The organism is Myxococcus sp. AM011 (assembly GCF_013372595.1).
GTDB lineage: Bacteria > Myxococcota > Myxococcia > Myxococcales > Myxococcaceae > Myxococcus > Myxococcus eversor.
Genome location: NZ_JABXEM010000039.1, coordinates 1 through 53986 on the forward strand (window position 1 = coordinate 1; position 53986 = coordinate 53986).

Here is a 53986-nt window from a genome sequence, read left to right on the forward strand (position 1 = left end):
CGCCCATCCCGCCCGAGCGAGGGGCGGGGACCCCGCGCCCCGGTTCGAGCGACAGCCGCCAGCCGCTATCGGCGAACCATGCGCCGGGCGATACTGCCATCGCTCCGCGCTTCGACGCACGGGCCCGAGCGCCAGGGTGTCGCTCGAGGAGGAGATTCGAGATGGGGACGGATTCATCGTCCGCGGCACGTGCCACGGGCTCGGCGGAGCGCGGCGTGGTGGCGCTGTGGCCCGCGAAGCAGACGGAGCTGGTGGGTGACTCGCGGGTGCTGCGAGCCCTGCCTCGCGTGGAGCTGCGGCGCGTGGGGCCCTTCGTCTTCTGCGACCAGTTCGGCCCCTCGCCCGCCGTTCCAGGCGCCATGGCCGTGCCACCCCATCCCCACGTGGGGCTCCAGACGGTGACGTACCTCTTCTCCGGCGCCATCCGTCACCGCGACTCGCTGGGCACGGTGCAGGACATCCACCCGGGCGATGTGAATTGGATGACCGCCGGACACGGCATCGTCCACGCCGAAGACGTGGACTCCAGTCCGGGCGCCGCCCCGCTGCACGGCATCCAGACATGGGTCGCCCTGCCTCGCGCGCAGCGCCACGTGGACCCGGCCTTCGAGCATGTCCCCGCGTCACGACTGCCACGGGTGGAGCGCGAGGGCGCGCGCGTGCGGGTCCTCGCGGGACGGCTCGGTGAGGCCCTCTCCCCGGTGCCCGCCTTCCATCCGCTGACGTACCTGGATGTCGAACTGGAGGCGGGCGCCGCCGTGGCCCTGCCGGTGGAGCCCACGCACGCGCTCGCGGTCTACGTCGCCGAGGGTGAGGTGGCCGTGGGCCAGACGTCCGTGGACAAGGGCGTGCTCGCGCACCTGGACGAGGGCGCGTCCACGCTGTCGCTGCGCTCGGCGCGAGGCGCACGGGTGATGGTGCTCGGTGGCGAGCCGCTGCCGGACCCGCTCGTCATCTGGTGGAACTTCGTGGTGGACAGCGTGGCGGAGGGCCGCGCGCGTCTGGCGGACTGGGAGGCTGGACGCTTCCCGACGCTTGGTCCCTGAGCGACCCTGGCGCCGAGCCCTCGTACCCGAGGGCCGAGGCCCCGCGGCACGAATCCGGTGCATGCTGCGCCCCGCACTCGGGAGGACATGGATGTCGGGTCAGTCGTTGGCGATGAAGCTGCTGGAAGGCGCGAAGGAGTGGGCGAAGCGGCTGCCGTCCGCGCTGTCTGGAGACCTCGCCGTGGATGTAGGGGGCAAGCGGTTGCGGGTGTCCCACGTGCGCGTGGAGACGGTGGTGCGCCAGCTCCTGGTCAAGGTGAAGCACCTGGAGCTGCGCCATTGGGAGGCGCGTCCGGAGCTCTACGATATCCGCTTGTCGGTGAAGGGCTGGAAGCTGCGCGTCGAGACGACGCTGGAGCGCGTGGAGTTCGCCTCGGGGCGCTATCGGCTGTGGCTGCGCACTCCGGGGCGCGTGGAGCTGGAGGAGTCGCGGGGCGCGTCGTCGCTGGTGATGGGAGTGCTGCGCGCGGGGGCGGGCCGCTCCGCTGTGCGCGCCCTCGCCGCGCGACTGCTGCCTCCCGGAATGCGGTGGGACGGGCAGGTGCTTCAGGTGGAGGGCAAGCTTCCTCCCGAGGGCGTGCTGTCCGCGAAGCTCTTCGAGAACGCCTCGCTCTCGATGAGCGTGGAGCACGTGGAGGAAGGGCTGTGGCTGGGCGCGGAGGCGTGGCCCGGCCTGTTGGATTTGCTCCAGGCCCTGTTCGGCACGGAGCTGCCGCGCACGCCACCGGGGACGTGAGCCGCGACCCTCGCGGCTACTCGTCGTCCTCCACCTTCAACGCGCGCCTGGCCATGGTCATCGTCACGCCCATGGCATGGAATGCCAGGCCGATGCCCCAACCGATGGCGGGCCAGACGACCCACCACGAGGGGCCCGTCAAGACGTCGATGAGCGTGAGCGCGCCGATGACGATGGTGTAGCTGAAGCCGTGCGTGGCCAGCCCCAGCAGGTCCTTGCGCAGCTTCTGCCGGTCCTGGTCCTTCTGGCCGCGCGCCGCCAGGGCGACCTCGACGGAGGCCTCGCTCAGGCCCATCTCCCGCGCCATGGCGAGCACCTCCTCGCGCGTCAGGGGCCGCTCGGAGGCCTGACTCGTGAGCGCATGCGCGCTGGCCTCGCGGATGAGCTCCGCGGCCTCCCGCTCCGTGAAGTGCGTGGGTGGAGCCTTGGGTCGCGTGTCCGCCATGCGCCCGGACAGTAGTGCCTTGCCCGGGCTCGCGTCGATACACCCGGGCGGCGGTGCGCACCGCGCGGACGTCAGCCGCCCTTCTGCGCCGACTTCGGCGGCTGGTAGGCGCCAGGCACCGAGCGCGCCGCGATGGCCAGCCGGTTCCACGCGTTGATGGTGGCCACCGCGCCGGTGAGGTCCGCCAGCTCCTTGTCAGTGAAGTGCGGCTTCACCGCCTCGTGGACGGCGGCGGACACATGGCCGTGCTTCAAGTCCGTGACGGCCTCCGTCCAGGCCAGGGCCGCGCGCTCCCGCGCCGAGTAGTAGGGGCTCTCCTCCCACGCATCCAGGCCATACAGCCGCTGCTCCGTCTCGCCGATGGCGCGCAGGTCCTTCCAGTGCATGTCGATGCAGTACGCGCAGCCGTTGAGCTGAGAGGCGCGCAGCTTGATGAGGTGCAGCAGGCCCACCTCCAGCCCGCACTGATGCAGGTACTTCTCCAGCCCCATCATCGCGGTGAAGATGCCAGGGGCGAGCTTCGCGGTATCGAAACGCAGTGCTTCCATGGTCTTTCATCTCCTTCGGGGAGGGACCTCGTGTCCCCCATCGCTGAGGCGTGAAGTAACCGGGGCGGCCACGACGCGCGAGGGCCACTCGCGCACCGTTCGATGGTGCCACTTCGGGCCCGCGCGGCGGCCACTTCCCAGCGGGACGAGCGGGGCCTTTTGTTCAGCGCAGGGCGCGCGCGAGCAGGCGCACACCCTCGGCGATTTCCTTCTCGGGCACACACGCATAGCCGAGCAGGAGCGCTCCGGGCCCTGGTGACTGCGTCCGGAAGGCGGACAGGGGCTGCGTCATCACCCCGGCCTCGACGCCGCGCGCGGCGGCCTCCCGGTCATCCACGCCCTCCGGCAGCCAGCCCACCAGGTGCATGCCGGTGTGGAGGGGAGACAGGTCCAGTTGCCCGCGCAATTCGCGACGGGCTTCTTCCACGAGGGCCGCCTGCCGGTCGCCGTACAGCACGCGCATGCGGCGCACGTGGCGGCTGAAGTGGCCCTCGTCGAGGAAGTCCGCGAGCACCGCCTGTTCGACGACGGGCGTGTGGCCGTCGGCGAAGCGGCGCGCCGCGCTGAAGGCATCCACCAGCGACTCCGGCACCACCAGGTAGCCCACCCGCAAGGCCGGCGACACCACCTTGCTGAACGTGCCGATGTAGATGACCCGCGCATCCGGCGACAGCCCCTGGAGCGCGGGCAGCGGCCGCCCCACGTAGCGGAACTCGCTGTCGTAGTCGTCCTCGACAATCCACGCGTCGGAGCGCGCCGCCCACGCGAGCAGCGCCTGCCGCCGCGCCTCGCTCATCGCCACGCCCAACGGGAACTGGTGGGCGGGCGTGACGATGGCCAGCCTGGCGTCGGGCCGCAGCCGCATGCCGGCCTCCACGTCCAGGCCCTCGGCATCCACTGGCACCGGCACCAGCGTGGCGCCCGCGGCGACGAGCGCGCCCCGGCTGGCGAAGTAGCCCGGGTCCTCCACCCACGCGGCGTCACCCGGGTCCAGCAGCACCTGCGCCGCCAGGCTCATCGCCTGCTGCGCGCCGTTGACGATGATGACCTGCTCCGGGACACACCGCACGCCCCGCGACGTCGCCAGGTAGTCCGCGACGGCGCGCCGCAGGGGCGGATGGCCCGCGGGCTCCGCGCGCTTGAGCAGGTCCCCCCACGAGCGTCGCCAGCGCGTGTGCAGGAGCTTCCCCCACAAGTCACTGGGAAAGGCATCCACCGACGGCGTGCCCATGCGGAACGCCAGCCGGCTGGCGGAGATGCCGGGCGCGGTGATGCGCAAGTCGGGCAGCCGCGCCACCGCGAGCCCGCGCTGGGAGATGCCCGGCGTGTGCTTCGGCGCGGCCACGGGCTCCCGGGCGCGTCGCGACGCGGAAAGCCGCTCCGGCAGCTCCCGCGCCACGTACGTGCCCGAGCCCAGCTGGCCCACCAGATAGCCCTCCGACAAGAGCCGCGAGTACGCGTTGAGCACCGTGTTGCGCGACAGGTCCAACTGCTCCGCCAGCGCGCGCGTGGACAACAGCCGCGTGCCCGGCGCCAGCCGCCCGGCGACGATGGCCGCGCGCAGCGCCTCCACGAGCTGGGCCTGGAGCGAGCCTCCCGTGGCCGCGTCGAGCACCACCGACGTGGCCGCCATCACCGCGGGCCGCTTCCGGAGCGCACGCTTCCGGACGCCTCCCTTCACGCCTTGTTTGGAGGGTGTCATGTCCCGTTCGACCCGGCCCTGGAGGATTCACACCGGTGATGTCTGGAATCACGAGCCATCACTGTTGGAAACGTCCGCAAGCAGGTTACGTGGCGACCGTAGCCCGATTCGCGGCCGCGGTCCGCCCTGTGGTGGGCCCGGCGGCCTGAAGCAGGCGAAGGGGGAACGTCATGCTGGGGTGGCCCTGGTTTCACCTCATCGTCGCGCCGCCGCGCGCCAGAATCGAGGAGGGAATGCGCGCGCGGCTCTTGCGCGTGGCCGAAGCGCTCGTCCGGGAGCAGGGGCTGGAGGCGCTGACGCTTGCGGCCGTGGCCCGGCGCGCGCACGTGGGACGTGGAGCGCCGCGCTACCACTTCGGCGGCAAGCGCGGGCTGTTGGACGCGCTCGAGCCGCGCTCGCGCCGTTGAGTCCTTCACAATCGGGGTGGACGCCGCGCCCTTGGCGGGGCATGACGGGGCCGCCCAGGGCCAGCATGTCGCGAGGTGTTGCCCGCCTGCCCGAGGAGGGCCCCGACAGAGGCGGATGCGGGGGCTTCTCACCTTCCGGAATACAGCGGAGGGGAGCGCCCACCGTTAAACTGAAACGAGAATTGTTCGGGTAGCTCGTGCGTTGTTCCGCGCGGGGTTGGGGTAGGTTGGTTTTTCGAGGCCTGGATGTGATGACAGGGGCCTCCTATCAGGCTAGAGGCAGTCCGGCACCCCAGGTTCGGGGTGGAAGGCGGCCTCGATTGCCGCAAGACGAAAGAAGACGCATATGGCGACTGGTTCCGTGAAGTGGTTCAACGACGCGAAGGGCTTTGGCTTCATCGCGCAGGATAATGGCGGCCCTGACGTGTTCTGCCACCACACCGCCATCCAGGCGGACGGCTTCCGGACCCTGGCCGAGGGTCAGAAGGTGGAGTTCGAAGTGCAGAAGGGGCCCAAGGGACTTCAGGCCTCGAACGTCCGCCCGATCGGCTGAGCGCGTCCGCTCCAGCACTCATGCCCGGTCTCCTTTTGAGTGAGGTCGGGCTTTTGCTTTCAGGAGGGAGGCGACATGCAAGGAAGGTCGACGAAGCGTCAGAAAGAGCAGGCGCGCAAGCAGCATCAGCAGGAAAAGGATGCCAAGCGCGAGCAGCGCAAGAAGGACAAGGGGGACAAGACGCCCCGCCAGCCTGGTGAGGTGGACCCGGACATCGCGGACATCATTCCCGGTCCGCAGCCGGTCGTGGAGTACTAGGTCCCCACCCGTCGTCGGGCCCACCACGAAGCACCGTGGTGGGCCTTGTCGTATCCAGGGTGACGTCCTGGGTAGCCCGAAAGCTCACCGGTGGATAGTCGCGAACGTCGCCCGTCGACAGGTGCTTCGAGTCCGGACTACGTGTCATGCCCCCTGCCACTTTCCGGGCATGGGGCGACGCAAGCGTCGCGACAGGGAGGATGCCGCGTATGGCGACGGGTACCGTGAAGTGGTTCAACGACGCGAAGGGGTTCGGCTTTCTCGCGCAGGATGACGGCGGCGCGGACGTGTTCTGCCACCACACCGCCATCCAGGTGGATGGGCACCGCAGCCTGAGGGATGGGCAGAAGGTGGAGTTCGACGTGCAGAAGGGGCCCAAGGGGCTCCAGGCCTCGAACGTCCGTCCGCTCGACTGACGCTGGCCGGTTCGCCGCACGGCGCTGCAATCGCTCGGGGAGCCGGAGCGTAGCAAGGCGGTCATCCTTCCCGCCCCACCGCGCTCCCCATGCTGCGAATCTCCGCTGTCTCGAAGTCGTATCCCAATGGGGTTCGAGCCCTCCAGGGCGTCGACCTGACCATCGAACGAGGACTCTTCGGCCTGCTCGGGCCGAACGGCGCGGGCAAGTCCACGCTGATGCGCATCCTCGCCACGCTGCAGGAGCCTGACTCCGGGCAGGTGGTCTTCGACGGGCTGGACGTGCTCGCGCAGCCGCAGGCCCACCGGCGGCACCTGGGCTACCTGCCCCAGGACTTCGGCGTGTACCCGGGCGTGTCCGCGGTGGAGCTGCTCAACCACCTGGGCCTGCTCAAGGGCCTGACGCGCGCGAAGGAGCGCCGGGAGCAGGTGGACGCGCTGCTGCACCTGACGAACCTCCACGCCCACCGCGAGAAGGCCGTGAGCGGCTTCTCCGGCGGCATGCGGCAGCGCTTCGGCATCGCCCAGGCGCTTTTGGGCAGTCCCCGGCTGCTCATCGTCGACGAGCCCACCGCGGGCCTGGACCCGGAGGAGCGCCAGCGCTTCCACAACCTGCTGGGGGAGGTGGGGGAGCACGTCGTCGTGCTGCTCTCCACGCACATCGTCGAGGACGTGCGCCAGCTGTGTCCGCGCATGGCCATCCTCTGCGATGGGCGGGTGCTGTGCGAGGGCGCGCCCGAGGCGCTGGTGGCGTCCCTGCAGGGGCGGGTGTGGCGCAAGACGGTGGAGAAGGGGACGGTGGAGCGCTACCGCGCCGCGTTCCCGGTCCTGTCCACGCAGTTGCAGGCGGGGCGCACGCGGGTGCATGTGCTCGCGGACGCGCGGCCGGAGGAGGGCTTCGAGCCGGTGGCGCCCGACCTCGAGGACGTCTACTTCTCCACGCTGTCCCACCGGCGCGCGGCGTAGGGAAAAGGCACGCCATGCTCCGGGGCATCCTCCACTTCGAGTGGCGCTACCAGACGCGCCAGGCCGTGTTCTTCGCCGCGTCCGCGTTCTTCCTCGGGCTGGGCGTCCTGTTCGTCGCCACCGGCTACGGCGGTGACGGCCTCCCCGTGAATTCGCCGTACAGCGTGGCGCAGTCGCTGGGCCTGTTGTCGCTCACGTCGCTCTTCGTGCTGGGCATCTTCTGCGCGAACACCGTGCAGCGCGACGCCGAGCACCGGATGACGGAGCTGCTCTACACCACGTCCGTCACCCAGCGGGACTACCTGCTCGGCCGCTTCCTGGGGGCGCTGCTGGCGACGCTCGCCGTGTTCGCCGTGGCGGCGCTGGCGCTGATGGTGTCGCCCTTCGTGGTGGTGGTGGCGCCCGAGCGGCTGGGGCCCTTGAGCGTCGCGAGCTACCTGTGGGCGATGCTGGTGCTCGTGGTGCCCAACGTCGTGTTCGCCGCGTCGCTGCTGTTCGCCATCTCCGCGCTGTCGCGCAGCACGCTGGCCAGCTACGTCGGCGGCATCCTCGTGTATGCGCTCTACATCGTCGGCGCCATGTGGGCGGACTCTCCGCTGATGGCGGGCGCGACGCCGCAGACACCGGAGGCCCTGGCGCGCGCGGCGCTGTTGGACCCGTTCGGCCTGTCCGCCTTCTTCGAGCAGACGCGCTACTGGACAGAGGCCGAGCGCAACACGCGGCTGCTGTCGCTGACAGGCAACCTGCTCTGGAACCGGCTGCTATGGCTCGCAGTCGCCGCGTGCGTGCTGGCCCTGGTCCACTGGCGCTTCTCCTTCCGCAGCGCGGCGGTGAAGCCCCGGCGGGACGAGCGCTCCCCGGAGCCCGTGGCCACGGCCGCTTCCCCCTACCGTCCCGTCGCCGTGGAGGGCACGTCCCAGGCGGGCTCGTCGTGGGCGGTGCTGGTCTCCTCGACGCGGTTGGAGTTGCGGCACCTCTTGCGAAGCTGGCCCTTCCTGGCGCTCCTGGCGCTGTGGCTGTTCATGGTCGGCATGGAAATCGTCACGGGGGCGGGGCGAGGGGAGTACGGCACGCGCCGCATCCCCACCACGGGCCGGGTGCTGGAGAGCATCTGGACGCCACTGTCCCAGCTCGGCACGCTGGTGCTCATCTACTTCGGCGCGGAGCTGGCGTGGCGCGAGCGCATGGCGCGCTTCGACGCGCTCCTCGACGCGACGCCGGTCTCCAGCATCGTCTTCGTCGTGTCCAAGCTCGCGGCGCTGGTGGCGTTGGTCGTCGTGTTGACCGGGACGCCCATGGTGCTGGGCGTGCTCTTCCAGCTCGCTCGCGGCCACCAGCTCCTGGAGCCGGGGCTCTACCTGTCGCTGTTCTACTTCGCGGGGCTGCCACTGGTGCTGTTCGCGGTGGCGGTGCTGTTCATCCAGACGGTGAGCCCGCATCGCTACGTGGGCATGGTGCTGAGCCTGCTGTTGGCCATCGTCGCGGGACAGGGCGCGGGCTGGGGGCTGGAGCATCCGCTGACGCGCTTCGGCGCGGCGCCCGCGCTGTCTCACACGGACCTGAATGGCCATGGCCCGCTGACCGCGTCCTTCACCGCCTTCATGGTGTACTGGAGCGCCTTCTCGGCGCTGCTGGCCCTGGTCACCTGGGGCCTGTGGCGGCGCGGACTGGCGCCCCGACTGGCGGCTCGACTCCAGGCGCTGCCATCGCGGTGGGGAAGAGGTGGCCTGGCCTGCGCGGTGGCGAGTGGCGCGGTGTTGGTGGGCATGGGCGGGCTCATCCTCCATGACACCTACGGCCTGAATGGCTACGAGTCCCGCGACACGTTCTCCACGTGGCAGGCGGACTACGAGCGCGCGTACAAAATCCACGAGGCGCTCCCGCTCCCCAGCATCGTCGCGGTGAAGTCCGCGGTGGACCTGTTTCCGGAAGAGGGCCGCTACCGCGTCACCGGGGCATATCGGCTGGAGAACCGGACGCTGTCGCCCATCGACACGATGTGGGTCGCCGTGCCCAGGAGCGCGCGACCCGTGTCGCTGGCGCTGCGCGGCGCGGAGCTGGTGGCCCATGACGAGCGCTTCGGCATGTACCGCTTCAAGTGGGCGTCGCCCCTGCTTCCGGGCGGCGTGTCGGAGCTGTCCTTCGACGTCACGCGGGAGGAGCGGGGCGTGAGGGCGGGGGACTTCGAGCTGGCGCTGGTGGAGAACGGCTCCTTCATCCGGCAGACGGAGGCGTTCCCCACGCTGGGCTACCGACGGACGTATGAGATGGGCAACCCAGCCCGGCGGAGGGAGTTCGGCCTGCCGGAGGTTCCGAGGATGCCCCCGCTGGATGAGAGTGGCGCCACGCCCTCGGCGCCGGCCCAGACCTGGCACACCCTCGACGTGACGGTGTCCACGGCGGGCGACCAGACGGCGATTGCTCCGGGGACGCTGCGCAAGCAGTGGAGCGAGGGCGGTCGACGCTACTTCCACTACGTCGTGGACCGGCCGATGACGCCGATGTTCGCCATCGTCTCCGCCCGCTATGCGGTGGAGCGGACGCGGCACCAGGGCGTCGACGTGGAGGTGTATTACCACCCCGCGCACCCCTACAACGTGAAGGCGATATTGGCGGCGATGACGCGCTCGCTCGATGACTTCGGCGCGCGCTTCCATCGCTATCCGGACACGCAGTTGCGCGTGGTGGAGATTCCCTCGTACTGGGGCTTCGGCGCGCTGGCGATGAGCCAGGTCATCTACTTCGTGGAGGACCGGGGCTTCCTCACCGACATGGGGGGAACGGACGCGGTGGACCTGGTGACGCGGCGCACGGCGCACGAGGTGGCGCACCAGTGGTGGGGCCACATGCTGGACCCCGCCACCGTGGAAGGCGCGACGATGCTGGTGGAGTCGCTGACCAAGTACTCCGAGCAACGGGTGCTGGCGGGACTGCACGGAGAGCGCTCGCTCTTGCCCGTGCTGGCGTTCGACCGGGACCGCTACCTGGTGGGCCGCGCGGAGGAGGTGGAGCAGGAGCCCGCGCTCTACAAGGGCACGGGCCAGTCGTACCTCTACTACGGCAAGGGCGCGCTGGTGATGAACGCGCTGCGGGACTTGCTGGGCGAGGCGAAGCTGGACGCGGCGCTGCGCCACCTGCTGCATGCGCAGGGGCGTGAGAACTCGCTGACGACTTTGGATTTGCTGGACGCGCTGCACGCGGAGGCGTCCTCCGAGCAGGCGGTCCTCATCGACCAGTGGCTCAAGGAGGTCGTCCTGTACGACTTCAAGGTGGAGGCCGCCACGGTGGAGGCGCGGGCGGATGGGCGCTTCCAGGTGACGGCCCGGGTGACGACGTCCAAGCACGCGCGCCGTGGCAGCGAGGACGTTCCCCTGCCGATGGATGAAGCCCTGGACGTCGCCGTCTACAGCGAGTCCCCGCGAGATGGCTCCGAAGAGGATGTCCCGCTGCACGTGGAGCGACTGCGCTTCCAGGGCGCGTCCACGGAGGTGTCCTTCGTGGTGGACCAGCGCCCGACGTATGTCGGGGTCGACCCGTTCTTCCTGCGCATCGAGCGCGAGCGCGGCGACAACTTCCGGAAGCTGGAGGAGCGGCGGGAGGCGTCGGCGTCGCGTGAGTCGAGCACGGTCGACCGGAGCGACGAGGATGCCGCTCCGGCCGACGTGACGTCACCTGGAACTCAGGCGACCTTCTTCTCGCGCAGCTCGCGCCGCAGAATCTTGCCGACGTTCGTCTTCGGCAGGTCCGTGCGGAACTCGATGTGCTTGGGACGCTTGTAGCCGGTGAGCTGCTCACGGCAGAAGTCCATCAACTGGGCCTCCGTGAGCGACGGGTCCTTCTTCACCACGAAGAGCTTCACCACCTCGCCGGAGTGCTCGTCGGGGATGCCCACCGCCGCCACTTCCAGCACGCCGGGGTGCATGGCCACCACACCCTCGACCTCGTTCGGGTACACGTTGAAGCCGGACACCAGAATCATGTCCTTCTTGCGGTCGACGATCTTGGTGTGGCCGCGCTCGTCCATGATGCCGATGTCGCCGGAGCGGAAGAAGCCGTCGGGGAACATCACCTTCTCCGTCTCGTCCGGACGGTTCCAGTAGCCGGCCATGACCTGCGGCCCGCGGATACAGATTTCGCCCGACTCGCCCATCGGAACGTCGTTGCCGTCCTCGTCGCGGATGGCGATTTCAGTGCCCGGAACCGGCAGGCCGATGGTGCCCGAGTACTCCGTGGCGATGGGCGTGTTGCTGGTGGCCACCGGAGACGTCTCCGACAGGCCGTAGCCCTCGATGAGCGGCACGCGCGTGGCGGCGAACCACTTGTCCGCCACCGCCTTCTGCACCGCCATGCCTCCGCCGTTGGAGACCATCAGGTGGGAGAAGTCGAGCTTGCTGAAGTCCGGGTGGTTGACCAGCGCGTTGTAGAGCGTGTTCACCGCCGGGAGGATGTGGAACGGCTGCTCCGACAGCGTCTTGATGAACGCTGGGATATCGCGCGGGTTGGGGATGAGCACGTTCATCGCGCCCATGCGCATGCCCATCAGGCCGCACACGGTGAGCGCGAAGATGTGGTACATCGGCAGCGCGCAGATGATGTTCGCCTGCTCGATGTTCCGGCCCTTCATCGCGGGCTGGAGCCACGCCTCCACCTGCAACAGGTTGGCGATGACGTTGCGGTGCAGCAGCATCGCGCCCTTCGACACACCCGTCGTGCCACCCGTGTACTGCAGGAACGCGATGTCATCCCGCGTCGTGGTGGCGGGGGTGAGCGTGCGCGTGCCTCCCTCGGCCAGCACCTGCTTGAAGCTGGTGGCTCGCGGAAGCTGGAACGCGGGCACCATCTTCTTGACCTTGCGCACCACGAAGTTGACCAGCGTGCCCTTGAAGCCGCCCAACAGGTCGCCCATCGTCGCGACGACGACGTGCCGCACCGGCGTCTTCTCCAGCACCGCCTGCAGCGTGACGGCGAAGTTCTCCAGGATGAAGATGGCCTGGGCGCCGCTGTCCTTGAGCTGGTACTCGAGCTCGCGCGGCGTGTAGAGCGGGTTGATGTTCACCACGATGTAGCCGGCGCGCAGAATCGCGGCGATGCACACCGGATACTGCAACACGTTGGGCATCATGATGGCGATGGTGGCGCCCTTCTCCAGGCCCCGGGATTGGAGCCATGCGCCAACGCGCCGCGACAACGCATCCAGCTCCCGGTACGTGATGAACTTGCCCATGCACTTGAAGGCGGGCCGGTCCGCGTACTTGGTGAACGATTCTTCCAGCAGGTGCGTCAGCGTCGGGTACTGCCGGTCATCGATTTCCGCCGGAACTCCAGGCGGATAGTGCTTCAACCAGGGCTTCTCCATCGGGCTCGCCTCCAAGGCGCGTGTCGTTGATGGGTTCGGGGACGCGGATGGTATCCCGATTGCGCACAAGTCCGACCCATTGCGCGGCGGTTGTTCGTTGTCTGCCTTTGCCGCGCTGCGGCATGAATGCCCGCGCCCGCCGTCAGGTGCCGAAGGCGCGCGTGACTTCGGCCTGGACGATGCGGTCCACGCGGTAGTGCCTGCGCTCGCCGCTGCGCACGTCGAGTGCGTCCAGGCGAGTCTCGTGCCGGTCCATCACCACCGAGACGATTCGCACCTCTCGCGTGGTTTCCAGGAAGTTGCCATCCACGTAGGTGATGCGCAGCGGCTGCTGCTCGAACCAGGCGCGCTCAATCGCCGCCCGGACGGACGCCTTGCTGGGCAGCGACGGCACGCCGAGGAAGGACAGCTCCTTGAGCCTGTCGAGCAGCTCGCGCTGCGCGGACGTGGAGAGGGCCGCCCGCACCTTGTCCAGCGCCGACTCCAGCGTCCCGGTGAAGGGCAACAGCCGCATGTCGATGGCGAAGCGCCCCAGCGCCACCAGCAGCGCCGCCTCGCGCGCCGTGAAGTTCACCGGCGGCAGGCTGTAGCTGCGGTCCAACGCGTAGCCCCCTCCCCGCCCACGCTCCGCGGCGACTGGCATTGACGCGGCGCGCAACGTGTCGAGGTCCCGGTAGATGGTGCGCACCGTGACGCCGAAGCGCTCCGCGAGTGTCTCCGCCGTCACTCCGGTGCGGCGGCCTCGGAGGTATTCAGCGAGGGCGAAGAGTCGCTCGGTGCGTTGCATGGGGGGTGATAACTGACATACCGCTGACACCCGTGAGCGGCAAGGTGTGGGGCATGATGAGCGGCATGTTGGAGGACGAGTGGCTGTGGGGCTGGGACGCGACACCGGGCATCGTCTCGGTGTGGGCGGAGCCCGACGGCCGCGCCTTCGTCTGGCGGCGGATTCCCGGGACGGGGGAGCTGGTGCGCGAGGACGTGCGCTTCCGGCCCTGGCTGGTGCTCTCCCATCTTGAAGACCTGGACCACCTGGGCACGCGGCTCCGGCCGGAGCGCGAGGGCTATGTACCGGGCCGGGTGACGTTCCAGGAGCTGTCGGGGCCGGGGGGGCTGCGCTTCCTCGTCCGCGCGGAGGACGGGCGGGCGCTCGCGGCGGAGGTGCTGCAGGGCGCGTCGCGGCGGCTGGGGCGTGCGTTCTCCAACCTGCGGGAGCTGGGCCCGAGCACGGTGCTGTCGCTGCCACCGGAGGAGCAGTACCTCACGGCCTCCGGACGGACGTACTTCCGGGGGCTCGGCTTCGGCGAGCTGCACCGGCTCCAGTTCGACCTGGAGACGACGGGGTTGGACCCGGGCAAGGACCGCATCTTCCTCATCGCGATGCGCGGCCCGAAGGGCGAGCTGGAGGTGCTGGAGGCGCACGGACAGGGGGACGCGGCGGAGGCGGACCTGCTGCGCCGCTTCGTCGAGCGGGTGCGCGTGTTGGACCCGGACGTCATCGAGAACCACAACCTGCACGGCTTCGACCTGCCCTTCGTCGCGCGGCGCGCGAAGCTGCTCAACGTGCCCGTGTCGCTGGGGCGCATGGGAGGCCCGGGGCTGCGTCACCGGCCCTCCGCGCGAGGCTCGGCGTTGGGGCGCGGGGCGGAGCGCAACGCGGACTCGATGCGGCGCGCGCGCTACACGGTGCCCGGGCGCGAGTTCATCGACACGATGGACGCGGTGCTGCGGCACGACTTCTCCGCGCGAGACTTGCCGGGGCACGGGCTCAAGGTCGTCGCGCGGCACTTCGGCATCGCCGGCCCGGCGCGGGAGTACATCCCTGGCGCGCGCGTGCACGAGGTCTTCCAGACGGACCCGGAGCGGGTGCGGCGCTATGCGCGCGACGACGTGGGCGAGGCGGAGGGCCTGGCGCGGCTGCTGGGCGGCGCGGCCTTCGCGCTCGCGCGCATGGCACCCCGTCGCTACGAGCGACTGGCGGATGCGGGCGCGGCCACCGGCGTGCTGGACCCGCTGTTGGTGCGGGCGTACCTGCGCACGGGGGCGGCGCTCCCCGCGTACGAGGAGGGGGATGGCACGTCGCACAACGGCGCGGCGCTCCACCTGTTCGCCACGGGAGTGGCCCGGCGCGTGGTGAAGGCCGACGTGGCCAGCCTCTATCCGTCGCTGATGCGCGAGTACCGCATCGGCCCGAAGCGGGACAGGCTGGGTGCGCTGCTGGCGATGGTGGACCGGCTGGTGGACCAGCGGCTCGCGGCGAAGAAGCGGGCGCGCGCGGCGGCGCCGGGCTCGTCGGAGCGACACGAGAACGAAGCGCTCTCCGCGGCGATGAAGCTCGTCGTGAACTCGGCCTATGGCTACCTGGGCGCCTCCGGGCTGACGCGCTTCTCGGATGTGCACGCGGCCAACGAGGTGACGCGGCGCGGGCGCGCGGTGCTGTCGCTCCTGTGTCGCGAGCTGGACCGCCGGGGTGTCACGCTGTTGGAGGCGGACACGGACGGGGTGTACTTCGCGGTGCCGGAGGACTGGCGCGAGGAGGACGAGCGCCGCGTGGTGTCGGAGGTCGCCGCGCTGCTGCCCCAGCGCGTCCAGCTCGAGTTCGAAGGGCGCTACGCGGCCATGCTCTCGCACGAACCGAAGAACTACGTGCTCCAGTCCTACGACGGGACGCTGCACCTCAAGGGCGTGGCCTTCCGCTCCAGCCGCGCCGAGCCCTTCGGGGAGACCTTCCTGCGCCGCGCGGTGCGGTGCCTGCTTGCCGGAGACGTGGTGGGGGTCCGGGAGGCGTATGTCTCCACGGTGCTGGCGCTGCGCAGGCGCCAGGTGCCGACAACGGAGCTGGCCTCGCACGTCCGGCTGACGAAGGACTCCGCGCAGTACGGTGCGTTGCGCGAGCGCCGCCGCGAGCTGCCCTACGAGGCCATGCTCGGCGCTGGCAGGAAGACCTGGGGCTCCGGCGAGCACATCCACGTCTACCGCGCGGTGGGGGGACGCGCGGGGCTGTTGCCGGAGCCGGAGCCGGATGACATTGGCGGCGGGCCGGCGGACGCGGTGGAGGCGCCGCGCGACTACGACGTCGAATACTACGTGCGGCTGTTGAAGGAGACGTTCGCCGCGAGGCTGGAGCGGGGGCTGACCCGGCTCGACTTCTCCACCGTCTTCGATGACCCGGGCCAACCGTCCCTCTTCACGCCCTCGCTCACGGATGCGAGGCCCATCCTCACCGTGGTGGCGAAGCCGCCGGAGGATGTGGCGCTGGAGGACGCTCGGGCGGACGAGTCGCCCGAGGACGCTCGGACGGACGAGTCTCCCGAGGCGCCATAGGTTGAATCGCCTGCTCGGCGCGGGACGCCTGACGTTCGAGTGCGTCGCGCTGTTCAGAAGCCGGCCTCTCGTGGTGCGGGCACATTGAATCCGTGAGGGCCGTGCTGCGGAGTGACGCATCCGGGGAGCGACGTCCACGCGGCCTCGGAGGGGGAATGAGATGCGGCCCGCATCGATGGTCGACGCACCGGCTCGCGGCATGCCGCTGATGCTCCTGACGGCGGGGGACCTGGCTGGCACCCTCGTCTTCGCTGTCGAGGGCGCGCTGACGGCGGCGCGGGCGGGGCTGGATGTCTTCGGGGTGTTGGTGCTCGCGTTCGCCACGGCGTTGGGAGGTGGGCTCGTGCGGGACGTGCTCCTCGGCGCGGTGCCGCCGCTGGCGATTCGCGACTGGCGCTACGCGACGACGGCGTTCGGCGGGGGTGTGCTGGTGGTGCTGGTGAGCGGCCCGCTGGGCCAGGTTCCTCCCACGTTGTTGCTGGCCCTGGACGCGGCGGGGCTCGCCCTCTTCACGGTGACGGGTGCGAGCAAGGCACTCTCCTTGGGAGCCCCCGCGCTGACGGCCTTGTTGCTGGGCGCGATGACGGGCGTGGGGGGAGGAACGCTTCGCGACCTGTTGTTGGCACGAGTCCCGCTGGTGTTGCGCGCGGATGTGTACGCGGTGGCGGCGCTCGTGGGCGCGGGAGTGTTGCTCGTGGCTCGGAGGGTGGGTGTGCCCGCCGTGCTCGCGGCGAGCCTGGGGGCCGTGGCCTGCTTCGGCTTGCGGTTGCTGGCGGTCCTCCTGCACTGGCGTCTGCCGTCCGTACCGGGGCAATGAGGGTGCGAGTCTTTCCCGGACGGGTGCCTGCGCGACAGTCCAAGCGGCTGACGTGAGTCGCTACGTCCCCGACTGCTTCGGCTCGCAGACGTGGCAGAGCCGGAGGGGGCGCTGGGCATCCCAGGGAGCGGGGTAGTCCTCGCAGCGCTTCTCCGCCTCGGCGTCCAGCGCCCGGGCGACGTCCAGCAGCCTCCCGCCGTTGACGGCTTGCGTCTCGGTCAGTTCCTGGAAGTCGCGCTCCGTCGCGTACCAGAACACGCACAGGCCCGGGCCCTGCTTCACCAGGCCTTGGGTGTACTGCTCCCAGCCGAAGCGCAACGGGTCCTCGTCGCTCGTCGTGCGCAGGCTCGCGTTCATGAAGTTCATCAGCGGCCAGTTCGCGGACACGAACCCACCGAAGTCGGCGTGCTCTCGCGCCAGCGTCGCCTGGATGCGACTCCAGCCCTCGCGGTCCGCGAGCGGGAAGAGCAGGTTCCACGGCGCCTTGCCGGACCTGCGCTCCTGGAAGCTGTCCTCATAGGGGGTGATGGCGCTGCGCAGGTTGAACACGCCGATGCCCACCAGGACCGCCAGCGGCACCAGTCCCGCGTGCGCGGCCCCCCCCTGGCGCAGTGCCCACCGCGAGAGCACCTGGGCCAGCAGCGCGGAGACAAGGACCAGCGTCGCGCACAACACCAGCATGGCGCCGTGCAGGTGGTACTTGATGAGGTAGTACTCCCGACTCGTCACCGACCACAGACAGAGCAACTGCACCAGTCCGCCCACGCCGCCGAAGAGGCCCGCGTACCGCGCCAGGCGCGTGCCGGTGTCGCCCAGGGCCAGCCCCATGCGCTTCGCCGCCAGGGGGAGCAGGAGCAGCCCCAGGGAGAGCACCAGTTGTCCCCTCAGCATCGCGTGGAAGCGGGGCGCGACGATTCCACCCGTCACCGGAATCAGCGGGAGCAGCTTCCAGTAGGCGAAGAGGGCCGCGAGCCCCAGGCCGACGGCCAGCGCGCGCAGCGCCCACTGGAGGCGCCGGGCATGAGACACGCCGGTGGACTCGACGCCCGCCAGCACCGCGCTGACGAGGAGCACGTCGCCCAGGTTGAGACCGTAGGTGTAGCGATGGAGGACGACGGCGAAGAGCAGGGCTCCGATGCGCAAGAGCCGCGAGGTGAAGAACCCGAACAACACCCACCCCAGCAGCGTGGGCACCAGGCCGAACAGGTGGGCGTAGAAGCCGTCGGCCTGGTGGTAGTGGAGCACGGGGAAGAGGATGGATGTCGCCGCCATCAATCCCGCGAACAGGAGCCACGGCGCGACACGCGCTCCCGGCACTCCCGCCTCCTCTTGACGGTGGGTCATCGCCAGGAGGGCCGCGAGCATGCAGAGCGTCAGCAGGAAGGGGATGGCGTAGAACCCCGCCCGGAACGACTCGAAGGCGTCGAAGCCGAGGAAGACGTCCAGCCAGTGCGTGAAGGCGTAGAACGACACGAACTGCTGGTAGACGTCTGGAGCGCTCTCGACGAACGCGCGCCGCAGGGCGACGTGGTTGCCCGCGTCCCCGCCGCCCACGGACATCAGGCCGTCGAAGGCGGAGGCGTGGAGCGCCTGGAGGGCCGCCACCATGAGGGTCCCCAGCACCAGCAGTGCTGGGAGGACGTGCCATCCCCGCCTCACGCGAAGCCCTCCCGTCAGCGCGGCCAGGACCACGCCGCCCGCCAGCAGGGCGACCGCCAGCCCGAGCGACGCGGTGATGCTCAAGCGCAGCGCCGCGCGGAGGGCACCGGACATCAACAACGCCAGACCGGGCACCAGCGCCAGCACCAGCCATGAGGCCGGGCCGGCGGACTCGGGAGAAGAGCCGGGGCTGTCGAGCCTGCTCAGCGCCCGGTCGAGCCGCTCACGAAGCGTCGCCATGCGCTCAGCCTCCCACCAGTGAGCGGACGCGCAGCCCCAGCAGGGCGGTGGTGACCTTGACCATGAACCGGATGCTCTTCAGGCCGCTCAAGCTGGAGACGCCCTGGGTGCGCGGCGTCATCTCCACCAGGACCTCCTGGATGCGCAGTCCGCGCAGGGCGAGCAGCGCGATGGACTCGGGCTCCGGATACTCGTCCGGCATCGCGCGCAGCAGCTCCCGCACGGCTCGCCGTGAGTAGACGCGGAAGCCGGAGGTCGGGTCGCTCACCCGCGCCTGCCGGCCGAACAGACCCAGTACGAGCGTGACGAGCATTCCGCCCGTGCGCCGCAGCGGGGTGGTGCTCCGCAGGGGATTGGACACCGCGTTGGCCGTGGGCTCCGGCGGCACGAAGCGCGAGCCGATGATGAGGTCCGCGCCCCGCTGACGGGCGAGCGCCACCAGCCGGGGAATCTCCTCGATGGGGTGCTGGCCGTCGGAGTCGCACTGGACGACATGGTCCGCGTCCAGGGCCCGCGCGAGCTTGAAGCCCGTCAAGAGCGCCCCAGCCACGCCGACGTTGGTGCTGTGGGTGACGTGGCCCAGGGGCGCGAGCGAGGCGAGCAGGCGAGGCGTGTCGTCCAGGGAGCCATCGTCCACCACGCAGAAGGCGAAGCGCTCTTCACCCGTGCTCCGCTCCTGGAGCGCTGCGAGCCGGGGGAGGACTTCCGGCAGCGAGCCGGCCTCGTTGAAGCAGGGCAGGAGGATGAGCACCTTGCGGCCCTCGCCAGCCAGGTGCCGCGCGGCCTCCTTGGGAAACAGCTGGGCGGCGAAGCTGGTGGTGAGCTCGACAATCTGCCGCGAGAAGCGCCGGTTCTCCGCCTGCTGCTCCACCATCTGGAAGAACAGGAACATCATCATCCCGCCGAGCACGAAGTTGCTGACGAGCTCGATGCCCAGCACCCGGATGACCGGGCGGAACAGGTCGGGATTGATGACGGTGGTCAGGAGGAACAGCGCCACCAACCACCAGATGAGCGAGTTCCTCGCGGGAAGTCGATGCCCGAACTGGGAGAAGAGGATGGTGAAGAATCCCGCGGTCAGCAGGATGACGAGAAAGGACATGCGCTCCCCGAGCCCTAGCTAGGTCCCTCCGACCCGGCCCGGCAAGCGATTTCTACCTCGGGGAAGGGGCGGGGATGAAATCCCTCCCGAAGGGAGCCAGATGACCCATCTCACTGGCCGGGTCCGTATGGTGGCGCGGCGATGGTTGGCGGACGTTTCCGACGCGGACCCCACCGGCGTGCCTCTCCTCCCAACGCCGTGCTGGAACGCCCGTGCTCTACTCCCGCCGTTCAGTCCGTCCGCCGCCGCGGCGAAGGAGCAGGAACCGGTGAAGAAGCTCGTCAATGAGCCCAGGGCCGTCGTGAGGCAGATGCTGGAGGGGTTCGTCGCGCTCGCTCCGGGGCAGGTGTTGCTCGACGACGAGACGGTGGTCATCCGCGCCGACACACCGGCCGACCCCGCGCAGCGCAAGGTCTCCGTCATCTCCGGTGGTGGCAGCGGGCATGAGCCCGCGCACGCGGGTTATGTCGGCGCGGGCATGCTCGACGCGGCGGTGGCGGGGGATGTGTTCACCTCGCCCAGCACGGACGCCGTGCTCGCCGCCATTCGCGCGGTGTCAGGCCCCGCGGGCTCGCTCCTCGTGGTGAAGAACTACACCGGTGACCGGCTCAACTTCGGCCTCGCCGCCGAGCTGGCCCGCGCGGAAGGCATCCCCGTGGAGGTCGTCGTGGTCGCCGATGACGTCGCCCTGCGCCATACCGTCGAGCCCGCGCGACGTCGCGGCATCGCTGGCACCGTGCTGGTGCACAAGGTGGCGGGAGCCGCCGCGGCGGCGGGCCTGTCCCTCGAGGACGTGCTCCGAGAAGCCCAGGCGGCCTCGGCGGAGCTGGGCACCATGGGCGTCGCGCTCGGTCCGTGCACCGTGCCGGCGGCGGGCCGTCCCGGCTTCACCCTGGGCGATGACGAAATCGAGCTGGGACTGGGCATCCACGGAGAGCAGGGCGTGCGCCGCGCCCCGCTCGTGGCCGCTGATGCCTTGGTGGAGTCGCTGCTCTCCATCATCCTGGAGGACCGGAGCTTCGGCGCCAGCACCCGCGTGGCCCTGCTCGTCAATGGACTGGGCGGCACGCCCCCCATGGAGCTGGCCATCGTCACGCGCCGCGCCCTGACACTTCTGGGCGAGCGCGGCCTGCGTGTGGAGCGCGCGTGGACTGGGACGTTCCTCTCCGCGCTTGAGATGCCGGGCTGCTCCCTGTCCGTGCTGAAGCTGGATGACGCGCGCCTGGGCTGGCTCGACGCCAGGACGACCGCTCCCGCCTGGGGAGGCGAGGGCCGGCTCGCACCGGAGCGCCCCGCCCGGCCCGTCGCCGTCACGCCGTCCGCGCCTCTCACCCAGGAGACTCGTCAGCCTGGAATGGAGCGGGTGAGGGACGCCGCGCACGCCGTCGCCGCCGCCTTCGAAGCGAGTGAAGCCCGCCTCACCGAACTCGACAGCGCGGCGGGAGATGGAGACCTGGGCCTCAGCCTCTCGCGCGGCGCGGCGGCGATTCGCGCCCTGCCCGAGTCCTCGTGGACGAATCCACCACGGGCCCTCACGGCCATCGGCGATGCCCTGCGGCGTGCCATCGGCGGAAGCTCGGGGCCGTTCTACGCCACCGCGTTGTTGCGCGCCGCGCGTCGCCTCTCCGAGAGTTCCACCAATGCTCCGGCCTGGGCGGACGCGTTCGTCCTCGCCGTCGACGCGGTGGCGCAGCTTGGCGGCGCCAAGCCCGGAGACCGCACGATGCTGGATGCGCTCAAGCCCGCGGCCGATGCCTTCGCGCGAGAGCTGAAGGCTGGAACGTCGACCGCTGAAGCCTGGGCCGCGGCGGTGCACGAAGGAGCGCGAGGCGCGGAGGCCACCACGCGCATGCAGCCCCGGCTCGGACGCGCCAGCTATCTGGGAAGCAGGGCGCTCGGTGTGCCCGATGCGGGCGCGGCCGCTGTCGTCGTCTGGTTGAAGGCGCTCACGCCCTTCATCGGATGAGCGAGGGGGAGTTGCCCTGCGGCGGAGCCTGCTCCGGCGGCCCGCCGATGGGCCGGACGGCTTCCCTCGCACGACGCGGCGGACGCCAGCCGAGCGACACCCTCAGATAGGGCGCCGGGCCCGTGGACTGGAGCATCCCCATCTCCACCCGGTCCCGGTCCTTGTCGAGCAGCGCATAGTCGTTCAGGAGGTCGAGCCCGATGGACGAGCTGATCCAGAGGTTTCCATTGCCCAGGCGCGCATTCACCGTGGGGCCGAAGCGCAGCGCCGTCTCACGGATGTACTGCGGCATGGGGCCCTGCCCGTCATACGGGATGCGAGAGCGGAAGACCTGCTGGTCGAACATGCCGGTGATGCCCAGCTCCAGCCCGGTGCCCACCTTGTACAACATGGCGAGCCGAGGCAGCCCCACCTCCAGGATGTACGGCCCCTTGCGGTACGCGAAGGCAATCATGGGGACGACGGGCGTGGCATCGAACGGATACAGCGCCACCAGGCCGAACGTCAGCCGCACGTCCGGGTCTCCACCAATCAGGTAGTTCGCCATGGCGAAGCCCACCCACGAGGTGTCCAACCCGAAGTCGAAGGAGCTCTTGAAGTCCGTGCGAGTGTTCGCCACCGCGCCCGTCACCAGCATCCACCGGGGCGAGAGCGGACGAATCAGCGTGAGCCCGAGCTGGAAGCGATGGAACTGCCGACCCAGCTCCTCCTCCGACACATCCGCCAGCGGACCGTGCTGCTCCAGTCCCATGAAGCGCGTCTCGTAGCCGAAGGAGGGCACGAGCACCGTGCGGCCGAGGAACAAGGGCGGGAGGGGGATGCGCAGGTCCAACTGCCTGCGCTCATCCAGTCTGCCGCCTTGTGAGCCAATCTCGGTGCCGCGCGCGAAGGTGACGCCAACGTAGGCCCGATCCTCCGTGGTCTGCGCACCCGCCGCATGGGCGAAGAGCAACGCGCAGGCAAGCAGCGCTCCCTGGGCGGTCACGCCCCGAGCACGCACACTCTCGAGCGTCGAAACCCATCGGACAGTCCTGGTTGATGCCACGCAGACCTCACACCGTTTTCCCGGCCGAGTCCCCAGTATACCCGGAGCCGGACGGCCGAGGCTTCCCGGGGAGGTCCAGCCAGGACATTTCGCTCGTCAGCTCCCGGGTGGACTTCTAGCCTGTGAACATGACGCTCTTCGAAAAGTTGCTGCAGGAAGGCTCGCTCCACGCACAAGCAGGCTCGGCCGGCAAGCGAGCCGCGCTCAAGGCGAAGCTGTCGCCCTCCGCCGAAGTGAAGCAGGTGGCCCAAGGCCTGACCCTCTCCGAGGGCCAGGACCTGACCTTCGACGCGAAGAGTGTCACGGTGAACGGCAACCTCATCCTGGAGGACCAGGGCCGCCTGCTCGTCGCGGGAGACCTGGTGGTGGAGGGCAACATCATCCACGAGGGCTTCGACTACTCACTGCTCTTCGTCGGCGGCTCGCTCAAGGCTCACAACCTCCTCTTCCACGGAGAGATTGTCGTGCTGGGGGACTTCTCCCTCCAGGGTGTGGCGTGGACCTACTACAACGACTACTCCTCCTACGCCGACACGCTGTCCGCCCGGCTCGTCGTCTCGGATGACCGCGACGACGCCATCGACAAGGTGCGCGCGGACCATCACCTCATCGGCCACTCCAGCGAGATGGGCCCCCAGTTGAGCAAGCTGCTCGCCAAGGGGCTGGTGGATGAAGAGGGCGAGTGGTCCTACACCACGCTCGCCAAGAAGCTGAAGCGCAAGGAATCACTGCTGCCATGACGTGAGCACGCCGACGTGTCGCGCGGCTCAATGAGTTGCAGGAAAAGCGCGAAAGAGCGCGCCATCGAGAGACCTCCCGTGTCCCGAGGATAACCCCCTCACTTCGTCCCCCCGGATGAAGCGCACCTCGAGGTCGACCGATGCGCATCGCCATGGATTTCTCCAGGGCGCGGCTTGCCGCGTTCTTGTTAGCGCCCCTGCTCTCGATGTCCTGCGCGGGAGGCGCTGCGGACGAGTCGCTTCCCTCCGAGGACGGAGCACCCGAGGCGGGCGTGCTCCCCACGGCGCCCGCGCCGACGCCCATCTCCGAGTGCTACCCGTTCGACATGCCCACGACGGCGGCGCTGCGCGCGGCGCCGAAGAAGGTCTTCGGTTTCTATTACCCCATCTTCCCCATCTCCATCGACAACGCGCAGCCCGCGTCGGACTACTGGACGGGCTGGATGACGCCCGAGTCGCGCAATGGCGAGTACGCCAACATCGGCGGACTGATGAGGGACAGGCCGCTGCCCCGAGCCCCTTGGGCCGACAGCGCGTGGCGGCAGCGTGACTTCGAGACGGAGGTGCGCCGCGCGATTGCCTCCGGCATGGACGGCTTCCTCTACGAGCACCCGTATCGAGTCTCGTCCGATACGCGGAACAATCAGCTCACCGTCATGCTCGCCGCCGCCGCGGCCGTGGACCCGGAGTTCCGCATCGTCCTCAGCCCGGACTTCCCCACCGAGGCCGAAGGCACCACGGACGGACTGGTGTCGATGATTGCCTCCGTGGCCCAGCACCCGTCCGTGCACAAGCTCAACGGGGCCATCGTCCTGGCCAGCTTCAACCCGGAGCGCAAGTCGGTGGCCTTCTGGACGGAGCTGAAGACGCGGCTCGCGGCGCAGGGCATCCAAGTCACGTACTGGCCGCTCCTGTCGTACACGGGCGACGTGACGAAGTACGCGGAGTGGAACAACCTGGTGACGGGCTTCTCCACGTGGGGCGAGCGCACCGCGCAGTCCGGGGAGAACATGCGCCGCTGGAGCGTGGAGTCTCACCGTCGCGGCAAGCTGTGGATGTCCCCCGTCGCGTTCGAGGACGTGCGCCACAAGCTCACCGACAGCGAGAACAGCAGCCGCGTGTACTGGGAGGCGCAGAACAGCCTGGCGTTCCGCTCGCAGTTCGAGAAGGCGATGGAGGGCGACGCGGACTGGATGACGCTGCTCACGCTGACGGACTACGGCGAGTCGTGGATGACGGCGTCGCAGGAGCGCGGCTACGTCATCATGGATTGGATTGCGTACTACACGACCTGGTTCAAGACGGGACAGCGCCCCACCATCGTCCGCGACACGCTCTATTACACCCACCGTCGGCACCGCACGGACGCGCCCTTCAACGCCGCGAAACAGACGGCGCGCGCCATGAAGCTGAGGGGCGGGGTCGCCGCGTCCAACCAGGTGGAGCTGCTCGCCTTCCTCAAGGAGCCGGGTCGGCTGGTCATCACGCAGGGCACCGACGTTCGCACGCTGGACGTGACGAGCGCGGGAGTGACGGCCTTCCAGGCGCCGCTGGTGCCCGGCACCACGCCTGTCTTCGAACTCCAGCGCGGAGGTGTCACCGTGCAGCGCCTGGAGAGCAAGACGCAAATCCTCGCGCAAACCGTCTACCAGGACCTCATGTATCACGCGGGCGGTGGGCGCTCCTGCACGCGGCCGTGAGCGTCGACGCGCGAGGGCCCGGACGGTAGGGTCCCTGGCGTGAAAACGCGTTACGGCTTCATCGACACGAAGGGGGAGCTGGTCATCCCCAGCCCCCATGGCACGCCCTTCACCTTCAACGAGGGCCACGCCCGCATGCCCGCTTTCGATGGCTGGGTCTTCATCGACGTGAAGGGGCAGGCCACGCTGAAGGTGAAGCGCGCCTTCACGGGCTTCAGCGATGGAATGGCCCTGACGGACGAGGGCTTCATCGACGTGAAGGGCACGCTCGTGTTGCCGGTGGAGTTCAAGGCGAACTTCACGAAGTACGTCGTGGCCGGGGCCACCTACGCGAATGTGGGGCGCTTCGGCTCGGGGCTCGCGCCGGTGATGCGCGCGGGGGCGAAGGGCTCTGACTCGTACATCGACCGGAAGGGCGAGGTGGTGCTGGACGGGTTCGGCGGCGGACTCGCCCGGCCCTTCGTCGACGGCAAGGCGCACGTCGTCTTGAAGAAGAGTCCCCCGGGTGAGGAGAGCCGGCTCATCGACCCCAAGGGCCAGTGTCTCGCCAGCTTCGACTTCAAGACGATGGGCCGCTTCTCGGATGGGCTGGCGCTCGTCGTGAAGGGCAAGAAGTTCGGCTTCGTGGACGCGTCCGGCGCCTGGGTGCTGGAGCCTGGCTTCTCCAACTGGGACGAGAGCCTGACGGAGTGTGCGTTTCGCGAGGGGCTCGCGCCCGTGAAGGTGAAGGGGGTGTATGGCTTCATCGACCAGAAGGGGGCCATGGTCATCGAGCCCCGCTTCCAGGCGGTGAATGGCGCGTTCTCCGAAGGGCTGGCGGCCGTGAAGCAGGATGGCAGGTTCGGCTACCTGCGCCCGGACGGAAGCTGGGCGGTGACACCCCGCTTCGCCTCCGCCCAGCCCTTCTCCCACGGCCTGGCCGTGGTGCTGAACGACTGACGGCGCGCTACAGCGACGGCGCGTCCGTGCCCGTGGTCAGCAGGTGCGCGGGCACGGGCGTGGCGGTGGCCACGTTCCAGCTGTCCGGCCGGCCCGCCACGTCACCGGTAGGCCGCACGCCATTGCCCAGCACGCCCGTCTTGTTCCGGCCCCAGGAGTAGATGGTTCCATCCGTCGCCGTGGCGTAGCCGTAGAAGGACTGCGCGGTGTTGTGCAGGGCCTTGAAGGTGACGCCCGGGGCAATCTGCACGGGACGGAAGACCATCATCTGGTAGTTGGACCAGTCCCAGCTGTACGGCGTGTGGTAGGTGGCGAAGTTCAGCATCACTCCGTTGCCCACCTCGCCCATCGCGCTGTCGCCCCAGCCCCACAGCGAGCCGTCGTCCAGAATCACGTGCGTGGCATGGCCACACGCGGACACGTGGACGATTTTGCGCGAGCCGAACTCGGGGAACGACAGTTGGACCGGGGTGGCCTTGGGAATCCAGCCGCCCGTCGGACTGCCGATGCCCAGGAAGGTGCCCTGGATGCCCCAGCCCCACAGGCTCCCGTTCTCGTCCAGCGCCACCGCCCAGCGGCTGCCTCCCGCGGCGAGCTCCTTCACCTTGACGGGGATGGTCAGCGGGTTCGGCTGCGCATAGCCCGCGTAATTGCCCGTGCCCAGGTTCTCCGCGGCGGACCCTCCGCCCCACGCCCACGCCTTGCCGGTGTCATCCAGCGCGAAGATGGTGTTGTCGTTGGTGGTGAATGCGGTGATTCGCACGCCCTGCGGGAGCGGGACGCGGGTGGGACGGGTGATGTTGCGCGGCGCCTGGTTTCCATCTCCCGCGATGCCCAGCGTGTTGCCAATCGCCGTGCCGCTCATGCCCCACACCCAGACGGAGCCGTCCGCCTTCAGCGCCATGTTGAACAGCAGCGCGCTGCGCACCGCGACGACGTTGTCGAACGTCGCGCCGGTGGAGTCCTGGAGGATGAGGTACGGCTGGCCGTTGTTCGGCGTCGTCGCGCGGTTGGGGTAGTCGTTCGTGGTGCCGTCGCCTCGCTGCCCGTAGAGGTTCTGCCCGAAGGTCCAGACGCGGCCCTGGACATCGAGCGCGAGACTCTGGAAGCCGCCGCCCGCCACGTCCTTGAAGAGCAGCCCCTGGGGCAGGGCGATGTCGACGGACGGGACCTGGTTGTACGGATTGGAGTGGCCCACGCCGAGCTGCCCCGCGCGGTTGGAGCCGATGCCCAGCACGCGGCCATCCACCAGGTAGAACAACTGGTACTCGGCGGCGGCGATGCGGGTCAGCCCCGCGAGGCTGTCACCCGCGTCGGCTGGCCCCGCGTCGGGTATCCCCGCGTCCTGCGTTCCAGCGTCGCTGATGGACGCCACTCCGAACTCATCTTCGGGCGACTCCTCTTTTCCCGAGTCACCCGACGACCCGGAGCACCCCAGAAGGACCACCGCGAGCGAGACGAAGAGCGTGCGTGATAGTGACATGTGGCTATTGTCACTGGATTGCTTGAGGTCCGGCAAATAACAGTTGCTGGGTGGAGGCGAGACTGCCTGCTCACTCATGTGCGCGAGCGTGCCCTTCAGAGGGGAGATGGGGGTGGGTGTGAAAGCCGGCGAGAGTCCGTGTACCTTGAGGCCATGTCACGCGGACGCGGTTGGATGTTGTGGGTGGGGGCCTTCGCCTATTGGACCTTGCAGGGGCTGGCGGCCTCCAGTGAGGCGCACTCCGTCCGGGGCGTGTCCTGGTCTCATGCGCTGCTCACGGAGGGTTTCGCCACCGCGCTGTGGGCGCCCATCACCGTCGCCGTCGTGTACTTCGGCCTGCGCTTCCCCTTCGAGCGGCGTCGCTGGCGCTCTCGTCTCGCCCTGCACGTGGGCGGTGCGCTCGCCGTCTCGTTCTTCCGCGCCACGGTCATCTACGCGTTGGACCCGTACTTCCACTGGTACGACGCGCCCCCCGCGTATACGGCGGTGCTGGAGCATGCGCTGCTCTACAACCCGTTCATCTACCTGACGCTCCTGGGCGTGGCGCACGCCCTCTATTACGCGGAGCAGGTCCGGTTGCGGGACACGCAGCTCGCGCGCGCGCAGCTCCACGTCCTCAAGTCCCAGCTCCACCCGCACTTCCTCTTCAACACGCTCAACTCCATCTCCGCCCTGGTGCACCGGGACCCGATGGGCAGCGAGCGGATGATTGCCCGGCTCAGCGACTTGCTGCGGGGCACGCTGGATGCGGCGGGCCGCGAGGAGGTGACGCTGCGGGACGAGCTGCGCACCCTGCAGCTCTACCTGGACATCCAGGGCGTGCGCTTCACGGACCGGCTCCAGGTGAAGCACGAAATCGAGCAGGACACGCTCGGGGCCCATGTGCCGCATCTGTTGCTCCAGCCGCTGGTGGAGAACGCCATCCAGCACGGCATCGCCCCGCGCTCCGCTCCGGGCACGGTGACGGTGTCCGCCCGGCGCGAGGGACCGGCGCTGCTCCTGGAGGTCCGTGACGACGGCGTCGGCCTGCGCGAGTCGACGGCCCCCAAGGCCTCGGGGAGTGGCAAGGGCCTGTGGATTACGCGGGAGCGGCTCGTCCAGCTCTACGGCCCGGACCACCGGCTGGAGCTGCGCGGGCGCTCGGAGGGCGGGGCGCTGGTGTCCCTGGCCATTCCCTTCCGGACGGAGCCGGCGACATGACGCAGCCCATCCGCGTGCTCATCGTCGACGATGAGCCCCTGGCCCGGGAGCGGCTCAAGGAGCTGCTCGCGGGCGAGTCGGACATGGCTGTCATCGGCGAGTGTCGCGATGGCGTCGAGGCCATCGCCGCCATCGGCAAGGAGCGCCCGGACCTGGTGCTGCTGGATGTGCAGATGCCGGAGCCCGACGGCTTCGGCGTGCTGCGCGCGGTGGCCCAGGAGCAGCAGCCGGCGGTCATCTTCGTGACGGCGCACCGGGACTTCGCGGTGCAGGCGTTCGAGGCCAACGCGCTCGACTATCTGCTCAAGCCCTTTGACCGGGAGCGCTTTCGTCTCAGCCTCTCTCGGGTGCGCGAGCGCCGCCGCACCGGGGCCACGGAGCTGGACGCGGACCTCATCGAGCGGCTGGACGCGCTGTCGCAGCGCCTGCCTCCCGCGTCGGAGCCGTACGCGACGAAGCTGGTGACGAAGGTGGGTTGGCGGATGCGCTTCCTGCGCGTGGAGGACATCGACTACCTGGAGGCGGAGGGGAACTATGTCTCCGTCCACCTGGGCAAGCAGTCGTACCTGGCGCGTGAGACGATGAATGCGCTGGAGGCGAAGCTGGACCCGAAGGACTTCGTGCGTGCGCACCGCTCGCTCATCGTCCGGGTGGACCGCATCGAGGAGGTGGAGCCGCTGCCTCCTGGCGAGTTCGTGCTGACACTGCGGGATGGGACGAAGCTGACGTCAGGCCGGAGCTACCGCGCCCGGCTCCAGCGGGCGTTGGACCTGCCCTCCTGAGCGGGGTGGGGCGGCGGTTCCACCGTTCGCCCCAGGACCTCCGCCGTTCGTCACAACTCCATCGCGAGCGTCGGGAGGTCGGGCGACTGTGTCTCCATCACAAGGAGACGTCGCATGAATCGTTTCATCCCTGGGAAGTCGTGGTCTCTGAGCCTCTTCGTCGCCATGTCCTCCATGACGATGGCGTGCGCCGCGCAGGAGCCGGAGTCCGCCAAGGTGGCGGAGGCGCTCGGTGCGCACGAGGTGTCCAGCGAGGCGCTGCGGTTCATGACCTGCCCCGCGGGCGGCAGCATCTTCGCTCCGGGAGAGGTCTCCCTTCCGGACCGCTCGGAGTACCGGCTCACCGTCTCCGCGGACGGCAACACGGCGTACTACCACGTGGATGCGGCGGAGGCGCCGTTCCAGGCCATCTACGAGACGCGCAAGGTGAACGGCCACTTCACCCCGGGGCAACTGGTGTCCTTCTCTGGCACGTACCTGGACACGGACCCGTTCCTCACGCCGGATGGCAACTCGTTGTTCTTCTCGTCCACCCGTCCCGTGACGGGCACCGAGGAGCGCGCGGACTCGGACCTGTGGGTGGTGCACAAGCAGGCGAATGGGAGCTGGGGCACGCCGCAACACCTGGGCCCCAACGTGAACTCGGACCGTCAGGAACTCTACGTCAGCGCGACGCGTGATGGGACGGTGTACTTCGCCAGCGGCACGTTCGACTCGGACTTCAACATCTACCGCGCGGAGCGCCGCGGCCCTGGTTACGCGCCCGCGGAGAAGCTGGGCACCGGCGTCAACAGCCCGGATTACTGGGAGTACAACTCGCACATCTCCGCGGACGGCCGCGTGCTCATCTTCGCCTCGCTCAACCGGCCGGAGGGTCATGGCCTGGGCGACCTGTACGCGAGCATCAACATCGGTGGCCGCTTCACCAAGGCCATCAACCTGGGTCCGGCGGTGAACACGGAGAAGGACGAGTTCCACCCGTCGCTGAGCGTGGACGGGCGTCACCTCTACTTCGTGCGGCAGACGTGGAACCCGTTCGTGCCGTCGGACTTCTACGGGCTCGACACCTATTGCCTGCTGTTCCAGTGACGGACGGGGAGCCCGCCGCCCGGGGCGGCGCTCTCTTGACGTGAAGAAAGGCGGGGCGGGCGGGGAGTGGCGGAGGGGCACTCCACGCTCGCCTCGCTGTTTCATTACCCCAGCCAGTAGAGGCCGCGCCGGGTGCGTAGCACCCGCTCCAGAAACTCCGAGAAGGAGCTGGCGATCTGCTTGCAGTAGGCCGGGTCCGGCCACGCTTCGTGGTTCCCGTCGAAGAGGGGGTAGCGGCCATTCTCCTGTCGGGCCACGTCCACCAGAACGTAGTTGCCGTCCTGCACATCGCAGAGCGCGTACACCGAGGCCGGTCCCCACTTGTCGTCATCCTCGCCGTAGATGGCCACCCTCGCCCGTGTGATTTTGTGCAACGGCAGGACGCGGTAAGGCGTCTCTGGTAGCCGCTCAACCAGCTCCGCTCCATTGCAGTGCAGGTAGAAGGCGCGCAGGTCGGGGTCCAACTTCCAGCCCACCCGGCGTTCGAACGAATCGACCTCTTCGGGCGCGGCGGGCGAATAGGGAAAGTGCTCGCGAGAGACCTCTTCGAGCAGGCTGCTCATGGGCGTGGCCATCGTCAGTGGTCCGAGTAGGGAAGATTGGGCCCCACTGTATTCCAGGGTGGCTGACCTCCGTAGCAGGCGGGATACGCCTTGTTGAAGACGGTATGCACGCCCGGCTTCACGGGGATGATGTTGTTGGGGTCCACCGGATCTCCGCCATGAAGAAGGTCCCGGATGTGGTGCCCGGGCCAGGCGACACCTTCCTCTTCAGGCCAGTCTCCGAACTTCTTGCTCCAGTCCTTTCGGAAGGAAGTTCGGAAGTTCTCCCACAACCTCCGCTCCTCCTCGTTCTTGTCTGGCGTCAGCTTGGGATGGTCGCAGCAGCAGTGGAAGATGCCGTAGCGACTGCCAGCTTTGACGGGAAGCGGTGGGGCGACCAATCGACCTTCCCATTCCAGCTTGATGTCGGCCAACCACATGCAGCCCATGACCCGAGCGCATTCACGCTGGCATGTTCGCATGAACTCCTGTCTGCACTGCCAGGGACCGTAGAAAAGGGTCGTCTTCATTCGCCCGCCGAGCACCGGAATCCAGGGCAGCTCTTTCTTCGTCGCTGGTTGGACTCCTGGAGATGGGTCGGAACCGGACCCACCTGTTCCGTGAGTCGTGGAACATCCGGCGAGAATCGCGACCAGCACCGTCGGGCGCAGCTTCAATGGGATTTCTCCTGGAGCTGGTCCTCTTCAGCAGGTCCATTCCGAAGAATTACCTGAAGGGCCTGACAGTGCTCTCACCCAAGCCTTCTGCTCCGGCCGGCGCATCCTGGTCCCACTGGAAACGCCTTCCCAGCACCCGATTCTGGACTTGACGAATGGGTGCTGGAGCTTGGCTTTGCCCCCGCCTCCTGCACACCGCGCAGATGGTTCTTGTGGTGAATGCCGTCGATCCGAAGCCCCCGCGGCCTGTCGTGAAGTACGAGAGGCAATCGCAGTCCGTGACGCCGCGTCTCGGGTTCCTAGCGGGAGGCGCGCTTCCCACGCGCGGCCGCTGCCTGGGCGGCGTACTGCCCGGGTGCTCGGCCCACGAGCGCCTTGAAGTCCCGGATGAAGTGGGACTGGTCGAAGTAGCCGAGCTGGAGCGCCAGGCTCGCCATGTCGGGGGCATCCGGTCGCGCGAGCTGCTCGGCGGCCTCATGCAAGCGATACCGCTGGATGACCCACTTGGGGCTCACGCCCACCGCCGCGCTGAATCTCCGCTGGAGGTTGCGTGGCTCCAACCCCGCGAGCGCCGCCACCTGCTCCATCCGCGTGAGCGTCGTGTCCACCGCGAGCCGCTCCACCAAATCCCTCAACCGGGCAATCGGCTCGGGCATGAGCGGCAGGCGAGGCCGCAGGAAGTCCTGGGCCAGCGTCATGCACCGGCGCACGTCCGGCTCCGCGAGGATGGCGTCCTTGAGCGCGATGCTGTCCCGGCCGAATACGGAGTGCAGGCTCACCGTGCGGTCCGTGAGCCGCGACAGCGGGCCCTTGAGCCAGGGCTGGAAGGCGGCGGGACGGAACTTGATGCCGAACACCCGGGACTGGCCCTGCAGCCTGCGGCGGAACCGACGCGACTGCACCCCCGCGATGCGCGCCTGTCCCCGCTCGAACACCACGTGCACGCACGGGTGGGGCAGGGTCTCCGCCAGCAGCGGTGGCTCCCCACGCAAGTCCCAGCGCACCGTCCAGAAGTGCTGGACGAAGGCCTCCAGGTCAGGCGAGGGCGCGAAGCGCTCGTGCGCAATCCTGCCCTCGGGGGCTGGGCGCTGAAGCACTCCACGGGGCGCATCGATGCGAGGGCGACTCACCGGCGCGCATTCTGTCGGCGTGTCGCGTTTTTGCAATCGACCGGAAACGGGCACCGGTATGGGTGGGCCACTCGATGAGGGGCCATCCATGATGAAGGCCAGAACGATGATGTGGACGTGGGTGCTCGGCGCCGTGCTCGCGCAGGGATGCGCGGGCAGTCAGGCCACGGTTTCCCCACGGACAGGGAGCGAGACGAACATGACGAAGCGTGTGCAGGGACCTTTCGACGTCAAGGTGAAGCCCCTGGCGCCGGACGAAGGCGCGGCGGCCTCGCCCATCGGCCGGATGTCCATCGACAAGCGCTACCACGGCGACCTGGAGGGCACGGGCGTCGGGCAGATGCTCGCGACGATGGATGACGGCAAGTCGGGCGCCTACGTCGCGATGGAGCGAGTCACCGGCAGCCTCCAGGGCCGCAAGGGCAGCTTCTCCATCCATCACACCGGGCGCATGACCCGCGGCGCACCCGAGCTCACCATCCTCGTCGTCCCCGACTCCGGAACGGACGAGCTCAAGGGCCTCACCGGCTCGATGCAGATTCAAATCGACGAGAAGGGTGGCCACACCTACGTGTTCGAGTACGCGCTGCCAGACGCGCCCTGAGTCCCGGGCCCGGGCCGCTCAGAGCAGGACGGAGCGGCCCGCCTTCAGCTCCTGATGGAGCGCATCCCCGAGGACCACCTGTCCGTCCTCGCTGAGGATGTGGGACTGGAGGACCGTCGCGAAGTCGCCGATGACGGCCTCCGGCTTCACCTCGCGCCACGACGCGTCGTCGGAGATGAGCGTGCCCACCTGGAGCGCGCCGAACTCCACCTGGTGTCCATCCTCGATGAACACCTTCGCGCTGAGCTTCCCGCTCACGCCCAGCGTGTCCACGTCGAACGAGTTGGCGTAGAGCACGTTCTCCACCGTGAGGTTCCCCGTCACGCGAACCTCCGAGCCACAGACCATGTCCCGCGCGCTCACGTTCCCCAGGACGTACAGCTTGGAGAAGTCGTCCTCGTTGTAGAACTGGTCCGCGAGGCAGCCCGTCACCGTCAGGTTCCCCACGACGATGACGACTTCGTTGGGCTCCATCTCGAAGTCCCCCTCGAAGGCGAGGTCCCCCTGGCGCAGCAGGAACTGGAGGTGCTCGTCGTCCTCGCTGAACGGCGTGTCGAGCAGGCTCTCCAGAATCATGTTCGCGCGAGCGCCGTCGATGGGGTCGAAGTTGTCAGCCATGCGAGGCAATCTAACGACCGCCCTCCAAGCCTCAAGCGCCCCGTGGCGTCACCTCCTTCACGGGCAGGGTGAGTGCTGGACTCTCAGCGCTTACTCGCTTCTCAGGGCCACTTGCGGATCCACCCGGGTGGCGCGGTGCGCGGGCAGCCAGGTGGCCAGCAGGGCCACCACGGCCACCAGCAGGGACAGCGAGCCGAAGACGACGGGGTCCGTGGCGCTCACGTCGAACAGCAGGCTGGACAACACGCGCGTCAGTCCCCAGGCCCCGAGGAGTCCCAGCGCGACACCCCCGAGCGCCAGCCGCAGGCCCTGGCCCAGCACCATGCGCAGCACGTCCGAGGCCTGCGCCCCCAGCGCCATGCGGATGCCAATCTCCCGCGTGCGCTGCCGCGCCGTGTACGCCATGACGCCGGACAGGCCCACGCTGGCGAGCAGCAGCGAGAGGACCGCGAACACCGCCACGAGCACTGACACGAAGCGAGGCCGCGCGGTGGACTCCGCCACGCGCTGCTCCATCGTCAGCGTCACGCCCACGGGCAGGTCCTTGTCCAGCGAGGCCACGACGGAGCGCACCGCGGCGGCCAGCGCCATCGGCTCGGCCTCCGTCCGGGCGACGAAGGACATGAGGAAGAGGGAGCGCTGGATCGCGGGCAGGTAGGCCTCCGGTCGGGTCTCCTGGGTGAGGCCGTCGTACCGCACGTCGCCCACCACGCCCACCACCGTGAGCCAGGGCGTCTCCGCGTCCCCCACGCGAATCCGCTGGCCCACCGGGTCCATCTTCGGGAAGTGGAGCCGCGCGGCCGTCTCGTTCAGCATCACCACGGGCTGCGACATGCTCGTGTCGGTGCTCGTCACGTCCCGGCCCTGGCGCACGGGGATGCCCAGCGACTCGAAGTAGCCCGGCGTGACGACCTGGAAGCCCACGCTCGCGCGCTCCTGGGGAGAAGGCGCCGGACGTCCCTCGATGTCCAGGTTGAACCAGATGTTGGCGCCTCCCAGCGGGAGGTCCGTCACCGCGCCCGCGCTCCGGACGCCCGGGAGCGCCGACACGTGCTCCACCACCTGCTGGAAGAAGGCCCCCTGTCGCGCCTCGTCTGGGTACTTCTCCTTTGGCAGCTCCAGGGTCCAGGTGAGCACGGATTCCTCGCGGAAGCCCGGGTCCACGTCCTGGAGGCGCGACAGGCTGCGCAGCAACAGTCCCGCGCCAATGAGCAGCACCACCGCCAGCGCCACCTCGCCCACCACGAGCGCGCCGCGCGAACGGCCGCCGCCCACGAGCTTTCCTCCACCCGCCTGTCGCAACACTCCGTCGAGGTCCGGACGCGAGGCCTGGAGCGCGGGCAGCAGGCCGAAGAGGAGCCCCGTGCCCAGCGACATGCACAGCGCGAAGGCCAGCACCCGTCCGTCCACGCGAACCTCGTCGAGCCGGGGCAGCTCCGCCGGCACCAGGCTCAGCAGGCTGTCCATTCCCCAGACGGTGAGGAGCAGGCCCAGCGCGCCCGCGAGCAGGCCGAGCAGCACGCTCTCCGTGAGGAGTTGACGCATCATCCGTCCGCGTCCCGCGCCCAACGCCGCGCGCACCGCCATCTCCTGCCGCCGCGCCGCCGCGCGCACCAGGAAGAGGTTGGCCACGTTCGCGCAGGCGATGGCCATCACCAGCCCCACCGCCGCCAGCAGCACCCACAACACAGGCCGCACGTCGCCGAGAATCTGCTCGCGCAGGGGCACCAGGGTGATGCCGGAGTGCAGGTTGCTCGAGGGGTACTCCTGCTCCAGCCGCTGGGCGACGGCGCTCATCGCCGCGCTCGCGCGCTCCATCGTCACGCCGGGCTTCAGTCGTCCGAGCACGCGCAGGTAGGTGGTGTCTCGGGACTGGCTGAGGTCCAGCGTCCCATCCGAGCCGAGCTGCGGGATGTCGTGCGACGGCGCGGGAACCCAGAGCTCGGGTGCATCGGCCGGCGTGGACGTCTGCGGTCCGATGCCGGGCAGGGTGAAGCGCTCCGGCATCACTCCGACGACCTGGTAGCCGCGGTCATCGAGGCGCACGTCACGACCGATGATGCGAGGGTCCGCGCCGAAGCGGCGCTTCCACAGCGCGTGGCTCAGCACCACGACGTGGCGAGGCCCTGTCTCCCCCTCGACGGGTTGAAACGCGCTGCCCAGGGCCGCCGGCACGCCGAGCACCTGGAAGTAGTTGGCGGACACGCTGGCGCCGCGCAGGCGCTCGGGCGTGCCATCGCCTGTCAGGCTGAGGCTGAGGCGGGAGAACGCCGCGAGCCCGTCGAACACGTCGCCCTGGGCGCGCCAGTCGAGGAAGTTGGCGGGCGCCACGGTCCACCGAGGGGTGCTCGGCATCCGCGTCCAGGCCAGCACCAGTCGGTCCTGCTCGGGGAAGGGCAGGGGCGACAGCAGCACCGCGTTGACCACGCTGAAGATGGCGGTGTTCGCCGCGATGCTCAGGGCCAGCGTGAGCACCGCGACGAGGGTGAACGCCGGATGCCGGGCGAGCATCCTCAGGGCGAGGCGAAGGTCTTGGGTGATGTCGGACAAGGCCCCTCCGGGGCGAAGGCTGCGGCTCCCCGCACGAAGCAAGGGTCGAGCCATGCCTCTTCTCCCAGGGCGCGTCGAGTGAAGGCCCGTGCTCGCCGCGCGTCGGGTTGCCCGACCCTGGGAAGTGGCTTCCCAGTTCCGGAACACCGGGTCAGGTGGGTGGCGGAGGCGGTGTGACTCCGAGCGACTCCTGCGCCAGCGCGAGCGGGTCTCCCAGCTCCGGCCGGGCGCCGCGCTTCGCGAGGGCCTTGGTCAGGGCCGCCAGCTTCTTGGCGAGCCAGGGCTCGAAGGGGCCCTCCTCCCGCAGCGGCAGGCTGTCTTCCACGAGCCAGACGACGAGCGAGCCATCCTGCTCGCTCTTGCCGAAGCAGTAGCCATTGACGTCGTTGCGGTCCTCGGACGCGAACATCAGGAAGCGGTAGACGTGATGGCCCGCCTCTCGTTCCCAGCGCACCCGGTCCCAAGCGCGACCCGGCTCGCCCATGCCTTGTGACTCCCGTGCGCGCCAGCGGGGTGGCAGGAAGGCCAGGCCCTTCTTGCCGGTGTTGAGCCAGCCATAGCCCACGGCCTCGACGAAGCGCTGATACGTGTCCGGCAGGAGCCCCGTGACGTCGGGGACCTGCTTGAAGGTCACGTGCAGGGGCTCCAGGTCCACCGGGTACTGCCCCGTGGCGCGCGGGCCCAGGGCCTCGCGGAACTGCTGCTCCAGCGCCCGCCAGGCGACCTCAAGCGGGACGGCGGGAGTCGTCGACGCCTTCTTCGAGGGGGAACGAGGGACCGCGGTCTTCTTTTGCGCCATGGAGTCCTGGCTCGTGGTGGTGGCCCCGTTTCCCTACCGCCCTCTCCATGGGCCAGCAAGCGCCATGCAGAGGGCGGCTCCGCGATGGTGGGATGAGCGGACGGCCGATACCTCACCGGCAGTGATGCGCGGAGGGGATTCCGCCTCGACTCGCGCCTCGGTGATGCGCGTGACGCTCAGCGCAGGACGCGGGTGAGGACCGCGAAGTCGTCCTGCCCGTGTCCCTTCTTCAAGGCCGCCTGGATGAGGGCGTCCATGGCGCGAGGGATGCCATCGTGGATGCCGCGCTCCTCGCACAGGTGCAGCAGGTGCTGGAACGCGACGTTGTGCGTCTCCAGTGTGGCCAGGGTCGCCTCGTCGGCGCCCAGCGTGTCCTTCTGGACGCGGGTGAGCACGTCCGCCACGGCGCCGTCGACGACGGGGGCCAGCGCCTTGACGAACGTCGCCAGCGTCTGGAGCGGGAGCTTCTCCGCGCGGCAGATGGCCACGGCCTGTAGCACGCCGAACAGGGAGCCCCACATGTGGACGAGCAGCGCGCTGTCGAGCGCGGACGCATGGCCCACGTCCTCGCCCACGTGCTGCGTGTTGCCCCCGAGCACGAGCAGCGTGGGTCGGTGTTTCTCGAACAGCGCGGCGGGGCCCGCGTACAGGAGCGTCCCCTCGGACAGGCCGATGAAGTCCGGCGTGCCCATGATGGCGCCGTCCAGGTAGTCGATGCCGTGCCTCCGCGCCCAGTCCGCCTGCTCACGCGCGAGGGCGGGGGCGCCGGACGTCAACTGCACGAGCAGCTTGCCTCGCAGCGCCTGCGTCACCTCGTCCTGCCGGACCAGGTGGTCGCTGGTGTCGTAGTCATTCACGTTCACCACGACGATGTCGGCGGTGTGCACCGCGTCCCGCACGTTGTCCGCGATGCGCGCGCCCAGCGCCGCCAGGGGCTCCGAGCGGGCCCGCGTGCGATTCCAGACCGTCGTCGCATGTCCACTCTTGAGGAACGCCTTGATGAGCGCGGAGCCCATGCGGCCCGCGCCGATGACACTGATGGATGGCGTCATGTTTGGATTGCTCCCTGGCTCGAATCAGAGCTGCGAGAGGCCGCCGTCGACGGGCAGCTCCGCGCCGGTGGTGAACGTCGCTTCGAAGCCGAGGAACAGCGCCGCGCGCGCCACTTCCTCCGCGGAGCCGATGCGCTTCATCGGCGTGATTTCCTCGCCCTCCTTCTCGAAGGCCGCCACCTCCTGGGGCGTGGCGCCGTGGACGCCCAGCGTGGGGGTCCTCGTGAAGCCGGGGCTCAGCGCGTTGACGCGGACACCTCGGGGCAACAGCTCCGAGGCGAGCACTCGCACGAACGAGCGCACCGCCGCCTTCGCGCCCGAGTAGGCGCTCATGCCCGGGTGACCGGACTCGTCCGCCACCGAGGTGGTGAAGACGAACGCCCCGCCCTCCCGGACGTGAGGCGCCAGCCGCTGCGCGGTGAAGAACGCGCCCTTGGTGTTGATGCCGAAGGTCTCGTCGTACTCGGCCTCCGACACCTGGTCGAAGGGGCGCAGCTTCGCGTAGCCCGCGTTGATGAGGACGAAGTCGACCGCGCCCAGCTTCTCCTTCACGAGCGCGGCCAGCGCGTCGATATCGCGCAGGCTCGCCGTGTCGGAGCGCACCACGCGCGCGCGGGGGCCCAGCTCCTTTCGCGCCGCGTCCAGGCCCTGCTCATTGCGTCCGGTGAGCAGCACCTCCGCGCCCTCCGCGAGCAGCGCCTTCACCGTCGCGAGCCCGATTCCCGCCGTGCCCCCGGTTACCACCGCCTTCTTCCCTGAGTACCTGCCCATGTGCATGACTCCCGACCGCCTGCTTGGAGGCGGGACCGCTCGCGGCCACCTCGCGTTGGATGTGGGAAAGGAATACCGACGGCCTCCGCGCGGGTCGCGCACGCGCGGATGTTTCGGGAGCACGAAAAGCCGGGGGTTCCTATATTCGGGGGCCATGAGTGAGCACGCGCGCCGACGTCCTCGAATCAGCCTCGGTGTCGAGTTGCGGATGACGCGTATGGGCGACGTGCGGCACGCCGCCAGCGCTGACCACTTCATCAGCCTCCATTCAGGCAAGCCCGTCCGGGTGTCCTGCCACTCCAGCTCCATCCGCTCGGTGCGCACGCGCGGTGACTTGAGCCTGATGCCCGCCGGCGCGTCCGACACCTGGGTGGAGGACGACGCGAGCACCGCGGTGGACCTGCGGCTGCCCCACTCGCTCTTGCGGATGGCCGCCGAGGACATGGGGTTGGACCCGGACAAGGTGGGGCTGGAGGAGCGCCACCACTTCCGCGACGAGCAGATAGAGCACATCGCCTGGGCGCTGGAGGCGGAGTCCCACGCGGACTTCCCCAACGGGCTGCTCTACCGGGAGAGCCTGGGGCTGGCGCTCGCGGCGAGGCTGTTGGCCCGGTACCGGACCGAGGCCGAGGTGCGCGGCGGACTCCCCGCGTCCCAGCTCCAGCGGGTCATCGAGTACATCGAGAAGCACCTGGACGAAGACCTCGCGCTCGCGTCACTGGCGCGCGTGGCGGGAGTCAGCGCGTCGCACTTCAAGACGCTCTTCAAGCGATCCACGGGGCTGCCCGCCCACGAGTACGTGATTCAGCGCCGGGTGGAGCTCGCCCGCACCCTGTTGCTGCGTGGGGAGATGCCCACGGGGCAGGTCGCGCTGGAGGCGGGGTTCTCCCACCAGAGCCACATGGCCCGGTGCATGCGCCGGGTACTGGGAGTGACACCGGGCGCCATCGTCCGCTCGCGCGCGTGATGGGGTGCCCGTGCTCAGGCCGGATTGTCAGGGGGCCTCGCGGAAACCTGACATACTCCTGTCACTGACAGGGTTCATAACTCCCTCCATCAACACGCCGCACCGAGGAGAACCCTGCCATGAGCGAGACCGCCCCCCAGAAGTCCCCCACCCTGAAGACGTACGTCGGCGGCTGTCACTGCGGCGCCGTGCGCTTCGAGGCCGAGTTCGACCTCGCGGCGCCGGTGAACCGCTGCAACTGCACCGTCTGCACCAAGATGGGCGGCACGACGACCTCGGTTCCGCCGAGCCAGTTCCGTGTCACCAAGGGAGAGAGCGAGACGGGCGAGTACCGGGTGGGTGACAGCCCCAACTACCGCCGCTTCTGCAAGCACTGCGGCGTCCAGTGCTACGGCGGAGGCTTCGTCGAGGAGATGGGCGGCCACTTCCGCTCCATCAACCTGGGCTGCCTCGACGGCGTGGACGTCTCCAAGCTCACCGTCCAGTACTGGGATGGCCGCTACAACAACTGGCAGGCCGGCCCGAGCAACCAGCCGTTCCCGCTGCGCGCCACCGCCTGAGTCGTCACCCCGAGCGTGTCGCCCATGCAGAGAGGGTGACACGCCCGCGCGGGCCCGCTGCAGAGGCATGTCTGCGTGACGATGCGGGACCCTACCGCGCTGCCCATCGTCTTGTCAGAAGTGAATGCCAGCATCCAGACCGCTGGCCTCCGAGGGTGGAGGCGCGAGGTGAAGAATGCGTTGTGGCCTCTGGATGCTGTGCATCGCCGTTCTTGTCTCGGGCTGCTCGGGAGTTGAACCCGCTACTCGCAAAGGTACGTTCCACCAGCGCTCCGCGTCACTTGGTGAGCGACGGGTGGAGGACACCTCCCGGGAAACTCTCCCTCCACGAGGTCCACGGAGCGACGCCTTTGACGTATTGCTTCGTGACGCGGGGATGGAGGACCGTGACGAACGACCTGTGAAGGGGAGTCCACTCACGCCCCCGCAGGCGGCGCGGCTTCTGGCAGCGCTGCTGGGCAGGGACGTGACGCTGGGGCAATTTCCGGCACGCGTCGCGGTGGGCTTCATGCTGCGCGAGGTTCTGGACAAGGGCGAGGTGTCGCGCGCCGAGTTGGTTCAGCGGGTGAGTCGCTTCGATCATCTGGCGGTACTCCGGCCTGACGGGTGCCTCGCATGGGTGCGCAGTGGCGGGACCCAACAGCGGGTGGGCTCCGTGGAGTGGCGCAACGGTGGCTTCCGGGCGCACGGCTTCGAACTGGGCCGCTTCTACGATGGGCGCACGGGCGTCTTCCGCGCGCTGGACGACGCGCTGCGGGAGGTGGATGGATTCCCGCTGGCGGATGTCCACGACGACGCGGATTACGTGGGCCGCACACTGGATGGAGCCGAATCCGCTGTCGTGAAGCTGGCGCTCTCCGTGGGTCACTTTCTCACCTATCCGATGGACAGCATCGCCGCCGTCAAGAACCTGCCCGCTGGCGTGGCCGCGCTCATTGAGTCATCGCCGGAATACTTCGAGCGCTTCCGATACATGACGCGGGGCGAGCAGATCGAGGCGGTGGCCGAACTGGCTACGGACCTCCTGCTCACGACGGGCACGGCGGCCGCCTCGACGCGCTCGGTGACAAGCGCACTGGCGGGCGCCGAGGCCACGGTGCCAGTGCTGGCCTTGTCCGCGCAGGGGACGCTGACCATCGAGCGCGTGGCGGTTCCAGTAGGGCGCGCGGCGGCGGTGTTGGGTGGCGGTCCCGGAGCCGCCATCATCCTTCAGCGCGCCAATACAACTACGGGGCATCCGGCCCCCTCTGGCGGAAAAGGGCCTGGGAATTGGGGGCCTTCTAGAGAGAAGGGGGCGTCCGAGCGCGCTCAGGCCTACCAGGAGCAGATTTCAGGTCACTCATACGACGACGCCTACTGGGTCGGGGGGATGGGTACGAAGGATGGAGGCGTGCGTTTCGACGGCTTCAAAGACGGCGTGCTCCTGGAGGCCAAAGGGCCTGGCTACGCGGCGTTCTTCGAGGACGACCTTGCCCCCAAGTACTGGTACAGAAATTCCGGCAAAGCACAGGATCTCATCGACCAGGCCGAACGGCAGCGTGACATCGTTCGGGGCATGGGCAACAGAATCGAGTGGCATGTTGCCGAGGAGCATGCTGCCAATGCCATCCGGAAGCTGCTTGAGGGCAACGGCTACAAGGATATTACCGTCGTTCACACCCCGGCACGGCTCCTGGCGCGCTGAGGAGAGAACCTCATGACCGCGCAACCCGCGCCCAAGACCTACCCTGAGACCTACTACGCAGGTGCCTACTGGGGGCCGCGACGAGAGTCTCCTGGAGAGTGCGCCCGGCGAGCGGTCACGTTCCTCAATCTGCTGGCCGCGTGTGACCCGTTGCTGGCTCACTGGAACAAGATTCCGAAGCCGCGAGGCAAGGGACGCAAGACCCCCCTCATGCCCCCTGACCTCTCCACGCTGACGGAAGCATATCGGCGCGGCGTCAATCGGGAGCCCGGTGGGCCAGCCTTTGAGCACTTGGGCCTGACTGTCTCGGCCTACAACGACGGCATCGGCCCAGACCTTGCCTCGTTGAGGATGCACTGCGGCAGCTCCGCCGAATTCAGCACTGCCAATGCGTGCGTCCTGTCGATCCCCTACAAGGGAGAAAACGCGGAGCGACTCCTCACACCGCCCGTGCTGATGGGGGTGGTGCGTAGCATGGCACTTGCCTGGGAACCTGACTGGGCGGTGGCCATGTCCGAGGCCTATCGGACGATGGACGCCAGGCAGGACGAGGCGGACATGTGGCTGGGCTGGGTGACCTATCTCGCGCGGAGTCGCGGCAAGGTGCCTCCACTTCCTGCTCCGGTGCGCATCGAGAGGGTGGAAGACCTGGGCACCCTCATCGTCCTGACGCCGGAGCGCTTCACCGTGGCCAACCCCGAGCACATGGCGCTGGCGCGGAGGGTGCGCGAGTTGCTGGCCAGGGCCGGCCTCATGCAGCCCGTTGCGCTCTGACTGGCGCGGCTCGACTTCTTCAGCGTGGCATGCCTGGACACATCGCCGCTCACCTGGGCCCGCGTCAGCGGTGGGCCACCGTCTCCTCCACTCCACGCAGGATGAGCTCCAGGCCGTGTCGGAACTCCTCTTCGTGGGTCATTCTCTGGGCGCGCCGCGCGGTCTCCCGGAGCAGCGGATACGTGGCGACGTCCAGCTCCGCGAGCGCGGCGGTGCCTTCGCCGGACAGCGAGCCCAGGTGCGTCAACTGGACGGCGCCGAACACGTAGCTGACCAGCGTGCGGAATGCGATGACTCGCGCCGTGCCGTCGAAGCCGCCCTCCGTGAGCAGTCCGAGCAGCGCCTCGGCCCACGCAAGCGTTCCTGTCGTGGAGTGGCGGCGGGTGAGCAGGAGGGGCGCGACGGCCGGGTGCTGGACCACCGCTTCCCGCACGCGCGTCATCAGCCCCATCACCCGCGTCGTCCACTTCGCGCTCGATGACGGCGCCGGCAGCTCGATGCCGCGCATCACCGTGTCCACCACGAGCGACTCCAGCGCCTCGCGGCCCTCGACGTAGCGATACAGCGACATGGTGCCCAGGCCGAGCGCGCTCGCCACGGAGCGCATCGTCAACGCGTCCAGCCCCTCCCGGTCGATGACGGTGAGCGCGGCGGCGGCGATGCCTGACGGAGTGAACGAGCGGGGACGGGGCATTCGGCGGCCAATGTAGCCCAGTGATTCCAGGGGGTTGCCCGCAGTGACGCGAAGTGTGTGCGTTTTCCTCCCACGGAGACACAACCTGGGCTCGCAAGAATCGAGAATACCCACGTAAGCCGCACTTCAACCTCTGGGCACCCCCACCATGAAGATTCGCGCCGACCTCCCGAAGCTTCCCGTCACGCGTCCCGCTGACTCTCGGCCCGCCGCCGCCACCGAGGTGAAGAACAAGGCCGTGGGCTTCGCGGAGGGCTCCTCGTTCGAGGCGCCGGTGCGCCCCGCGCAGGTGAAGCCGGCCGCCCCGCTGGCCCCGCCGGTGAAGTCCGGCCCCGTGGCCCTGGACAGCGAGGCCAGCAAGGCCGCCATCCAGACGACGGTGGACTTCCTCCAGAAGCAGGGCGCGCCCACCGTCTCCCAGCTCCTCGCCGGCAAGCCGGGCGTCAACGCCGCGGACTTCGCGCCGCGCGCGGTGGAGCAGGACGACCTGGGCATGACGCACGTGCGCATGGACCGCAAGAGCGAGGGCGTGCGCGTCTTCGGCGAGCAGGTGGTGAGCCACCTGACGGCGGAAGGCAAGGTCGACAGCGTCACCGGTGACGTGGCGACCATCCCCGCGGGCCTGGGCAAGAGCCCCACCAAGCTGTCCGAGCAGGACGCGCTGGCCGTGGCCCAGAAGCAGTTCGACGGCGCGACGGACCGCAAGCCCGTCACCGAGCGCGTCATCTTCAAGGACGCCAGCGGCGAGTACCGCTCCGCGTACCACGTGCAGCTGAGCAACACGACGGACGTGGGCCCGGGCAAGGACCCGCGCCGGATGAACTACCTGGTCGACGCGAACACCGGCAAGGTGCTGGAGCAGTACAACCAGATGGGCGGCGTGGGGAACCACGCGCACGGCGCCGACCACGCGCCCGCGAAGAAGCCCTCGCTCGTGGCCACCGAGCCCACCACGCCGGGCGCGGAGCCCACCACCAGCAAGAAGGACGACACCACCCAGTACAGCGGCAAGGTGGAGATCGGCAGCACGAAGACGGCGGACGGCAAGTACTCGCTGGAGGACACGACGCGCGGCGGTGGTGTGGTGACGCGTGACGCGCTCAACCGCGACCCGGACACCGACTGGACGACCAACGCCCCCATCACCGACGACAACAACGTCTGGGGCGAGAAGACCGACTCCGCGCGCAACAAGGACGCGGTGGACGCGCAGTACGGCGCGCAGGCGACGTACGACTTCTACAAGGAAGTGCTCGGCCGCGACTCCATCGACGGCAAGGGCGAGAAGCTCATCTCCGACGTGCACGTGGGCAAGGACTTCGCCAACGCCTTCTGGGACGGCGAGAAGATGAACTACGGCGATGGCGACGGCGACCAGTTCGGCTCGCTCACCACGCTGGACATCGCGGGCCACGAAATCACCCACGGCCTCACCGAGCGCACCGCCGGCCTCGAGTACCGCAACGAGTCGGGCGCGCTCAACGAGGCCTTCAGCGACATCATGGGCGTGGGCGTGGAGTGGCACGCCAGCCAGACGAACGACGCGGTGAAGTTCGACTGGACGGTGGGCGAGGACACGTACACCCCGAACAACGGCGACCCCACCGACGGCCTGCGCGACTTGAGCGACCCGTCCAGCGACGGCATGTCGCCGGACAACTACTCCAAGCGCTACAAGGGCTCGCAGGACAACGGCGGCGTGCACATCAACTCGGGCATCGCCAACAACGCCTTCTACCTGCTGTCCGAGGGTGGCAAGAACCGCACCTCCGGCACCGAGGTGAAGGACGGCATCGGCATCGAGAAGGGCCTGAAGATCTACTCCCGCGCGCTGAGCTTCTACATGACGCCGCAGACCAACTTCGCCCAGGCGAAGGAGGCCACGTACAAGGCGGCGCAGGACCTCTACGGCAAGGACTCCGTCGAGGCCGCGAAGGTGCTGGAGAGCTGGGCCGCGGTGGGTGTGAAGTAGTCGTCCGCTTCATCGCTCCTGGGTCGGTGGCTCGTGTTTCGGAGCCCTGACCCAGAAGCGCGGACCGGGCCCCTGCGCGGCGGCCCGGTCTCCTGGATTCACGTAGCGGCAGCGGTCCAATGAGAGACAGCCGCAGCCGATGCACCCCGTCAGCCCCGCCTTGAGCCGCTCGAGCTCGGCGATGCGCTCGTCGATTCGCTGACTCCACGTCCCGGACAGTCGGGCCCAGTCCTGTCGGCTGGGGACGGTGTCGACGGGCAGCCTGGCGAGCTCCCGGCCGACCTCTTCGAGGCTGAGGCCCACGCGCTGGGCGAAGACGATGAACGCCACGCGCCGGATGACGGGCCGGGCGAAGCGTCGGTGGCGCGCGGACGTCCGCTCGGAGCGGATGAGCCCTCGCTCCTCGTAGAACCGCAGCGCGGAGGTCGCGACGCCGGTGCGCCGGGACAGCTCTCCAATGGTGAGCAACGCGTCCATGCCTGGATATGCGTGCACTCCGCCTTGACTTCAAGTGCACTTGAAGTCGCAGATTCACGGGCGTGCATCGTTCGAGTCACGTGCGGGCAAGCGGGCGGGACATGGGGTCTCGCCGCCTGGCTTCGCCATGTCCGAGCGGCCATGGAGGGTGAAACGCATGCGCGCAATCCAGGTGTCGAGGTTCGGTGGGCCGGAGGTGTTGGAGCCGTGTGAGGTGCCCGAGCCGAAGCCCGGGGCGGACGAGGTCCTCATCGACGTTGCCTTCGCGGACATCATCTTCGTCGAGACGCAGATTCGGAGCGGCTGGGGACGAGAGTTCTTCAAGATGGAGCCGCCCTACGTGCCGGGCTTCGGCGTGGGTGGAACGGTGCGCGCGGTGGGGCAGGGCGTGGACCCGGGCTGGGTGGGCCGGCGGGTCATCGCCAACACGGAGCAGCACGGAGGTTATGCGGAGCGCGCTGTCGTCTCGGTGCGGAAGATGGTCGCGGTGCCGGACGGACTGGAGCTGCGCGACGCGACGGCGCTCCGGTCAGATGGACCCACCGCGCTGGGGTTGATGGAGAAGGCGGCGATTCGCCCGGGACAGTGGGTGCTCGTCACCGCGGCGGCGGGAGGGATGGGCGTGTTGCTGGTGCAGCTCTCGCACGCGGCCGGCGCGCGGGTCATCGGCGCGGCCCGGGGCGAGCGGAAGCTGGAGCTCCTCCGTCAGCTCGGCGCCGCCGTCGTGGTGGACTACTCCCAGCCGGGCTGGGCCCAGCGGGTGCTGGAGGCCACGGACGGGCGGGGCGCTGACGTGGTCTTCGATGGCGCCGGAGGTGAGCTGGGGCAGGCGGCCTTTGGTGCGACGGCGCAAGGCGGGCAGTTCTCCGCGCACGGAGCGCCCGCGGGCGGGTTCACGCAAATCGACACGGCCGAGGCGGAGCGGCGACACATCGCGGTGCGCGGCATCCAGCAGGTCCAGTTCCCCCTTCCGGAGCGCCAGCGACTGACGGAGCAGACGCTGGCGTTGGCCGTGGCGGGGAAGCTGCGGCCCGTCATCGGGCAGACCTTCCCATTGGAGAAAGCAGGGGATGCCCATGCGGCGCTCACCTCCCGGGGCGTCACTGGCAGGACGCTGCTGCTGCTGTGACGGGCGGGGACTGCGTTAGTCAGTCGTCCTGCTCCAGCTCCCACAGGGCCTGGACGCCGTCGAGCCACGGACGGTGCATGAGGCTCAACCTGCTCCACCGTGACGTCGTTTCCCACGCGGCGGAAGATCGCGTAGGGCCTGAAGGCTTCCGCCAGGTCCCTGTCCTGGTGGGACACCTCCCGGGTGCAGGCGGCGAACCGGGGAATCGCGTCGTGATTCTCCTGCCACTCGCGGACGCGCATGCCCCAGAGCTCGGTGAGGAAGTCCCCGCGGGTGGCGCTCGGCAGGTTGGCGGTATCCTCCATGTCCGCGTCCGACGCGGCCTGGAGGTCTGGTGTCTCCATCGCGGAGAAGATGATGCGATAGTGCACGTCATCGTGCGCCTCCAGTACTGCGCCGTAACCGTCCGGTCAGTGACGTGGCGTGAGCGGTTGAAGACGGACGGGTGCTGTGCTCGGCGAGCGCCGCGACCGGAGGGGTGTTCAGAGGCTGGGCTGGAAGTGTGACTCGGGCGGGTCGGTGGTGTGTCGCTGCTTCCACTCGTGAGGAAGCAACTCACCGATGCGCGAATTGGGATGCGACTGCACGCGAAGCAGGACGTCGGCGAGGTACGCCTCGGGATTGACGCCGTTGGCCTCGCAGGTTGCCACCAGCGCGTAGAGGCCCGCGAGGTTCTCTCCCGCGGCTTGGTGGCCGACAAAGAGAAAATTCTTACGTCCGAGGGCCGCCCTCCGGAGCGCCGCCTCCGAGCGATTGTTGTCGAGGGGCAATCGCTCATCCTCGACGAAGCGGCTCAGCGCGTCCCACTGCTTCATGGCGTAGGAGATGGCCAGCCCCAGGTGAGTGTCACCCGCTTCGGTGGACAGGTTGACTACGTTGCCTGCCTCTGCACTTCAGCCGTTCGCTCGTACTCGGCAGGACTGACGTAGCCGAGTGAGGAGTGACGGCGCTTCCGGTTGTAGAACACCTCAATGTACTCGAACAGCGCGAGCTTCGCCTCGTCGCGCGTCCGGAAGCTGCGCGTGTGGACCAGTTCCATCTTCAAGCTGCTGAAGAAGCTCTCCACCACGGCGTTGTCCCAGCAGTTGCCCTTGCGGCTCATTGAGCAGGTGATGCCGTACTCGGCCAGTCGCTCTCGGTAGTCCTCGCTGGCGTACTGACTGCCCCTGTCTGAGTGGTGCAGCGCAGGGGCCGGTCGCCCTGCGAGCGCCATGTCGAGTGCGGCGAGGACCAGTTGCCGGTCAATACACTCACTCATGCTCCAGCCCACGACGCGGCGGCTGAAGAGGTCGAGCACGACGGCCAGATAGAGCCAGCCCTCGGACGTCCACACGTAGGTGATGTCGCCTGCCCAGGTGCAGTTGGGCCTTGGAGGCAGAAAGTCACGGGCCACCACGTTGGGAGCGACCGGATGGGCGTGCTGGCTGTCGGTGGTCCGCACGAAGGGGCGTCTGCTGCGTGCCACCAGGCCCTCTTGCCGCATGAGGCGGGCGACGCGCTTTTCAGAGACGCTCCGGCCCCGGGCGCGCAGCTCCGCATGGACCCGAGGGCTGCCGTAGGTGCCGCGGCTCTCCTGGTGGATGGCCGCGACCTGCATGGAGAGTTCGCGGTCACTCTTCCGACGTTGCGACTCGGGCCGCTTCGCCCAGGCGTAGTAGCCGGAGCGGGAGACGCCCAACTGGCGGCACAGGAGCGCCACCGGTGTCGAGGCCTTCTCCGCGTGGATGAAGCGGAACTTCACTTCATCTCCTTCGCGAAGAAGGCCGCCGCATTTTTTAGTAAGTCTCGCTCCATCTCGAGCTGGCGCACGCGCTTGCGTAGCAGCGAGAGCTCCGCGCGCTCCTCGCTGGTGAGCGCGCCCGGCTTGCCCTGGCCCCTGTCCGTCTTCGCTTGCTCCACCCACTTGCGGAAGGCCGTCTCGGTCAGGTCCAGGTCCTTCGCCACCTCCGCGACGGACTTGCCCTCCGCCAGCACCAGCTTCACCGCCCCGGCCTTGAACTCCGGGCTGAAGCTACGTCGCCGCCGCCTCTGCTTCTGCTCGCTCTCCGACATCGAACACCCTTCCATCACATCGCGGGTGTCCACGGAAGCGGGGGACTCTCAGTCGCACGGCCGGCTCGGCCTCGGTGCTCACCTGGCGCCGACGGCGGTAGACCCAGGACTGCACGGTGCTCAGCCGCAGCCCCCGGCGTCCGGCGAACTCCCGCTGCGTCAGCCCGCTCGCTTCGAACTCCTCCGCGACGCGCACCCACTCCGGCTTCTCAGCTCTCTTCTGCATCCCTCGAGGGATGACCTGCCACGCTCATCCCAGCAACGCCCCGCATCACGTCGTCCGTCGGACGGATACACTGCGCCAGCAGGAACATTGCGGAGTGCAGGGCGGAGTGGCGTTCGAAGGTCGCGCGCACCACGGGCTCGACGTGCTCCTTCTGGACCTGGGCGCGCTGCGCGGCCGTCTGCTCCGGCGTGTATTTATAGTGTGGAGGCGTGCTCATGAATGGTCTTGGAGAAGGTCGACCTGACGTTATCGCTCGTCGTGGGAACGCAGGTGCAGGTAGCACTCGAAGACGAGGGGACTCCCGCGAGCAGTCGCTCGCAGGGCCAGTCCAATCCCAAAGAGGTGGGTATCAGCGACTGGTGTGGGTCGCGGTCCTCAGGGTTGGTTGAGACGTGCAATTCGTTCACGCAGGGATAGTCCCAGCGGCGGCTCAGGGTGGGCATCGGCAGCACGCCCGCTGAGTACTGATGTGTAGGTGGGCAATGTCCACGGCGAGCCGGAACTCCATGTTCATGGCCCGATGGAGCGCGTCGCCCCGGCCGCCGAGAGCGACGGCACGGGCTCGTCCAGCGATGTCGTGAGGGCCGATGGACTGGCCATCGACGAGATCACGGGGAAAGCGTACTCGCTTGGTTCGCCGAGCACGCTCTCGCAGGCGTGACGTCGCGTCCGCCCCTAGCGTGAACCGTATTGCGTGGAGCACATATTCTATTCGCGGACTGTCCCAGATTACTGCATAAGTCTCTGTGCTTCTGCTGTCTGCAACTTCGCCCGTGCCGCCAAAAAGCCAGCATAGTTGTCGTTGAACATCGTATCAGGAAGTAGCGCATGCGATAGAATCTGGGTGACGTCGTCCGGCATCCGCGCACGATAGACGCTTGGCGCATCGTCGCTGATCTGCGAGTTGTCAGTCCTTGAAAGGAAGCAGAAATTCGCTAGGCAACTGTGAGAAGTGCTCTTGGGGTCCTGCTTAAGAAGATACGCCTTCGGATAGACGTGATGGAACTCGTTGCGATTCGACTCCCGGAGCACCTTTGCGAGCGAAATCGGCTGTCCGGAAATGAAGCTGAGCGGGCCGCGCTGTGCCATCATCAATATGAACGTTTTTGTCGTGACGTTGCCGACGCGGAACGTGTCGTCAGTGAAGTTCTTTGCAGTGACCGTGACGTTGAAGTTCCCCAGGTCTGAAGGCTGGTTGCTTTTCAATTTCAACATCTCTTCAATGTCAGTCTTTAGGTTTCTGAGTACGCCGCTGCTGTACCGCTTGGAGAAGCAGCAACGCCAAAACCATCGCACAATCGCCTTGAGTTGATTGTTGGTTGTCTTGTTGTGCTGGTTGCCAGGGATAGCAAAGAAAACGGATAGCGGAACTAGGACAGTCGAGAACGGTAGATTATCGAGGGAATGGACGTTCAAATTCTTCTGGAGAAAGTCGATCGCGCCTTTTACTCCGTTTACGATCTCGGTGAACCGATCACGGACGACCTTGCCGTTGAGTTTCACGAGTGTGTCGGGCGAGGCGTCCTGGGCAATTACGGCCGCGCAGCAGCGAAGGAGCAGGTCCTTGTTCGCGCCAAGATCCTCGAATCCAAACGGTTTTAGGTCTGCCTCAAGTTCGGAGAATTTCTCGTCGAGACCAAAGTCTTCGCTCCATGTCCAGGCAGCCAGGAGTTGGAGAGTGTCAAGCTCGACCCCACTCCTGTTCACCCGCTCAAACACGATCGCGACGGCGGCGCGGTTCTCGATGCTGATCGTCTGGATTGGTAGCCGCGCCTCCTTGAAGATCGACTGCATTTCGTCGATTCGCTTCGCCAGATTATCGTCCAGATCTTTTGTTGCCTTCCTATAGGCGACCGTGTCGAAGAGTACGCGGAGAGGAAAGTGCTTCTTCGGATCGACTTCACTATCCTCAAGAGCAATGAACTGGGACTCCTGCGCGTCCTTGCTCAGAGAGTGGTCGAAGTAGATCTTCGTCCAAGGTTCGCTCCGCAGTGGCTTGAGTTCTGTTTGGAACACACCGAAGAGCGACGTGATGCGCTGTTGACCGTCAAGAATGTAGTCCACCGGGTAGTCGGGGTCCTTCTTCGGAAGAGCGAATGGTCCGAGCTGTCGTTCCGTCCGGAGGGCCTCCTTCGTTCGCCAGAAGAGCAGCGACCCAAAGGGGTACTTCTTGTAGATGCTGTCCATGAGGAACGCGACGTCATCCGGTTCCCAGACGAAGCCTCGTTGGAAAGACGGCACACGAATCTGACCACGAGTCACCGCATCAATTATTTCTCTGATCGTCCAGTCTGCCATTGACCATCCCGGAGTTTGAGATGCCTCGGGTCGTTCTGAGGCGTCATCGCGTTTCTTTGCGCTACCACTACTGTTCGCAGACAACAAGGCATGTTGATGTGGGCTAGTCTTGGTGTCGCAGATGACCTAGGGTAGGCTCATTGCGGCATGGGCAGGCGTGCACTCTATAAGGGCCTGTCCACCGGGTGGGGGCATCGCTCAGCGGCGACAAGTCGCAGGGTGTGAGAACGCCTGCGAACTCTGGCGGGAGATTCGCGCTCAAGGCTTTTGTGGCACCTCGCGGCAGGTCCACCGTTGGCTCCAGATGCGACGGACCGTTCGGCCTCGCTCGGGGGCGCGCAGCTACCCCGGCGGCAACTGGTGGTTGTTGCGAGGCGAGCTGGTTGATGGACGAGCAATCCGCCTGGTTGATGGGCATCACCGAGCGCGAGCGTGAGCGAGCGCGCTCGGAGATGGGAGCGGCCTACTGATTGGCGGAGTCGGTGTCGAGCACGCGTGCGAGTACGTCGCGCTCGACGAGCTTTTTCTTGCGACGCGCGGCCTCGCGAAGCGCGGTGGTCGCGAGCCGGTCGATGTCGCGGTGAGCACCTGAGGCGGCCTCGTGGAGCATCGCCATCGCGTCGGAGGCGAAGAGCTCTCGCTCGCAGCCCGCGTTCTTCAGGCGCAGGCGGAGGTACTCCGCGGTGTCATCGGGCCCAAGCGCGTCGATGGTGAGGCGGCGTGCGAGGCGGGAGGCGAGGCTGCGGTTACGGCGCATCGCGAGCCGCGAGTCGAGCTCGGGCAGGCCGACGAGGATGAGGGAGAGGAGCGCCTTGGAGTCCCACTGGTAGTTGAGGAGGATGTGGAGGTGGTCGAGCACGTCCTGGTGGAGCAGGTGCGCCTCGTCGAGGAGGAAGACGGGGTGGATGCGCTCGCGACCGAGGTCCTCCACGTGGCTGGACACGGCGTAGAAAACCGAGGCCGCGGTGGCGGACGGTGTGAGCCCGAGGGCCAGACACAGCTGGCGATAGAAGTCGCGGCGGCCCAGCGTGGCGTTGTGACAGTAGGTGAGGCGGAAGCCCGCCTGGGGCAGCCGGTGGCGGAGCGCGCGCAGGACGCACGTCTTGCCGACGCCGGGCTCGCCCACCAGCATGACGCTCTGCCGCTCGCGTACGGCCTCGCAGAGTTGCTCGACGAGGTCCGTCTTGGAAGCTGGCAGCCAGAGGTCCGCGTCGGCAATCTCCTTGGAGAAGGGCGCATCGCAGAAGCCGAAGTGGGTGACGTAGGCGGGCGTCATGAAGCACCTCCATCGCGATGCCGAGGAGGACGCCCGACGGCGCGGTCGAGGAGCGCGCGGGGCGGGTCAAACGCGGGGTGTGGCCGGTACGTCTCGTCGTGGAGGGGAGGCCGACGCAGCGGCCTCTTGCGGCGCGCGTTCTTCACCGCGTCGACTGGGTGGAGTGTGTAGCGCTTGCCCTCGAATTCGGCCCAGGGAGTCTCGCCCAGGTCGACAAGGCAGCGGCACAGGTGCACGAGGCGTCCGGCGAGGTGGCCTGCGTCGAGCTCGTAGTCGGCGCCATCGACAGCGACGGTGGTGTCGCGCCGCACGCGCCGGCGGATGCGGGTGGTGAGGGCCTCGCGCAGCTTCACCTCGTCGAAGCCATCGGGCGCCCTGGGCGCGGCCTCGAAGACGTCTTTCGGTGTCGCGCCCATGAGGGAAGCGTGCGAGGTGACGTGGTAGTGCGCGTCGAGGAAGGCGCAGAGGCGGACATTGACGTCGTGCAGGGAGGCGACGGGCCCGAGGAAGTCGAGGCAGCCCTCGCGCAGCGTGCGCCAGAAGCGCTCCATCTTCCCGCGGGCGGGGGCGTCATAGGGCCTGGCGTGCAAGAGTGATGTGCCGATGCGAGCGCACG

Annotated in this window: 49 protein-coding genes and 2 pseudogenes; 25 read left to right on the top strand and 26 right to left on the bottom strand. The window is 68.5% G+C overall.

What is annotated here, in order from left to right:
• Positions 1-161: 161 nt before the first annotated feature.
• Together HUW62_RS10745 and HUW62_RS10750 are read left to right on the top strand one after the other, a co-directional pair.
• Entirely contained in the window at positions 162-1046 is an 885-nt protein-coding gene (locus HUW62_RS10745; RefSeq protein ID WP_163868900.1) for a pirin family protein, read from the top strand.
• Between the two features lie 91 nt (positions 1047-1137).
• Positions 1138-1782, top strand: coding sequence for a hypothetical protein (locus HUW62_RS10750; RefSeq protein ID WP_176434360.1), 645 nt, complete (start codon positions 1138-1140; stop codon positions 1780-1782).
• A gap of 16 nt (positions 1783-1798) precedes the next feature.
• On the opposite strand, the gene HUW62_RS10755 is transcribed toward HUW62_RS10750, so the two are convergent.
• The 3 genes from HUW62_RS10755 to HUW62_RS10765 all read right to left on the bottom strand — a co-directional run bounded on the left by HUW62_RS10755 (position 1799) and on the right by HUW62_RS10765 (position 4477).
• Positions 1799-2227, bottom strand: coding sequence for a 2TM domain-containing protein (locus HUW62_RS10755; protein WP_163868898.1), 429 nt, complete (start codon positions 2225-2227; stop codon positions 1799-1801).
• A 71-nt stretch (positions 2228-2298) separates the two neighbouring features.
• Positions 2299-2775 (bottom strand): carboxymuconolactone decarboxylase family protein, encoded by a 477-nt coding sequence (locus tag HUW62_RS10760; RefSeq protein WP_176434361.1) that lies wholly within the window; start codon positions 2773-2775, stop codon positions 2299-2301.
• Between the two features lie 163 nt (positions 2776-2938).
• A complete protein-coding gene (locus tag HUW62_RS10765; RefSeq protein WP_163868897.1) occupies positions 2939-4477 on the bottom strand; it encodes a PLP-dependent aminotransferase family protein in 1539 nt (512 codons plus the stop codon).
• A 170-nt stretch (positions 4478-4647) separates the two neighbouring features.
• Between HUW62_RS10765 and HUW62_RS10770 the strand changes: the two genes are divergently transcribed.
• The 6 genes from HUW62_RS10770 (at position 4648) to HUW62_RS10795 (ending at position 10855) form a co-directional block, all read left to right on the top strand.
• Complete coding sequence (locus tag HUW62_RS10770) at positions 4648-4884, top strand: helix-turn-helix domain-containing protein (RefSeq protein WP_205522773.1); 237 nt, start codon at positions 4648-4650, stop codon at positions 4882-4884.
• Positions 4885-5230: 346 nt separating this feature from the next.
• Positions 5231-5437, top strand: coding sequence for a cold-shock protein (locus HUW62_RS10775; RefSeq protein ID WP_141643684.1), 207 nt, complete (start codon positions 5231-5233; stop codon positions 5435-5437).
• A 75-nt stretch (positions 5438-5512) separates the two neighbouring features.
• On the top strand, positions 5513-5695 hold the full coding sequence (locus tag HUW62_RS10780) for a hypothetical protein (protein ID WP_141643683.1): 183 nt from the start codon (positions 5513-5515) through the stop codon (positions 5693-5695).
• Between the two features lie 209 nt (positions 5696-5904).
• Positions 5905-6111, top strand: a complete 207-nt coding sequence (locus tag HUW62_RS10785; RefSeq protein WP_163868896.1) for a cold-shock protein — start codon at positions 5905-5907, stop codon at positions 6109-6111.
• An 89-nt stretch (positions 6112-6200) separates the two neighbouring features.
• Positions 6201-7076: an ABC transporter ATP-binding protein gene (locus HUW62_RS10790; RefSeq protein ID WP_163868895.1), complete on the top strand. Its 876-nt coding sequence runs from the start codon at positions 6201-6203 to the stop codon at positions 7074-7076.
• A gap of 14 nt (positions 7077-7090) precedes the next feature.
• Positions 7091-10855, top strand: coding sequence for a M1 family aminopeptidase (locus HUW62_RS10795; protein WP_176434362.1), 3765 nt, complete (start codon positions 7091-7093; stop codon positions 10853-10855).
• Here the strand turns inward: HUW62_RS10795 and HUW62_RS10800 are convergent.
• Both HUW62_RS10800 and HUW62_RS10805 read right to left on the bottom strand, forming a co-directional pair.
• Positions 10756-12432 carry a long-chain-fatty-acid--CoA ligase gene (locus tag HUW62_RS10800; protein ID WP_176434363.1) on the bottom strand — a complete coding sequence of 559 codons (1677 nt, stop codon included), beginning with the start codon at positions 12430-12432 and terminating at the stop codon, positions 10756-10758. The two genes, HUW62_RS10795 and HUW62_RS10800, sit on opposite strands and share 100 nt — an antisense overlap.
• 142 nt (positions 12433-12574) lie before the next feature.
• A complete protein-coding gene (locus tag HUW62_RS10805; protein ID WP_141643678.1) occupies positions 12575-13219 on the bottom strand; it encodes a YafY family protein in 645 nt (214 codons plus the stop codon).
• Between the two features lie 56 nt (positions 13220-13275).
• Here HUW62_RS10805 and HUW62_RS10810 point away from each other — a divergent pair, with 56 nt between their 5' ends.
• Together HUW62_RS10810 and HUW62_RS10815 are read left to right on the top strand one after the other, a co-directional pair.
• Positions 13276-15756, top strand: coding sequence for a DNA polymerase domain-containing protein (locus HUW62_RS10810; protein WP_176434384.1), 2481 nt, complete (start codon positions 13276-13278; stop codon positions 15754-15756).
• A 160-nt stretch (positions 15757-15916) separates the two neighbouring features.
• Entirely contained in the window at positions 15917-16573 is a 657-nt protein-coding gene (locus HUW62_RS10815; RefSeq protein WP_255203357.1) for a trimeric intracellular cation channel family protein, read from the top strand.
• 60 nt (positions 16574-16633) lie between these two features.
• On the opposite strand, the gene HUW62_RS10820 is transcribed toward HUW62_RS10815, so the two are convergent.
• Both HUW62_RS10820 and HUW62_RS10825 read right to left on the bottom strand, forming a co-directional pair.
• Positions 16634-18472 (bottom strand): hypothetical protein, encoded by a 1839-nt coding sequence (locus tag HUW62_RS10820; protein ID WP_163868892.1) that lies wholly within the window; start codon positions 18470-18472, stop codon positions 16634-16636.
• 4 nt (positions 18473-18476) lie between these two features.
• On the bottom strand, positions 18477-19574 hold the full coding sequence (locus HUW62_RS10825; RefSeq protein WP_176434364.1) for a DUF2304 family protein: 1098 nt from the start codon (positions 19572-19574) through the stop codon (positions 18477-18479).
• Positions 19575-19842: 268 nt separating this feature from the next.
• Here HUW62_RS10825 and HUW62_RS10830 point away from each other — a divergent pair, with 268 nt between their 5' ends.
• Complete coding sequence (locus HUW62_RS10830) at positions 19843-21540, top strand: dihydroxyacetone kinase family protein (RefSeq protein ID WP_176434365.1); 1698 nt, start codon at positions 19843-19845, stop codon at positions 21538-21540.
• Here HUW62_RS10830 and HUW62_RS10835 read toward each other — a convergent pair.
• Positions 21530-22525 (bottom strand): hypothetical protein, encoded by a 996-nt coding sequence (locus HUW62_RS10835; protein ID WP_176434366.1) that lies wholly within the window; start codon positions 22523-22525, stop codon positions 21530-21532. The genes HUW62_RS10830 and HUW62_RS10835 overlap by 11 nt on opposite strands.
• Positions 22526-22713: 188 nt before the next feature.
• On the opposite strand from HUW62_RS10835, the gene HUW62_RS10840 reads away from it, so the two are divergent.
• From HUW62_RS10840 to HUW62_RS10850, 3 genes are all read left to right on the top strand, one after another.
• A complete protein-coding gene (locus tag HUW62_RS10840) occupies positions 22714-23325 on the top strand; it encodes a hypothetical protein (protein WP_163868889.1) in 612 nt (203 codons plus the stop codon).
• Positions 23326-23465: 140 nt separating this feature from the next.
• Positions 23466-25025, top strand: coding sequence for an endo-1,3-alpha-glucanase family glycosylhydrolase (locus HUW62_RS10845; RefSeq protein ID WP_176434367.1), 1560 nt, complete (start codon positions 23466-23468; stop codon positions 25023-25025).
• Positions 25026-25064: 39 nt separating this feature from the next.
• The gene (locus HUW62_RS10850) at positions 25065-25964 is read left to right on the top strand and encodes a WG repeat-containing protein (RefSeq protein WP_368670382.1); all 900 of its coding nucleotides are present in this window, start codon (positions 25065-25067) and stop codon (positions 25962-25964) included.
• A gap of 7 nt (positions 25965-25971) precedes the next feature.
• Here the strand turns inward: HUW62_RS10850 and HUW62_RS10855 are convergent, their stop codons facing one another.
• Positions 25972-27447 (bottom strand): hypothetical protein, encoded by a 1476-nt coding sequence (locus tag HUW62_RS10855; protein WP_176434368.1) that lies wholly within the window; start codon positions 27445-27447, stop codon positions 25972-25974.
• A gap of 153 nt (positions 27448-27600) precedes the next feature.
• Here HUW62_RS10855 and HUW62_RS10860 point away from each other — a divergent pair, with 153 nt between their 5' ends.
• The 3 genes from HUW62_RS10860 (at position 27601) to HUW62_RS10870 (ending at position 30518) form a co-directional block, all read left to right on the top strand.
• Complete coding sequence (locus HUW62_RS10860) at positions 27601-28647, top strand: sensor histidine kinase (RefSeq protein ID WP_176434369.1); 1047 nt, start codon at positions 27601-27603, stop codon at positions 28645-28647.
• Entirely contained in the window at positions 28644-29429 is a 786-nt protein-coding gene (locus HUW62_RS10865; RefSeq protein ID WP_163868885.1) for a LytTR family DNA-binding domain-containing protein, read from the top strand. Before HUW62_RS10860 ends, HUW62_RS10865 begins: the two co-directional genes overlap by 4 nt.
• Positions 29430-29543: 114 nt before the next feature.
• Positions 29544-30518 carry a PD40 domain-containing protein gene (locus tag HUW62_RS10870; protein WP_163868884.1) on the top strand — a complete coding sequence of 325 codons (975 nt, stop codon included), beginning with the start codon at positions 29544-29546 and terminating at the stop codon, positions 30516-30518.
• Positions 30519-30622: 104 nt separating this feature from the next.
• On the opposite strand, the gene HUW62_RS10875 is transcribed toward HUW62_RS10870, so the two are convergent.
• From HUW62_RS10875 to HUW62_RS49935, 3 genes are all read right to left on the bottom strand, one after another.
• Complete coding sequence (locus HUW62_RS10875) at positions 30623-31093, bottom strand: SMI1/KNR4 family protein (RefSeq protein ID WP_163868883.1); 471 nt, start codon at positions 31091-31093, stop codon at positions 30623-30625.
• Positions 31094-31095: 2 nt separating this feature from the next.
• The gene (locus HUW62_RS48640; RefSeq protein ID WP_240356863.1) at positions 31096-31500 is read right to left on the bottom strand and encodes a hypothetical protein; all 405 of its coding nucleotides are present in this window, start codon (positions 31498-31500) and stop codon (positions 31096-31098) included.
• 536 nt (positions 31501-32036) lie between these two features.
• Positions 32037-32867, bottom strand: coding sequence for a helix-turn-helix transcriptional regulator (locus HUW62_RS49935; protein WP_176434371.1), 831 nt, complete (start codon positions 32865-32867; stop codon positions 32037-32039).
• 88 nt (positions 32868-32955) lie between these two features.
• Between HUW62_RS49935 and HUW62_RS10890 the strand changes: the two genes are divergently transcribed.
• Positions 32956-33471, top strand: coding sequence for a DUF3224 domain-containing protein (locus tag HUW62_RS10890; RefSeq protein ID WP_255203358.1), 516 nt, complete (start codon positions 32956-32958; stop codon positions 33469-33471).
• 18 nt (positions 33472-33489) lie between these two features.
• Here the strand turns inward: HUW62_RS10890 and HUW62_RS10895 are convergent, their stop codons facing one another.
• From HUW62_RS10895 to HUW62_RS10915, 5 genes are all read right to left on the bottom strand, one after another.
• Entirely contained in the window at positions 33490-34089 is a 600-nt protein-coding gene (locus tag HUW62_RS10895; protein ID WP_176434372.1) for a hypothetical protein, read from the bottom strand.
• Between the two features lie 90 nt (positions 34090-34179).
• Positions 34180-36639 carry an ABC transporter permease gene (locus HUW62_RS10900; RefSeq protein ID WP_176434373.1) on the bottom strand — a complete coding sequence of 820 codons (2460 nt, stop codon included), beginning with the start codon at positions 36637-36639 and terminating at the stop codon, positions 34180-34182.
• A gap of 151 nt (positions 36640-36790) precedes the next feature.
• On the bottom strand, positions 36791-37438 hold the full coding sequence (locus tag HUW62_RS10905; RefSeq protein WP_163868877.1) for a hypothetical protein: 648 nt from the start codon (positions 37436-37438) through the stop codon (positions 36791-36793).
• A 176-nt stretch (positions 37439-37614) separates the two neighbouring features.
• Positions 37615-38490: an NAD(P)-dependent oxidoreductase gene (locus tag HUW62_RS10910; protein ID WP_176434374.1), complete on the bottom strand. Its 876-nt coding sequence runs from the start codon at positions 38488-38490 to the stop codon at positions 37615-37617.
• A gap of 24 nt (positions 38491-38514) precedes the next feature.
• Positions 38515-39261 (bottom strand): SDR family oxidoreductase, encoded by a 747-nt coding sequence (locus HUW62_RS10915; RefSeq protein WP_176434375.1) that lies wholly within the window; start codon positions 39259-39261, stop codon positions 38515-38517.
• Between the two features lie 208 nt (positions 39262-39469).
• On the opposite strand from HUW62_RS10915, the gene HUW62_RS10920 reads away from it, so the two are divergent.
• From HUW62_RS10920 to HUW62_RS10935, 4 genes are all read left to right on the top strand, one after another.
• Complete coding sequence (locus HUW62_RS10920; protein ID WP_255203359.1) at positions 39470-40228, top strand: AraC family transcriptional regulator; 759 nt, start codon at positions 39470-39472, stop codon at positions 40226-40228.
• Positions 40229-40347: 119 nt separating this feature from the next.
• Positions 40348-40788, top strand: a complete 441-nt coding sequence (locus HUW62_RS10925; protein ID WP_176434377.1) for a GFA family protein — start codon at positions 40348-40350, stop codon at positions 40786-40788.
• Between the two features lie 376 nt (positions 40789-41164).
• Positions 41165-42472, top strand: a complete 1308-nt coding sequence (locus tag HUW62_RS10930) for a Tox-REase-5 domain-containing protein (RefSeq protein ID WP_240356859.1) — start codon at positions 41165-41167, stop codon at positions 42470-42472.
• A 12-nt stretch (positions 42473-42484) separates the two neighbouring features.
• Positions 42485-43246, top strand: coding sequence for an immunity 52 family protein (locus HUW62_RS10935; RefSeq protein WP_176434378.1), 762 nt, complete (start codon positions 42485-42487; stop codon positions 43244-43246).
• Between the two features lie 64 nt (positions 43247-43310).
• Here the strand turns inward: HUW62_RS10935 and HUW62_RS10940 are convergent, their stop codons facing one another.
• Entirely contained in the window at positions 43311-43940 is a 630-nt protein-coding gene (locus HUW62_RS10940; protein WP_163868870.1) for a TetR/AcrR family transcriptional regulator C-terminal domain-containing protein, read from the bottom strand.
• Positions 43941-44088: 148 nt separating this feature from the next.
• Here HUW62_RS10940 and HUW62_RS10945 point away from each other — a divergent pair, with 148 nt between their 5' ends.
• Entirely contained in the window at positions 44089-45912 is a 1824-nt protein-coding gene (locus HUW62_RS10945; protein ID WP_163868869.1) for a M4 family metallopeptidase, read from the top strand.
• Between the two features lie 9 nt (positions 45913-45921).
• Here the strand turns inward: HUW62_RS10945 and soxR are convergent, their stop codons facing one another.
• Positions 45922-46407 (bottom strand): redox-sensitive transcriptional activator SoxR, encoded by a 486-nt coding sequence (soxR, locus tag HUW62_RS10950; protein WP_368670383.1) that lies wholly within the window; start codon positions 46405-46407, stop codon positions 45922-45924.
• A 139-nt stretch (positions 46408-46546) separates the two neighbouring features.
• Between soxR and HUW62_RS10955 the strand changes: the two genes are divergently transcribed.
• Positions 46547-47518: a zinc-binding dehydrogenase gene (locus HUW62_RS10955; RefSeq protein WP_176434379.1), complete on the top strand. Its 972-nt coding sequence runs from the start codon at positions 46547-46549 to the stop codon at positions 47516-47518.
• A 482-nt stretch (positions 47519-48000) separates the two neighbouring features.
• Here the strand turns inward: HUW62_RS10955 and HUW62_RS10960 are convergent.
• The 4 genes and pseudogenes from HUW62_RS10960 to HUW62_RS10975 form a co-directional block, all read right to left on the bottom strand.
• A pseudogene (locus HUW62_RS10960) lies at positions 48001-48363 on the bottom strand (transposase); the annotation flags it as partial.
• A 26-nt stretch (positions 48364-48389) separates the two neighbouring features.
• Positions 48390-49570, bottom strand: a protein-coding gene (locus HUW62_RS10965) for an IS3 family transposase (protein ID WP_176434380.1) whose coding sequence is annotated in 2 segments (ribosomal slippage) — positions 48390-49297 and positions 49297-49570 — 1182 coding nt in all. Because the reading frame shifts where the segments join, the coding sequence is not laid out codon by codon here.
• Positions 49530-49796, bottom strand: a complete 267-nt coding sequence (locus HUW62_RS10970) for a hypothetical protein (RefSeq protein WP_176434359.1) — start codon at positions 49794-49796, stop codon at positions 49530-49532. Before HUW62_RS10970 ends, HUW62_RS10965 begins: the two co-directional genes overlap by 41 nt.
• Positions 49780-50013, bottom strand: coding sequence for a hypothetical protein (locus tag HUW62_RS10975; protein ID WP_176434381.1), 234 nt, complete (start codon positions 50011-50013; stop codon positions 49780-49782). Before HUW62_RS10975 ends, HUW62_RS10970 begins: the two co-directional genes overlap by 17 nt.
• A 258-nt stretch (positions 50014-50271) precedes the next feature.
• Between HUW62_RS10975 and HUW62_RS48070 the strand changes: the two genes are divergently transcribed.
• Complete coding sequence (locus HUW62_RS48070; protein WP_217911253.1) at positions 50272-50457, top strand: hypothetical protein; 186 nt, start codon at positions 50272-50274, stop codon at positions 50455-50457.
• Positions 50458-50525: 68 nt separating this feature from the next.
• Here HUW62_RS48070 and HUW62_RS10980 read toward each other — a convergent pair whose 3' ends face one another.
• From HUW62_RS10980 to HUW62_RS10990, 3 genes and pseudogenes are all read right to left on the bottom strand, one after another.
• On the bottom strand, positions 50526-52094 hold the full coding sequence (locus HUW62_RS10980) for a DUF262 domain-containing protein (protein ID WP_176434382.1): 1569 nt from the start codon (positions 52092-52094) through the stop codon (positions 50526-50528).
• Between the two features lie 463 nt (positions 52095-52557).
• Complete coding sequence (locus HUW62_RS10985; RefSeq protein ID WP_176434383.1) at positions 52558-53370, bottom strand: ExeA family protein; 813 nt, start codon at positions 53368-53370, stop codon at positions 52558-52560.
• A pseudogene (locus tag HUW62_RS10990) lies at positions 53367-53986 on the bottom strand (integrase core domain-containing protein); the annotation flags it as partial. The pseudogene HUW62_RS10990 and the gene HUW62_RS10985, both read right to left, overlap by 4 nt.

Bases quoted from the DNA above. Each gene is read 5' to 3' on its own strand.
- HUW62_RS10745 (WP_163868900.1), top strand. From the start codon at position 162: ATGGGGACGGATTCATCGTCCGCGGCACGTGCCACGGGCTCGGCGGAG.
- HUW62_RS10750 (WP_176434360.1), top strand. From the start codon at position 1,138: ATGTCGGGTCAGTCGTTGGCGATGAAGCTGCTGGAAGGCGCGAAGGAG.
- HUW62_RS10755 (WP_163868898.1), bottom strand. From the start codon at position 2,227: ATGGCGGACACGCGACCCAAGGCTCCACCCACGCACTTCACGGAGCGG.
- HUW62_RS10760 (WP_176434361.1), bottom strand. From the start codon at position 2,775: ATGGAAGCACTGCGTTTCGATACCGCGAAGCTCGCCCCTGGCATCTTC.
- HUW62_RS10765 (WP_163868897.1), bottom strand. From the start codon at position 4,477: ATGACACCCTCCAAACAAGGCGTGAAGGGAGGCGTCCGGAAGCGTGCG.
- HUW62_RS10770 (WP_205522773.1), top strand. From the start codon at position 4,648: ATGCTGGGGTGGCCCTGGTTTCACCTCATCGTCGCGCCGCCGCGCGCC.
- HUW62_RS10775 (WP_141643684.1), top strand. From the start codon at position 5,231: ATGGCGACTGGTTCCGTGAAGTGGTTCAACGACGCGAAGGGCTTTGGC.
- HUW62_RS10780 (WP_141643683.1), top strand. From the start codon at position 5,513: ATGCAAGGAAGGTCGACGAAGCGTCAGAAAGAGCAGGCGCGCAAGCAG.
- HUW62_RS10785 (WP_163868896.1), top strand. From the start codon at position 5,905: ATGGCGACGGGTACCGTGAAGTGGTTCAACGACGCGAAGGGGTTCGGC.
- HUW62_RS10790 (WP_163868895.1), top strand. From the start codon at position 6,201: ATGCTGCGAATCTCCGCTGTCTCGAAGTCGTATCCCAATGGGGTTCGA.
- HUW62_RS10795 (WP_176434362.1), top strand. From the start codon at position 7,091: ATGCTCCGGGGCATCCTCCACTTCGAGTGGCGCTACCAGACGCGCCAG.
- HUW62_RS10800 (WP_176434363.1), bottom strand. From the start codon at position 12,432: ATGGAGAAGCCCTGGTTGAAGCACTATCCGCCTGGAGTTCCGGCGGAA.
- HUW62_RS10805 (WP_141643678.1), bottom strand. From the start codon at position 13,219: ATGCAACGCACCGAGCGACTCTTCGCCCTCGCTGAATACCTCCGAGGC.
- HUW62_RS10810 (WP_176434384.1), top strand. From the start codon at position 13,276: ATGAGCGGCATGTTGGAGGACGAGTGGCTGTGGGGCTGGGACGCGACA.
- HUW62_RS10815 (WP_255203357.1), top strand. From the start codon at position 15,917: ATGCGGCCCGCATCGATGGTCGACGCACCGGCTCGCGGCATGCCGCTG.
- HUW62_RS10820 (WP_163868892.1), bottom strand. From the start codon at position 18,472: ATGGCGACGCTTCGTGAGCGGCTCGACCGGGCGCTGAGCAGGCTCGAC.
- HUW62_RS10825 (WP_176434364.1), bottom strand. From the start codon at position 19,574: ATGTCCTTTCTCGTCATCCTGCTGACCGCGGGATTCTTCACCATCCTC.
- HUW62_RS10840 (WP_163868889.1), top strand. From the start codon at position 22,714: ATGACGCTCTTCGAAAAGTTGCTGCAGGAAGGCTCGCTCCACGCACAA.
- HUW62_RS10845 (WP_176434367.1), top strand. From the start codon at position 23,466: ATGCGCATCGCCATGGATTTCTCCAGGGCGCGGCTTGCCGCGTTCTTG.
- HUW62_RS10855 (WP_176434368.1), bottom strand. From the start codon at position 27,447: ATGTCACTATCACGCACGCTCTTCGTCTCGCTCGCGGTGGTCCTTCTG.
- HUW62_RS10860 (WP_176434369.1), top strand. From the start codon at position 27,601: ATGTCACGCGGACGCGGTTGGATGTTGTGGGTGGGGGCCTTCGCCTAT.
- HUW62_RS10865 (WP_163868885.1), top strand. From the start codon at position 28,644: ATGACGCAGCCCATCCGCGTGCTCATCGTCGACGATGAGCCCCTGGCC.
- HUW62_RS10870 (WP_163868884.1), top strand. From the start codon at position 29,544: ATGAATCGTTTCATCCCTGGGAAGTCGTGGTCTCTGAGCCTCTTCGTC.
- HUW62_RS10875 (WP_163868883.1), bottom strand. From the start codon at position 31,093: ATGGCCACGCCCATGAGCAGCCTGCTCGAAGAGGTCTCTCGCGAGCAC.
- HUW62_RS48640 (WP_240356863.1), bottom strand. From the start codon at position 31,500: ATGTGGTTGGCCGACATCAAGCTGGAATGGGAAGGTCGATTGGTCGCC.
- HUW62_RS10890 (WP_255203358.1), top strand. From the start codon at position 32,956: ATGATGAAGGCCAGAACGATGATGTGGACGTGGGTGCTCGGCGCCGTG.
- HUW62_RS10895 (WP_176434372.1), bottom strand. From the start codon at position 34,089: ATGGCTGACAACTTCGACCCCATCGACGGCGCTCGCGCGAACATGATT.
- HUW62_RS10905 (WP_163868877.1), bottom strand. From the start codon at position 37,438: ATGGCGCAAAAGAAGACCGCGGTCCCTCGTTCCCCCTCGAAGAAGGCG.
- HUW62_RS10910 (WP_176434374.1), bottom strand. From the start codon at position 38,490: ATGACGCCATCCATCAGTGTCATCGGCGCGGGCCGCATGGGCTCCGCG.
- HUW62_RS10915 (WP_176434375.1), bottom strand. From the start codon at position 39,261: ATGGGCAGGTACTCAGGGAAGAAGGCGGTGGTAACCGGGGGCACGGCG.
- HUW62_RS10920 (WP_255203359.1), top strand. From the start codon at position 39,470: ATGACGCGTATGGGCGACGTGCGGCACGCCGCCAGCGCTGACCACTTC.
- HUW62_RS10925 (WP_176434377.1), top strand. From the start codon at position 40,348: ATGAGCGAGACCGCCCCCCAGAAGTCCCCCACCCTGAAGACGTACGTC.
- HUW62_RS10930 (WP_240356859.1), top strand. From the start codon at position 41,165: ATGGAGGACCGTGACGAACGACCTGTGAAGGGGAGTCCACTCACGCCC.
- HUW62_RS10935 (WP_176434378.1), top strand. From the start codon at position 42,485: ATGACCGCGCAACCCGCGCCCAAGACCTACCCTGAGACCTACTACGCA.
- HUW62_RS10940 (WP_163868870.1), bottom strand. From the start codon at position 43,940: ATGCCCCGTCCCCGCTCGTTCACTCCGTCAGGCATCGCCGCCGCCGCG.
- HUW62_RS10945 (WP_163868869.1), top strand. From the start codon at position 44,089: ATGAAGATTCGCGCCGACCTCCCGAAGCTTCCCGTCACGCGTCCCGCT.
- HUW62_RS10955 (WP_176434379.1), top strand. From the start codon at position 46,547: ATGCGCGCAATCCAGGTGTCGAGGTTCGGTGGGCCGGAGGTGTTGGAG.
- HUW62_RS10970 (WP_176434359.1), bottom strand. From the start codon at position 49,796: ATGCAGAAGAGAGCTGAGAAGCCGGAGTGGGTGCGCGTCGCGGAGGAG.
- HUW62_RS10975 (WP_176434381.1), bottom strand. From the start codon at position 50,013: ATGAGCACGCCTCCACACTATAAATACACGCCGGAGCAGACGGCCGCG.
- HUW62_RS10980 (WP_176434382.1), bottom strand. From the start codon at position 52,094: ATGGCAGACTGGACGATCAGAGAAATAATTGATGCGGTGACTCGTGGT.
- HUW62_RS10985 (WP_176434383.1), bottom strand. From the start codon at position 53,370: ATGACGCCCGCCTACGTCACCCACTTCGGCTTCTGCGATGCGCCCTTC.